Here is a 56,086-nt window from a genome sequence, read left to right as displayed (position 1 = left end):
CGCGGTCAGCTACCACGACCCGCACATCGCGTCCTGGAGCGTCCTGGACCGCCCGGTGCCGCGCGCCGACTCCCTCTACGAGGCCGCCGCCGACGCCGACCTGACGATCCTGGTCCAGCAGCACCGCACGTACGACCTCCAGGGCCTGTCGGTGAAGGCCCAGTTGCTGCTGGACACGCGCGGGGCAACCCCGACGGGAGCGGCGCACCGGCTCTGAACAGGCCCGGGGCGCCCAGCCCTCCGTCCGACGGCAGACTTCTGCGGTCTGCCGACTGCCGACCGCCGACCGCCGACCGCCGACCGCCGACCGCCGACCGCCGACCGCCGACCGCGGTCTACCGCTTGTGCTGCGAGTCCGCCACCGTCACCTCGACGCGCTGGAACTCCTTCAGCTCGCTGTAGCCGGTGGTGGCCATGGCGCGGCGCAGGGCGCCGAAGAGGTTCATCGAGCCGTCGGGGGTGTGGGACGGGCCGGTGAGGATCTCCTCGATGGTGCCGACCGTGCCGAGGTCGACCTTCTTGCCGCGCGGGAGCTCCTCGTTGACGGCCTCCATGCCCCAGTGGTGGCCCCTGCCCGGACCGTCGGTCGCGCGGGCCAGCGGGGAGCCCATCATCACCGAGTCGGCGCCGCAGGCGATCGCCTTGGGGAGGTCGCCGGACCAGCCGACACCGCCGTCGGCGATGACGTGGACGTAACGGCCGCCGGACTCGTCCATGTAGTCGCGGCGGGCGGCGGCCACGTCGGCGACGGCCGTGGCCATCGGGACCTGGATGCCGAGCACGTTGCGCGTGGTGTGGGCCGCGCCGCCGCCGAAGCCGACCAGGACACCGGCCGCGCCCGTGCGCATCAGGTGCAGGGCCGCCGTGTACGTGGCGCAGCCGCCGACGATCACCGGGACGTCCAGCTCGTAGATGAACTGCTTCAGGTTCAGCGGCTCGTGCGAGGACGAGACGTGCTCCGCGGAGACCGTCGTACCGCGGATGACGAAGATGTCGACGCCCGCGTCCACGACCGCCTTGGAGAACTGCGCGGTGCGCTGCGGGGAGAGCGCCGCCGCCGTGACCACGCCGGAGTCGCGCACCTCCTTGATGCGCGCGCCGATCAGCTCCTCCTTGATGGGGGCGGAGTAGATCTCCTGGAGGCGGCGGGTGGCGGTGTCTGCGTCCAGCCCGACGATCTCGTCGAGCAGCGGCTGCGGGTCCTCGTGCCGCGTCCAGAGGCCTTCGAGGTTGAGGACGCCCAGGCCGCCGAGCTCGCCGATGCGGATCGCGGTGGCCGGGGAGACGACCGAGTCCATGGGGGCGGCCAGGAACGGCAGCTCGAAGCGGTAGGCGTCGATCTGCCAGGCGATCGAGACCTCCTTCGGGTCCCGCGTACGGCGGCTGGGGACGACGGCGATGTCGTCGAAGGCGTACGCCCGGCGGCCGCGCTTGCCGCGCCCGATCTCGATCTCAGTCACGTCTGTGGCCTTTCCCTCTGCGTTTCAGCGTCTACCAGTATCGCCGACGGGTACGGCAAGGGCGGCCCCGGTACGCCCGGGACCGCCCTGGAAAGGCTCTGCCGACCAGTTGTGACTACTTGCGGCTGTAGTTCGGCGCCTCGACCGTCATCTGGATGTCGTGCGGGTGGCTCTCCTTGAGGCCCGCGGCGGTGATCCGGACGAAGCGGCCCTTGGACTCCATCTCGTCGACGGTGGCCGCGCCCACGTAGCCCATGGTCTGGCGCAGACCGCCGACGAGCTGGTGCAGCACGTTGGCCAGCGGGCCGCGGTAGGGCACCTGGCCCTCGATGCCCTCGGGGACGAGCTTGTCGTCGGAGGAGACCTCGGCCTGGAAGTAGCGGTCCTTCGAGTACGACCGGCCCTGGCCGCGCGACTGCATGGCGCCGAGCGAGCCCATGCCGCGGTACGACTTGAACTGCTTGCCGTTGATGAAGAGCAGCTCGCCCGGGGACTCCTCGCAGCCCGCGAGGAGGGAGCCCAGCATCACCGTGTCGGCGCCGGCCGCGAGGGCCTTGCCGATGTCGCCGGAGTACTGGAGGCCGCCGTCGCCGATCAGCGGGATACCGGCCGGGCCGGCGGCGAGGGAGGCCTCGTAGATGGCGGTGACCTGCGGGACGCCGATGCCGGCGACCACGCGGGTGGTGCAGATCGAGCCGGGGCCCACGCCGACCTTGATTCCGTCGACACCGGCGTCGATCAGGGCCTGCGCGCCGTCGCGGGTGGCGACGTTGCCGCCGATCACGTCGACGTCCACGCTCGACTTGATCTTCGCCATCCAGCTGAGGGCGTTGCTGTTGTGGCCGTGCGAGGTGTCGACGACCAGGAAGTCCACGCCGGCCGCGGCGAGCGCCTGGGCGCGTTCGAGGGCCTCGGGGCTGGCGCCGACGGCGGCGCCGACGAGCAGGCGGCCCTCGGAGTCCTTGGCCGCGTTCGGGTACTTCTCGGCCTTGACGAAGTCCTTGACGGTGATCAGGCCCTTGAGGACGCCCTGGTCGTCGACGAGCGGCAGCTTCTCGATCTTGTGCTTGCGCAGCAGCTGCATGGCCTCGGAGCCGGAGATGCCGACCTTGCCGGTGACCAGCGGCATCGGCGTCATGACCTCGTGGACGCGGCGGGAGCGGTCGCTCTCGAAGGCCATGTCGCGGTTGGTGACGATGCCGAGCAGCTTGCGGTCGGGGTCGGTGACCGGGACGCCGCTGATCCGGAACTTCGCGCACAGCGCGTCGGCCTCGGCGAGGGTCGCGTCCGGGTGGACCGTGATCGGGTCGGTGACCATGCCGGACTCGGACCGCTTCACGAGGTCGACCTGGTTGACCTGGTCCTCGACGGAGAGGTTGCGGTGCAGCACGCCGACGCCGCCGAGGCGGGCCATCGCGATCGCCATGCGGGACTCGGTCACCTTGTCCATGGCCGCGGACAGCAGCGGGATGTTGACCCGGACGTTGCGCGAGATGCGGGACGAGGTGTCGACCGCGTTCGGGAGGACCTCGGAGGCTCCCGGCAGCAGCAGCACGTCGTCGTAGGTCAGCCCGAGGGTGGCGAATTTGTCGGGCACTCCGTCGACGTTGGTGGTCATGACACCTTCCCCAAATGGCCTTGATCGGTGCGGATGTCCATGCTAACGGGAAGCACGGGTCCCAAATTCCACGGTACGACTCAGCTCCGGGCTTCGTATGTTCGTACGGGAACGGGTCCGCGCCTGTTCATCGGGGATCCGAAACAGGGCCGGGGAGGGGGCCGCCACAAGGGGGACGAGGGCGACGAGGGCTCCGCCTACTGCTCCGCCAGCGCTCGCAGCCGGCTCAGGGCCCGGTGCTGGGCGACGCGCACCGCGCCCGGTGACATTCCCAACATCTGGCCGGTCTCCTCGGCCGTGAGGCCCACGGCGATGCGGAGCAGCAGCAGCTCGCGCTGGTTCTCCGGGAGGTTGGCCAGGAGTTTCTTGGCCCATTCGGCGTCGCTGCTGAGCAGGGCGCGCTCCTCGGGGCCGAGGGAGTCGTCGGGGCGTTCCGGCATCTCGTCCGAGGGGACGGCCGTGGAGCCCGGGTGGCGCATCGCGGCGCGCTGCAGGTCGGCGACCTTGTGGGAGGCGATGGCGAAGACGAAGGCCTCGAAGGGGCGGCCTGTGTCGCGGTAGCGGGGCAGGGCCAGCAGAACGGCGACGCAGACTTCCTGGGCGAGGTCCTCGACGAAGTGGCGGGCGTCGCCCGGGAGGCGGGACAGGCGGGTGCGGCAGTAGCGCAGGGCGAGGGGGTGGACATGGGCGAGCAGGTCGTGCGTGGCCTGCTCGTCCCCGTCTACGGCGCGATGGACGAGAGCGCCGATCGTCCCTACGGCGGTGGCCGCCTCGTCGTCGCGCATCGGTCCATGGTGCCCTGCTGCCGTCGGCGGCGTGGCATCGCGTCCGTCGTTGTGCACCGAAGCGTTATGAGCAGGTGCGCCGGAACTCATCTCCTGCGCCCTCCCCTTCCGCTCGAACGACTCGTCCCCGAGAGACTCCACACCTCAAGGATGCGGCATCCGCGCCGAAACGAGCAGCGGGCCCTCGGGCCCGTCCCGGCGCTCCGTCTTGCAGACCCCGCCCACCATGGGGTAGGCGGGGGCGTCCGGTCGGTCCGCTTTCCCCGCTGCGGCGCAGCTCACCGCCGTACTAACGAACCAGACCCCAGCGGAAACCGAGGGCCACCGCGTGGGCGCGGTCGGAGGCTCCGAGTTTCTTGAACAGACGCCGGGCGTGGGTCTTGACCGTGTCCTCGGAGAGGAACAGCTCGCGACCGATCTCGGCGTTGGAGCGGCCGTGGCTCATGCCCTCAAGGACCTGGATCTCGCGCGCGGTGAGCGTGGGCGCGGCGCCCATCTCGGCCGAGCGGAGGCGGCGCGGGGCCAGCCGCCAGGTGGGGTCGGCGAGGGCCTGGGTCACGGTGGCCCGCAGTTCGGCGCGCGAGGCGTCCTTGTGCAGGTAGCCGCGGGCACCGGCGGCGACGGCCAGGGCCACGCCGTCCAGGTCCTCGGCGACCGTGAGCATGATGATGCGTGCGCCGGGGTCGGCGGACAGCAGCCGGCGCACGGTCTCGACGCCGCCCAGTCCGGGCATGCGCACGTCCATCAGGATCAGGTCGGATCGGTCGGCGCCCCAGCGGCGGAGGACTTCCTCGCCGTTGGCCGCCGTCGTCACGCGCTCGACGCCGGGCACGGTCGCCACCGCGCGGCGCAGCGCCTCTCGGGCAAGCGGGGAGTCGTCGCAGACGAGGACGGATGTCATGACCGCCCTCCGCAGCTGATGCGCGTCACCTTGAGCCTCCAGGCTGGTACGGAATCGTCACCTGTGCGGTCGAACGTCTCGGACGCCTGCCCGAGCGCTTGTTGCTTCAACCGCCACCGCACTCTCAACGACGGTCACTCGAAAGAGTTACGGGGCTGCATGCCGTCTTCGGCACTCTACGTGAGGGTGCGGACACGGTGCAGACATGGACGTCAGACCCTCAACTTTTCATCACAACCAATGCCCCATTTAGACCTTTTTCTTCCCGTTTCACGGTGTCTGGGGCTAGATTGCCAATGAGTCATATTTTCATCTCTCTAGACCGGAGATGTACGGTCGTTGGCACCGTATCCGCCCAGAACGGCTACAAGGGGTCACGTAATGGCAGATTTCTCCCGCCTTCCCGGACCGAACGCGGACCTGTGGGACTGGCAGCTCCTGGCCGCCTGCCGCGGGGTCGACAGCTCGCTCTTCTTCCATCCCGAGGGCGAGCGCGGGGCGGCTCGGAGTGCCCGTGAGAACTCGGCCAAGGAGGTCTGTATGAGGTGCCCGGTCCGCGCGGAGTGCGCGGCGCACGCGCTGGCGGTCCGCGAACCGTACGGCGTGTGGGGCGGCCTGACCGAGGACGAGCGCGAAGAGCTCATGGGGCGGGCGCGCAACAGGCTGGTGTCGGCGTCGACGACCAGCGGCGACGCCCCGTCCGACACGTGAAAGGCTCCGCCCCCGACACGTGAAAGAACGTTTCTTCAATCTGTTGACAATGCGCTGGGAACCTGCCGACGCTAGGCCCGCCGGGCCGCCCGGGCCAGCTGCTCCAGCGTCGCCGCCACCGCCGGTACCTGTGCCAGGTCGGGCAGGGTGAGGGCGACGATCTCCCGCCGCACCGCGGGCTCCAGGACCACCGTGCGCGCGCCTCTCGGGCGTACCGACTCGACCGCAAGGCCGGGCAGCACCGCGACGCCCAGACCCGCGCCGACCAGGCCGACCACGGCCGGGTAGTCGTCGGTGGCGAAGTCGATGCGGGGCGTGAAGCCCGCGCTCTCGCACGCCTGGACGAGCTGGCCCCGGCAGCGCGGGCAGCCCGCGATCCAGGGCTCGTCGGCGAGTTCCCCGAGGGCCACCGACTCCGCCCGGGCCAGCCGGTGCCGCTCCGGCACCAGGCCGACGAGGCGGTCGCTCAGCAGCGGCCGTACCACCAGGTCGTCCCACTCCTCCGCGTCCGCGGCGCCCTCGTAGCGGAAGGCCAGCGCGATGTCGCAGTCGCCCGCGCGCAGCAGCTCCACGGACTTCGGCGGCTCGGCCTCCTCCAGGGAGACCCGGGTGCCCGGGTGGGCGGCGCGCAGCGCGGCGAGGGCGGTCGGGACCAGGGCGGAGCTGCCGCTCGGGAAGGAGACCAGGCGGACCCGGCCCGCGCGCAGCCCGGCGATCGCGGCGACCTCCTCCTCCGCGGCGGTGAGACCGGCGAGGATCCCGGAGGCGTGCCGGACCAGGGCCTCGCCGGCCTGGGTCAGGCGCATCTCGCGGCCGTTGCGGACCAGCAGCGGGGTGCCGACGGAGGTCTCCAGGGCCTTCATCTGCTGGCTGACGGCGGGCTGGGTGCAGCCCAGTTCGCGTCCCGCCGCCGAGAAGGAACCGGTGGTGGCGACGGCGCGCAGGACACGGAGATGACGTGCTTCGATCACCCCCTGAGCATAAGACGGACTTGGACACGGCGCCCGAAAACGCGTCGACGCTTTGAGGAAGGTCCCGTACCGTCGGAGCATGGAGCTTCTCTCGGTGAACCTCGGCCGTCCCACGCCGTCGCCGCACACGGACCAGGCCGACGGCGTGACCGGTATCGACAAGCGGCCGGTGGCCGGGCCGGTGCGGGTGGCGGCGCCCGGGCCGAAGGGTGCCGCCGGCAGCGGGCTGGCCGGGGACGCGGTGTGCGAGCTGCGCCACCACGGCGGCGACGACCAGGCGGTGTACGCCTACGCGCGCGAGGACCTCGACGACTGGGAGAAGGAGCTCGGCCGCCCGCTGCCGAACGGCTGTTTCGGTGAGAACCTCACGACAAACGGGCTGAACGTGTCGGAGGCGCTGATCGGCGAGCGCTGGCGGATCGGTTCCGGGGTCGTACTGGAGGTCACCTCGGGGCGCATCCCGTGCCGTACTTTCCAGGGCCATCTGGGCGAGCGGGGATGGGTGAAGAGATTCACGCGGAAGGGTGCCACCGGTGCCTACCTCCGGGTGATCGAACCGGGTGAGATCCGGGCCGGTGACCCCATCGAGATCGTCCACCTGCCGGAGCACGGGGTGACGGCTGCGATGGAGTTCCGCGCGACCACCACCGAGCGGGAGCTGCTGCCCCGGCTGCTCGCGGCGGGCACGGCCCTGCACCCGGAGGCGCTGGCCCAGGCCCGGAAGTACGTGGCGGCGCAGTCGGCGGCAGGAAGGGACTGAGCGGCCGTCACGCGCAGGCCGTTCACCGGCGCTTCACCCTTAGGGAGAGCCGGTGCGCGCAGCGGACGCCGTCAGTCCGGGTAACTACCCTTGGTCCATGACAACGGCTCTGATTACGGGATCGACCGCGGGGATCGGTGCCGCGTTCGCGCGGCGCCTGGCGGCTGACGGGCACAACCTCGTCCTGGTGGCGCGGGACACCAAGCGGCTGCAGGAACAGGCGACCGAGCTGCACGACCGGCACGGCATCGAGGCGGAGGTGCTCACCGCCGACCTCGCCGAGGACCCCGGCATCGAGTCGGTGGCCGCCCGGCTCGGCGACCACAGGAACCCGGTCGACCTGCTGGTCAACAACGCCGGCTTCGGCAACAAGGGCCGTTATCTGGACGTCTCCATGGCCGACGAGCTGCGCATGCTCAAGGTGCACTGCGAGGCGGTGCTGCGGCTGACGTCGGCGGCGGCCGAGGCGATGCGCGAGCGCGGCCGGGGCGGTGTCGTCAACGTGGCGTCGGTGGCGGCTTTCGTGCCGCGCGGGACGTACGGCGCCTCCAAGGCGTGGGTCGTGCAGTTCACCCAGGGCGCGGCGCGCGACCTCGCGGGCACCGGGGTGCGGCTGATGGCGCTGGCGCCGGGGTTCGTCCGTACGGAGTTCCACCAGCGGGCCGGGATGGGCACGGACAACATCCCGGGCTGGATGTGGCTGGACGCCGACAAACTGGTCGCGGCGGCGCTGGCCGACCTCGCGCGCGGGAAGACGCTGTCGGTCCCGGACCCCCGCTACAAGGTGCTGACCGGCCTGGCGAAGGTGGCCCCGCGCGGGCTGGTGGGCGGCATCAGCGCGAAGACGGGCCGCAAGTACGGGCCGCAGTAGGCAGCGACAGCAGCACAGCAGGAGCCTCGGCCGGTCCGGTGGGAAAATGGTCGTGCGGGACCGGACCCAGGGGGGCCGGAGGCGGTGTCATGACGTTCGTGCAGCTCATCGAGTGCAGGACCAGCCGGCTGACCGAGATGGAGCGGCTGCTGGACAGGTGGGTCGAGCAGACCAGGGGGAAGCGGACGGCGACGCACGCGGTGGTCGGCCGGGACCGCTCCGACGCCGCGCACGTGGTGGAGATCGTGGAGTTCCCGTCGTACGAGGAGGCGATGCGGAACTCGACCCTCCCGGAGACCGACGAGGTCTTCCACGACCTGCTGGCGCTCTGCGACGGGACGCCGACGTTCACCGATCTGGACGTGGTGCGCGACGAGCGGTTGTACGCCGGTACCGCGCGGCGGTTCTTCGAGACGATCGGCGCGGCCGGCCCGCTGGCTCCGCTGGACGGGCTGCTCGCGGAGGACTACCACGGCCACGACCCGGGCAACGAGCAGGACATCATCGGCATGGACGCGGTGCGGCGCGAGATCGGGATGTGGCGGGGCGCCTTCGACTTCACGTTCCATGTCGAGGACCAGTTCACCCAGGACGACCGGGTGTGCACCCGGTGGATCTGGAAGGGGCGGCAGAAGGCGGAGTTCCTGGGGCTGCCGAACACCCGGGGTCTCGTCAGGACGACCGGGACGACGATCCACCGCTTCGACGCCGCCGGGAAGATCGCCGAGGGCTGGTGGGAGTACGACCGGCTCGGGCTGATGGGTCAGCTCGGTGCACTGGACGCGCTGGAGAACTGAGACCACAGTGAAAGCCCGCGAGGGGCGAAGCCCCCGTACCCGGCGGACGACCGGGGACGGGGGCTTCGTGCGATGCCGGGGCGGTACTAGTGCGCGTGGCCGTGCGAGTGGCCCGCGGCGGCGGCCTCTTCCTCTTCCTTCTTCTCGACGACCAGGGTCTCGGTCGTCAGGAGCAGGGAGGCGATGGAGGCGGCGTTCTCCAGGGCGGAGCGGGTGACCTTGACCGGGTCGATGACGCCGGCCTTGACCAGGTCGCCGTACTCGCCGGTGGCGGCGTTGAAGCCCTGGCCCTTCTCGAGCTCGGCGACCTTGGAGGTGATGACGTAGCCCTCCAGGCCGGCGTTCTCGGCGATCCAGCGCAGCGGCTCGACGACCGCGCGGCGGACCACGGCGACACCGGTGGCCTCGTCGCCGGTCTTGCCCAGGCCGCCCTCCAGCACCTTGGCGGCGTGGACGAGCGCGGAGCCGCCACCGGAGACGATGCCCTCCTCGACCGCGGCGCGGGTCGCGGAGATGGCGTCCTCCAGACGGTGCTTCTTCTCCTTCAGCTCCACCTCGGTGGCGGCGCCGACCTTGATCACGCACACGCCGCCGGCCAGCTTCGCGAGGCGCTCCTGGAGCTTCTCGCGGTCCCAGTCGGAGTCGGTGTTCTCGATCTCGGCCTTGATCTGGGCGACGCGGCCGGTGACCGCACCGGAGTCACCGGCACCGTCGACGACCGTGGTGTCGTCCTTGGTGACGGTCACGCGGCGGGCGGAGCCCAGCACGTCCAGGCCGACCTGGTCGAGCTTGAGGCCGACCTCCTCGGAGACGACCGTGGCGCCGGTGAGGATCGCCAGGTCCTCCAGCATCGCCTTGCGGCGGTCGCCGAAGCCCGGGGCCTTGACCGCGACCGCGTTGAAGGTGCCGCGGATCTTGTTGACGACCAGGGTCGACAGCGCCTCGCCGTCGACGTCCTCGGCGATGATCAGCAGCGGCTTCGAGGCGTTGGACTGGATGATCTTCTCGAGCAGCGGCAGCAGGTCCGCGATGGAGGAGACCTTGCCCTGGTTGATGAGGATGTAGGGGTCCTCCAGGACGGCTTCCATGCGCTCCTGGTCCGTCACGAAGTACGGCGACAGGTAGCCCTTGTCGAAGGCCATGCCCTCGGTGAAGTCCAGCTCCAGACCGAAGGTGTTGGACTCCTCGACGGTGATGACACCGTCCTTGCCGACCTTGTCCATCGCCTCGGCGATGAGCTCGCCGACCTGCGTGTCCTGGGCGGACAGCGCGGCGACGGCGGCGATGTCGGACTTCTCCTCGATCGGGCGGGCCGACGCGAGCAGGTCCTCGGAGACGGCGGCGACCGCGGCGTCGATGCCCTTCTTCAGGGAGGCCGGGGAGGCACCGGCGGCGACGTTCTTGAGGCCCTCGCGGACGAGCGCCTGGGCCAGCACGGTGGCGGTGGTCGTACCGTCACCCGCGATGTCGTTGGTCTTGGTCGCCACCTCCTTCACCAGCTGCGCGCCGAGGTTCTCGTACGGGTCCTCGATCTCGACCTCGCGGGCGATCGTGACGCCGTCGTTGGTGATCGTGGGGGCGCCGAACTTCTTGTCGATGACGACGTTGCGGCCCTTGGGGCCGATCGTCACCTTCACCGTGTCGGCAAGCTTGTTGACGCCGCGCTCAAGGGCGCGACGGGCGTCCTCGTCGAACTTCAGGATCTTCGCCATGGCAGCGGATGCCCTCTCGGAATTCTTGGGTGAACAAGACTGCGCCCCTGGCACCCGGCTTCTCGAAGGATCGCGGGGGCCAGGGGCGCAGCTTCAAGCGGAGTGCTTGAGGTGTGAGTCGCAGGCTTACTTCTCGATGATCGCGAGCACGTCGCGAGCCGAGAGGACGAGGTACTCGTCGCCGTTGTACTTCACCTCGGTGCCGCCGTACTTGCTGTAGAGCACGACGTCGCCGACCTTGACGTCGAGCGGCAGGCGCTCGCCGTTCTCGAAACGGCCCGGGCCCACGGCGAGGACAGCGCCCTCCTGGGGCTTCTCCTTCGCGGTGTCCGGGATGACCAGGCCGGAGGCCGTGGTCTGCTCGGCGTCGAGCGGCTGGACCACGATGCGGTCCTCAAGCGGCTTGATGGCAACCTTGGAGCTGGCGGTCGTCACGATCCGACCTCCCCCTTCGGAGATCTCACGGGGTTAACTGTCTGAGGTGGCGACCAGGTGGATCCGTCGTCGCGGGTGCCGGACCTGCCCGTCGCGTTGTTGGCACTCTCATCTGCCGAGTGCCAGAGCCGAGACTATGACCGCGATTAGCACTCGGTCAAGCGGAGTGCCAATTGCCTGCGGCGCGGCGCCGAAAAAACCGGGTTGGCCCGGGTTGTGGTGGCCGTCCTGGGGGCTGCGCCCCCAGACCCCCCGTTCGGCCTTCGGCCTCGTCCTCAAACGCCGGACGGGCTGGATTTGTGGCGCTACAGGTAGTCCTCCAGGCGGCCCACCGTCAGGCCGCTGGCCTGTACGCGGCGGAGGAGGCGGGCGGTGCGGTCTCGGAGGGGTGGGCCGAGGGCCTCGTCGGGGCCGACGAGGATGATGTCGCCGGGGCGGAGCTGTTTGTCGCCGGTGCGGTAGGTGATGGCGTCGGGGGTCATCGCCGCGCGCCAGAGGACCACCGCCGTGACCCCGCAGTCGGCGGCGGCGCGCAGGGTGGTGGTGTCGTAGGTGCCGTAGGGCGGGCGGAAGAGGCGGGGGCGGATGCCGAAGCGGGACTTCAGCTTCTCCTGCTGGCCGCAGATCTCGGCGCGCTGGCCCGCGTAGGGCAGGCCGGGCATGGCCGGGTGGTCGAGGGTGTGGTTCTGGACGCTCGCGCCGACCGACTGGAGGCGGGCGAAGTGGCCGTAGCCGGGGCCGACCACGCTGTCCGTGAGGAACATGCTCACCGGCAGCCGCAGTTCGCGGACCATGTCGACGAAGCGGGGGTCCTTCTCGGCGCCGTCGTCGTAGGTCAGGAAGACCACCCGGTCGGAGGTGGGGACGTGGTCGACGACCGGGGGGAGGGCGGTGCGGAACGACAGCGGGTGGAGCGGCGGGCGGGGAGCCGCGGGGAGCGGCGCGGTCAGGCCCCAGCGGCGGTACGCGGGCTCGCCGGAGGGGCCGTGCGGGTGCACCCGGTCGGCCGCCTTCCTGCCGAGCCGTTCGATGGGGTCGACGGAGGGCGCGCACGCGGCCAGGAGGAGGGCGGCGGCCAGGACGGCGGCCGTCGCCCTCGGTCGGCTCACAGGTAGTCCTCCAGGCGCGCCACCGCGTAGCCGTCGCGGGTGACCTTGTTCAGGAAGCGGCGCATGTCGTCGACCATGGTGCCGTCCCACTCGTTCCGGCCCCGGAAGTGCGTGAGGACGATGTCGCCGGGGTGCAGCGAGCGGTCCCACTCGCGGTACTCCCAGTGGTCGACGTACACCTCCTCGTCCCAGATCGGCGCGTACTTGATGCCGCAGGCCTTGGCGGCGCGCAGGGTGTCGCCGTTGTAGTTGCCGTAGGGCGGCCGGAAGACCGTCGGCGCCCGGCCGTACTGCTTCTTCATGATGTCCTGCATGCCGCAGATCTCGTGCTTCTGCTCGTCGTAGGTCAGACCGGGCAGGTAGGGGTGGGTGAGGGTGTGGTTGTTGAGGGTGTGGCCCTCGGCCTGCATCCGGCGGAAGTAGCCGTAGTCGTCCTTGACCAGGTAGTTGCTGAGGAACGCGGTGTACGGGATCCGCAGCTCGCTCATCATCCGCAGGAAGTCCGGGTCCTTCTCGGCGCCGTCGTCGATGGTGAGGAAGACGACCTTCTTCCTGGTCGGGATCGTGGTGAAGACCGGCGGCAGGTCGTCCTCCACCTGGCCGTCCACCTCGAACCCGTCGCGAGCGGTGATCCTCGGCCGGTACGTGGGCGGGGCCGGGGGCCGCAGCGGGACCTCGTCGAGACCCCAGCGCCGGGCGGCGGCGACCAGGGCGGCGTGGTCGTCGGGGGCGGCGGCGCCCTGGTGGGCCTGCCGGCCCGCGGCGGGACGGACCCCGGACTCGTCGCCCGGTCCGGCGCAGCCGGAGACGACGGCGGCCACGGCCAGGAGGGCACCCAGGGCCCAGGCCGCCCTATTTTTGTCATTTTGTACGACTGCTCGCATGGCCTCGGATCTTTTCAGCCCTCTCCCCGGAACCCGGGCAGACACCTCGGCCGGAGGCGAACCATCCACCGACTGGCCGACAATGACCCGGTGAACGACCTCCTCTCCCCCCTCCTCACCCCCGAGGGCCACGCCCTCCTCGACGAGGTGCGCGGCACCGCGCCCGCCGACGAGCTGGCCGTGGCCACCCGGCTGCGCCGCGAGCACCCCGCGGAACTGGTGTCGGCGGCACTCGCCCAGGCCCGGCTGCGGCAGCGGGCGGCGGCGAAGTTCGGGGAGGCGGACGCGGGCCGCATGTTCTTCACGCCGAACGGGGTCGAGCAGTCGACGCGGGCGAGTGTCGCCGCGTACCGGGCGGGGCGGCTGAAGGCGCTCGGGGTGACCTCGGTGGCCGACCTGTGCTGCGGGATCGGGGGCGACGCGATCGCGCTCGCGCGGGCCGGTATCCGCGTCCTCGCGGTGGACCGGGATCCGGTGACGGCGGCCGTGGCGCGGGCGAACGCCGACGCGCTGGGGCTCGCCGGGCTGATCGAGGTACGGGAGGCGGACGTCCAGGAGGTGGACGCGGACGGTTACGACGCGGTCTTCGTCGATCCGGCCCGGCGCGGCGGCCGGGGCCGCATCTTCGACCCGGAGGCCTACTCACCGCCGCTGTCCTGGGCGGTCGGGGCGGCGTCGGCGGCCCGGGTGGCCGCGCTGAAGATCGCCCCCGGCATCCCGCACGAGGCGGTCCCGGCGGCGGCCGAGGCGGAGTGGATCTCGGACCACGGCGACGTCAAGGAAGCCGTCCTCTGGTTCGGCACCGGCGCCCCGGGAGCCGTCCGCGCCACCCTCCTCCCCGGCCCGCGCACCCTGCTGGGCCGCGGCCTGCCCGACCCCGCCGTCCGCCCGGTCGGCCGTTACCTGTACGAGCCGGACGGCGCCGTCATCCGCGCCCACCTGGTCGCCGAGGCGGCCGAGGAACTGGCCGGCGGCCTGCTCGACCCGACGATCGCGTACGTCACGGCCGACACGCTCCGGGCCACCGACTACGCGACGGCGTACGAGATCACCGACGAACTCCCCTTCAACGTCAAGAAGCTCAAGGCGCTGCTGCGCGAGCGCGGGGTCGGGAACCTGACCGTCAAGAAGCGCGGATCGGCGGTCGAACCCGAGGAACTGCGCCGGAAGGTCAAGCCGCAGGGACCGAACGCGGCAACCGTGTTCCTGACCCGGGTGGCGGGGGCGCCCACCATGCTCGTCGGCGCCCCCGCACGGCCCGCTACTGGTGCCGGGCCGTCCTGAGCGAGCTCAGGTTCCGGTCGGCGGTCCCTGCGGACCTGGTGGCGGCCGGGGCGCTCTCGGCGGCGTCCGTGCGCAGCGCCAGGGCGCTCTTCGCCGCGGCGACGCCGTTGTAGTACGGCTGGTACACGAAGTCGTTGCCGCTCGCGCTGATCGACGAGCCGGCCGTGTTCAGCGCGCCCGCCGTCACCGAGCCGGTGTCGCCGAAGGCCATCGCGGCCTGGGTGCCGGCCGACTCGCGCAGCAGATAGCTCTTGACCTCGTCGGACAGGGCGGGCCGCGAGGTCCACAGCACGGGTCCGTAGATGTTCATCGCGGAGCCCGCGGAGACCCCGTCGCGCCAGGAGCCGGCGTAGGCGAGCGCGACCTGGCTCGGCGTGGTCCACCAGAACTTGGCGAGGGCCACCGACAGCGCCTCGCTGTTGGCGCCCGTGACCGGGTAGTAGTAGTACGTCGACGGCCACTTCGAGAACGACCCGTGGGTCAGCGCGTACTTCGCGTCCGAACCGACCGTGATGACCATGGTCTTGGCCGGGTCGAGGCTGTTGAGGTACGACTTCACCGACGCTGTCAGCGACTTGCCGTTGGTCAGGACGACGCTGCCCGCGCTGCCGGTGCCGTCGGCGCCGGCCGCGGCGGCGGCCGGGAGGGCCGCCTGGTAGTCGGTGCCGCTGGCCAGGAAGACGTAGGCCGGGCTGGTCGTGACCGTCTTCGCGGCCTTGACCGAGGTGTCGTAGCGGTCGGTGCCGGAGACCCGCTTCGGGACGTAGCCGAGGTTCCTCAGCTGGGTGGAGACGTTGGTGGTGAGCACCGAGGCGCCGCCGACCATCCAGACGTTCGCGCCCTTCTTCAGGGTGCGCTTCAGCTCGTTCTGCACCGCCGTCGACAGCCCGGTCTTCGAGCTGAGCAGCACCGGGCCCTGCCGCTTGCCGGCCAGCGCGGTCGCGGTGGGCGCGTCGGCCGAGTCGTCCTGGTTGAGCAGTACGGCGGACTTGGCGTCCAGCAGGCCCGCCTGGCTCTGGCCGACCGTGTTCCAGCTCCAGCGCGAGGAGGCGACGACCGTGCCGTTCGCGTCGGCGCCCCAGACCCGGGCGGTGGTGTTCTTGCGGACCGGCTGCCAGCTGGGGTTGCTGCCCTCCCAGGTGGTCGGGACCGGGGTGAACGCGCCGGTGGCCAGGTCGACGTACTCGGTGCTGTGCGCGTCGCTGCTGTTCGGGTCGGTGTGGACGTCGTAGAGGATCCGGGTGCCGGTCGGCGACCAGGACGGGTTGGAGTACGAACGCGTGTCGTCGGTGATCTGCTGGACGCCGGTGCCGTCCGCGTTCGCCGTGTAGAGCTGGGACTCGCGGACGAAGACCAGCTTGCTGCCGTCGGGCGAGAAGGCGGGCTGCCCGGCGTGGCTGATCACGAGCTTGACCGTGTTCGCGGTCGAGTCGTAGACGTAGACGCTCGCGTCCGCGGTGCAGCCCCCGCTGCGGCGCTCGAAGGCGACGCGGCCGTCGTTGTCGACGGTCGGGTTGGAATCGCAGGCGGTCGCCGGCTCCTGGGTGTTCGACAGCAGCGGGCCGGGGGCCCAGGCGCCGTCGGAGGGACCGTAGGCGAGCTGGCCGCCGTCAGAGAACACGACGTAACGGCCGTTCCAGCCGTAGGCCAGGTCCGTGTAGGTGCCGTTGCTGATCCGCATGCCCTGCGCCGGGGGCAGGGTGAGCTTCGTGGCACCGCTGGTGCGCACGCTGCTGATCGTCTGGTACGAGCCGGTGACGAACCGGCTGCCGTCCGGCGCCCAGGCGCCGTAGAGCCCCGAGCCGACGGACGATACGGCGGTGGCCGCCCCGGTGGCCGGGTCCACCAGCCGCGGGCCGTCCATCAGGATCTTGCCCTCGGTGCCCGGCCAGGGCCCCGCGTCGTCGGCGACGGCGCCCGGCGCGATCGCCAGGGTGCCCGTCGCGGCCAGTACCGCCGCGGTCGCGAGCGCCGCGCCACGACGGCGTGTGAACAGTCTCAAGTTGTCGACCCCCCATGGTCTGCACAGCCCCCGTACAGGGGCCGGGTCACTGTAGAGGCCAACTACCTGCCGTGGGAACAGAGTTACGGATGAACAGCAGTGTGCCGACAGGTTACGAAGGGCACTCGCGCGCCCTGGCGAGCAGCAGCTCCCGTTCCCGCTCGTTGCGGGCGAGGCCCGCGGCCCGTTCGAACTCCGCGCGGGCCTCGGCGGTGCGCCCGAGGCGGGCCAGCAGGTCGCCGCGGACGCTCGGCAGCAGGTGGTAGCCGCTCAGCGCGGGTTCGGCGGTCAGCGGGTCGACGATCGCCAGGGCTGCCGCCGGGCCGTCCGCCATCGACACGGCCACCGCGCGGTTCAGCTCGACGACCGGGGACGGGGAGCGGGCCGCCAGCAGCCCGTACAGGGTGGCGATGGACCGCCAGTCGGTCTCCTCGTACGTGTAGGCGTGCGCGTGGCAGGCCGCGATGGCCGCCTGGAGGGCGTACGGCCCCGGGGCGCCGGTCGCGGTGGCGTCGGCGCGGGCCAGGGCCCTGATGCCGCGGGCGATCAGCATGCGGTTCCAGCGGCGCCGGTTCTGGTCCCGGAGCAGGACCGGCGCGCCGTCGGGGCCGGTGCGGGCGGCCGTGCGGGAGGACTGGAACTCCAGGAGCGAGGCGAGGGCGTGCACCTCCGGTTCCTTCGGCATCAGGGCGGACAGGACGCGGGCCAGCCGCAGCGCGTCCTCGCAGAGCGACGGGCGCAGCCAGTCGTCGCCCGCCGTGGCCGCGTACCCCTCGTTGTAGACCAGGTAGATGACATCGAGGACCGAGCCGAGCCGGGCCTCGCGGTCGGGGCCGTACGGCACCTCGAAGGCGACGTTCTTCGTCGCGAGGGTGCGCTTGGCGCGGACGATGCGCTGGGCGACCGTCGGCTCGGGGACCAGGAAGGCGCGGGCGATCTCGGCCGTGGTCAGGCCGCCGAGGAGGCGCAGGGTGAGGGCGGTGCGGGCCTCGGGCGAGAGCACCGGGTGGCAGGTGGTGAAGACGAGCCGGAGCAGGTCGTCGTCGATGTCCTCCGGGTCGGCGGGCTCCTCCGGCGGGGCCGTCGTCTCGGTGCTGCGGCCGATCTCGGCGAGCTTGCGGGCGTAGTTCTCCCGGCGCCGGACCAGGTCGACGGCGCGGTGGCGGGCGGTCGCCATGAGCCAGGCGCCCGGGTTGCCGGGCACCCCGTCCCTGGGCCACTGCTCCAGGGCGGCGACCAGCGCGTCCTGCGCCAGTTCCTCCGCGATGCCGACGTCCCGGACGATCCGGGCGACCCCGGCGATCACGCGGGGCGATTCGAGCCGGAAGACGGTCTCGATGGCGTGGCGGGGGTCGGCCCGGGCGTCCGCCGCGGCCCCGGTGGGGACGTCGGCGTCGGCAGGCGTGTCGGCGTCGACAGGCATGTCGGCGTCGGCGTCGGCGGGGGGCTGTGTGCTCACAGCCCCCCATGCAACACCCGCCACCGGACGTGCGCCAGGAGGGTCAGCCCTCCGCGATCTCCCGGACCTCGCAGGTCACGGTCCAGAACTCCTCGTGCACCTGGAGGAACCGCTTGGTCCACTCCAGGGCCTCGGCCTTGTCCTTGCACTGCATGATCGCGTAGCCGCCGACGACCTCCTTGGACTCGGTGAACGGGCCGTCGGTGACGGAGATCTTCCCGCCCTCCCAGTGCACCAGGGTGCCGTCGGCGGTCGGCGTCAGGCCCGCGGTGTCCAGCATCACGCCGGCCTTGGTGATCTCCTCGATCAGCTCGCCCATCCGCTGCATCAGCGCCTCGCTGGGGCCCTCGGCGGGGGCGGAGTTCTCGTCGATGCGCACGAGCGACAGGTAACGGGGCATGGTGACTCCTCGGGTTCCACTGCTGCGGGGTCTCTCCCCGCATCTCACCCTTGCGTCGAACAGCCCGCCACCGGATCGACACCCCCGCCGGAATTTCCCGGGATTTTTTTCCGGCCTGCCTTCCGGCCTGCCTTCCGGCCCGTCTCGCGGCCCGTTTTCCGGCCTAGCGCAGCGAGTCCCACAGCTTGCTCGCGGCCGGCTCCTTCGCGATCACCCGGTTGGGGTCGGAGGGCGCGGTGACCACCGGCATCATCACCGTCTTCGTGTGGTCGGAGGTCAGTCCCTTCAGGCTCTGCCCGAGCCGCATCAGCTCGCTGAGCGAGTCCAGGCCGGTATCGGTGGTGAGGCTGGAGGTGACCGCGTCGGCGACCTCGTAGAGCTTGGCCGGGTCGGTCAGCAGACTGATGGAGGCCATCTGGTCCAGGAGCGCCTTCACCAGCTTCTGCTGGAGGCCTATCCGGCCCAGGTCGCTGCCGTCGCCTATGCCGTGCCGGGTGCGGGCGAGGGCGAGGGCCTGGGTGCCGTCGAGGTGGTGGGTGCCCTTCTTCAGGTGCAGGTGGCTGTCGTCGTCGTCGATGTCCTGGTCGGTGGTCACGGTCACCCCGCCGAGCGCGTCGACCAGCTTCGCGAAGCCCGAGAAGTCGATCTCCAGGTAGTGGTCCATACGGACGCCGGTGATCGACTCGACCGTCTTGACCGCGCACACCGCGCCGCCCACCGAGTAGGCGCTGTTGAACATCGCGTTGTAGGCGACGGAGGTCGAGCCGCCGGAGGAGAGCGGGCAGGAGGGCCGGGTGACCAGGGTGTCGCGGGGGATGCTGACGATCGTGGCGGAGGTCCGGCCGGCGTCGACGTGGACGACCATCGCGGTGTCGGAGCGGGCGCCCGAGCTGCTGCCGCCGCCGAGCTTCTTGTTCTCCTTGCCGCTGCGCGAGTCCGAGCCCAGCACCAGGATGTTCATCGAACCGGTGGGCAGCGGGGACGCGGAGGCCGAGGCGGACGCGGTGGCCGTCGGCGTCGTCACCGCCTTCGCCGGGCGGTCGTCCCCGAGCGCGCTGTTGATGTCGACGCTCCTGATGTTGTCGTTGAGGTGCCAGTAGACCCACCCCGCGCCGGCGATGCCGAGCGTCATGACCCCGGCCAGGGTGAGGCCGACGATCTTCAGCGCTCTCGACCGCCGGCCCACCCGTCTGCCCGCGCCGCCCTGCTCCTCGTGTCCCGCGTGTCCCGTCACAAGGCAGGAACGTAAGTCCGAATTATTAGGGGACTGTTAGCGCAGGCGCCGTGAAGGGGTTTTCTTCGGAAAATCTCACCCTTCTCAGTCCGGGTTCAGCCCAGGGTGACGACGGGCACCGGATTGCTCCCGCTCCAGGACGCGTTGAACCCGAAGGTGACCGAACTCCCGTCCGCCACCGTCCCGTTGTAGGAGGCGTTCGCGCAGGAGACGGCCGCGCCCGACTGGGTGCAGGTCGCGTTCCAGGCCTGGGTGATCTGCTGCCCGGCGCCGTACGTCCAGCTCACGTTCCAGGAGCTCAGCGCAGCCCCGGAACAGGAGATCGTCACCTGGCCGGTGAACCCGGTGTTCCACTGGCTGGTCACGCCGTAGGCGGCGGTGCAGGCACCGGTCGGCGGCGGGGTGGTCGTGGTCCCGCCGAGCGCCTCCGAGATCCCGTAGTACGCCGGTTTCGGCGCGTAGTTCGCGTCGTACGGGGTCGCCGCGCCGTAGCCGGGGAAGGTGCTGTCCACCCAGGAGTCGGAGTCGGTGAAGCCCCACACGGTGACGTTGACGCAGCGGCTCACCGCCACGCACGCGGCCACCACCGACTTGAAGTCGGCCTTCTGCTGGGCGAGTTTGGTGCTGTCGGAGGGCAGCGCCATCCGGATGTCCAGCTCGGTGATCGCCACGTCGACGCCGAGGTCGGCGAAGCGCTGGATGTTCTGCTGGAGGGTGGACGGCACCTGCCCGAGGATGAGGTGGGCCTGGAGCCCGACCCCGTCGATCGGGACGCCGGCCGCCTTGAGCGACCTGACCAGGTTGTACAGGGCCGTGCTCTTCGCGTTGACGCCCTCGACGTTGTAGTCGTTGATGTACAGCTTGGCGTCCGGGTCGGCCGCGTGTGCCCAGGTCAGGGCGTTGGCGATGTAGTCGGAACCGAGGCCGTTGTACCAGAGCGTCGACCGGTAGGTGCCGTCCTCGTTGAAGGGTTCGTTGACGACGTCCCAGGCGGCGATCTTCCCCTTGTAGCGGCCGACCTCGGTGCTGATGTGGTTCTGCAGCAGGCTGCCCAGCTGGGCGGAGGTCCAGGTGCCGTTCGTCAGCCAGCTGGGGTTCTGGCTGTGCCAGACCAGGGTGTGGCCGCGGACCTGCTGGTTGTGGGCCTGGGCGAAGGCGACGATCTGGTCGGCCTCGGTCCAGTTGAAGGTCCCCTGGGTGGGCTCGACCGTCCCCCACTTCATGGCGTTGCCCGGGGTCAGCGAGCTGAACTGGCCGCCGGCCAGGTCGCCGTAGGTGCCGGTGAGCTTGGAGCCGGTGACCGCGGTGCCGATGACCTTGCCCTTCGCGGCGGCGAGGTCGCGCAGCGGGGTGTCGGCGGCGTGCGCCGCGGGGGCGGTGAGGAGCAGTGCCGCGCCGGTGAACAGCGCGGCGAGGGGTAAGCCGAATCTCAGAGATCTCATTGCGGGTGCCTCCGAAAGTTTCGGTTGTGCAACCGATTGGCTTCGGAGGAGTGTGGAGACGCCCCCACCACCCGTCAATACGTCACCTTCCGGCCACGCCCGCCTCACGCGTCTGCGGGCGGAACCGTGCTCGACCGCACCACCAGGCTGGTCGCCAGCTCCACCCGGGTCGCGGTCGTCGCCTCCTCCGCCCGCCCCATCTCCAGGACCAGCCGCGCCGCCGCCTCGGCCATCTCGGTCAGCGGCTGCCGTACGGTCGTCAGCGGCGGCCCCACCCAGCGGGCCAGCGGCAGGTCGTCGAACCCGACGACGCTCACGTCCTCCGGGATGCGCAGCCCCAGCTCGCGCGCGGCCTCGTAGAGCCCGAGGGCCTGGAGGTCGTTGCCGGTGAAGATCGCGGTGGGCCGGCCGGGCATGCGCAGCAGCTCCAGGCCGAGCCGGTAGCCGGCGTCGTGGTGGAAGTCGCCCGCCTTGATCAGGTCCGGGTCGACCGGCAGCCCGGCGGTCTCCAGCGCGGCCCGGTAGCCGTCCACCCGGGCCCGGCTGCACATCATCCGGGACGGCCCGCTGATCGCCCCGATGCGCCGGTGCCCCAGCTCTACGAGGTGCCGGGTGGCGGCCAGCCCGCCCTGCCAGTTCGTCGCCCCGATCGACGGCACGTCCGGCCCCGGGTCCCCCGCCGGGTCCATCACCACGAACGGGATGGACCGGCTCAGCAGCAGCGCCCGCTGCGACTCGTCGAGCCCCGACAGCACCAGCACCACCCCGTGCGGTCGGCGCGCCGCCACCTGGTCCGCCCAGGTCCGCCCGGGCGTGAGCCGCCCGGCGCTCTCGCTGAGCACCACACTCAGCCCGGCGTCCCGGGCCACGTTCTCCACCCCGCGGATGACCTCCATCGCCCAGGCGCTCTCCAGCTCGTGGAAGACCAGGTCGATCAGCGGGGACCGGGAGGCCTCGGCGCGGCGCCGCCGGTAGCCGTAGGCGCGCAGCAGCTCCTCGACCCGGGTGCGGGTCGCGGGGGCGACGTCGGCACGCCCGTTCAGGACCTTCGAAACAGTCGGAGCGGACACGCCTGCCTCACGGGCGATTTCGGCGAGCGTCGCCGTCTGCGTTTCTGTGGGCTTCGAAGGCGTCATGCCCGCGATCGTATCCCCGCGCTCCCCCTTGACGAAGACCTTGGCACGCCATAGGTTCCCGGAACATTCGGTGTGTGGTACGAAACATTCGTAGCAGCGTTAGTAGCACAGAACCCCGCAGAGAGCAGAGACGGGAGTTTCATGACCACCGCTCCTTGGCGCGACCCCGCACTGCCCGCCACCGCCCGCGTCGACGACCTGCTCACCCGGATGACGCTGGAGGAGAAGACCGCCCAGCTGTACGGGGTGTGGGTGGGCGCCGCCACGGACGGCGACGGGGTCGCCCCGCTGCAACGCGAGATGACCGCCGACTACGAGTGGGACGAGCTGATCACCCTCGGCCTCGGCCAGCTGACCCGTTCCTTCGGTACCGCCCCGGTGGACCCGGCGCTGGGGGCGCGAGCCCTGGCCCGCGCCCAGCGCCGGATCACCGCGGCCGGCCGCTTCGGCATCCCGGCGATCGCCCACGAGGAGTGCCTGGCCGGCTTCACCGCCTGGCAGGCCACGGCCTATCCCGTCCCGCTCGCCTGGGGCGCCGCCTTCGACCCGCCCCTCGTCGAGGAGCTGGGCCGGCGCATCGGCCACGACCTGCGCTCGGTCGGCGTCCACCAGGGCCTGGCCCCCGTCCTGGACGTGGTCCGCGACCCGCGCTGGGGCCGGGTCGAGGAGACGATCGGCGAGGACCCGTACCTGGTCGGCACGGTCGGCTCCGCGTACGTCCGCGGCCTGGAGTCGGCCGGAGTGATCGCCACCCTCAAGCACTTCGCCGGCTACGCCTCCTCCGTCGGCGCCCGCAACCTCGCCCCGGTCCGTGCGGGGGTACGGGAGTTCACCGACGTCACCCTCCTCCCCTTCGAGATGGCGCTCCGGGAGGGCGGGGCCCGCTCGGTGATGGCGGCCTACAACGAGACGGACGGCGTCCCGGCCTCCGCCGACCCCCGCCTCCTGACCGAACTCCTCCGCGACGACTGGGGCTTCGACGGCACGGTCGTCGCCGACTACTTCGGCATCGGCTTCCTGCAGTCCCTGCACCGGGTCGCCGGTACGGAGGCGGAGGCGGCCCATCTCGCCCTGGCGGCGGGCATCGACGTCGAACTGCCGACGCTGAAGTGCTACGGCCGCCCGCTGACGGCGGCGGTCCGGGACGGCATGATCCCGGAGTCACTCGTCGACCGGGCGGCCCGCCGGGTCCTCCTCCAGAAGTGCGCACTGGGGATGCTGGACGAGGACTGGACCCCGGAGCCCGGGCAGGACGGCCCGGTCGACCTCGACTCGACGGCGAACCGCGCGCTGGCCCGCCGTCTGGCCGAGGAGTCCGTGGTCCTCCTCGACAACCCGGACGGCACGCTCCCCCTCGCCCCCGACACCCGCATCGCGGTGGTCGGCCCGCGCGCCGCCGACGCCCTCGCGATGCTGGGCTGCTACTCCTTCCCGTCCCACGTCCTGACCCACCACCCCGAGGTCGACCTGGGCATCGCCGTCCCCACCGTCCTCGACTCCCTCCGGGCCGAACTCCCCGACGCCAAGGTCACGTTCGCCGAGGGCTGCGACGTCTCGGACCCCGACACCGCCGGCTTCGAGGAGGCGGTGGCGCGGGCCGCGGAGGCCGACGTGTGCGTGGCGGTCCTCGGCGACCGGGCCGGCCTCTTCGGCCGGGGCACCTCGGGCGAGGGCTGCGACGTCACGGACCTCGACCTGCCCGGCGTCCAGTCCGGCCTGCTGGACGCCCTGCTCACGACAGGCGTCCCGGTGGTCCTCGTCCTCCTCACCGGCCGCCCGTACGCACTGGGCCGCTGGCACGGCCGGCTCGGCGCGGTGGTCCAGGCGTTCTTCCCCGGCGAGGAGGGCGGCCCGGCGGTGGCGGGAGTGCTGTCGGGCCGCGTCAACCCGTCCGGCCGCCTCCCGGTCAGCGTCCCCCGCGTGCCGGGCGGCCAGCCCTGGACCTACCTCCAGCCCCCGCTGGGCCTCGCGGGCGAGGTCAGCAACCTGGACCCGACCCCGCTGTACGCCTTCGGCCACGGCCGCTCGTACACGAGCTTCGCCTGGGAGCCGACGTCACCCTCGTCGGCCGAGCTCCCCACGGACGGTTCACACGACGTGACGGTGACCGTCCGCAACACGGGCGAACGGGCGGGCGCCGACGTCGTCCAGCTCTACCTCCACGACCCGGTGGCCTCGGTGACCCGCCCCGACGTCCGCCTGATCGGCTACCAGCGCGTGGACCTGGCCCCGGGCGCATCGAGAAGGGTGACCTTCCACTTCCACGCGGACCTGTCGGCGTTCACGGACCGGGAAGGGGCGCGGGTGGTGGAGCCGGGGGCACTGGAGCTGCGCGTGGGGGCGTCGAGCGCGGACACCCAGGGCACGGTGACACTCCAACTGACCGGTCTGGTACGCCGGTTGGGGCCGGACCGGGTGCTGCGCTGCGAGACGGAGCTGGAGTGACCGTCAGCGCGCGACCGCGTGCGCGACGAAGGGGGCCCAGGCGGCGGGGGTGACGGCGAGGTGAGGGCGGGCGCGGTCCTTGGAGTCGCGGAGGTGGATGGTGGTGGGGGCGACGGCTACTTCTATGCAGTTGTCGCCCGCAGTGCCGCTGTAGCTGGACTTGAACCACGCGAGTTCAGTGGTGCTCATAGCTCTCCTCTGATGCGCTCCAGCAGGCCAACGGAGTCCAGGGGGCTGAGAGCCTGCGCGCGCAGTGTCGCATACCGGCGGTGCAGGACGGCTGCCTCTTTCGGGTCTGCGATCAAACGGCCGGTCTCCTGCCCCTCCGCGTAGGCCAGACGCCTTCCGTCCGGAGTTTCCAGCAAGGCCAACGGACCATCCAGTCCCGCATGCACCCGGCAGTCGAGCGGCATGATCTGGACCTCGACGTTGCGCAGTTGGGCGTACCCGAGCGTGTGGTCCAGTTGCGCTCGTGCGACCTCGTCATCACCCAGGCGCCGTCGCACGATGTGCTCGTCCATGACGAAGCTGAACGAGGTGTCGGGGCGCTCGCGGAGCATCTGCTGCCGCTCCATGCGGGCTACCGCCTGCGCTTCCACCTGCTCGTCCAACAACAGCGGAATGCGGTTGCTGAACACCACCCGCGCATACGGCTCGGACTGCAACAGCCCCGGAACCAGACGGCATTCGTACGTGGCCAGGCTCACCGCCTCCTGTTCCAGCGCGGCCCACTTCCGAAACCACACCGCGAACCCCGGCTGCCGCGCCACTCGCACAAACGCCTTGCGCAACGCACCGGTGTTACCGAGGACTTCCTCCGCCGCGTCCACGAAACCCTGATCCGCGAGCCGCCGCCCCAACTCGATCGAGGCCACCGAGTGCTTGGACATGTGGACCCGCCCCCCGAACTCCTCCCGGCTCAGTCCCGCATGCTCCCGCAGCCCCTGCACGAACGCGCCGAACGTCTTCATGCTGTCCGACGACTCGGGTTCACCGTTCACCTCAACGCCACCGCTCATGCACTCAGGGTGACGGCGTTCGAATCCCGCTGTCCACCGTTGACCTCAAGTCCGGTGGAGGTCCTAGCGTCCTGTCGCATGATCCTCGTGACCGGCGCCACCGGAAACATCGGAAGCGCCCTGCTGACGGAGCTCCGCGCATCGCATGCCGAACCGCTCAGGGGCCTCACCCGCACCCTCTCGAAGGCCGGCGTCCCCTCCGGCGTGGAAGCGGTGGAGGGCGATCTGAGTCGACCCGCCTCGCTCAAGCCCGTGTTCGTGGGGGTGCGTGCGCTCTTCCTGGTATCACGCATCGGACCGGACGCCGACATCCTGGACGCCGCCCACCGGGCCGGGGTCGAACATGTGGTGCTGGTGTCGTCCATCACCGTCCAGAGCCACCCCCACCTGGGCCCGGCCCGCGAGAACCTGGCCGTGGAGCGGCTGTTGAAGGAGAGCGGGACGGCGTGGACGATCCTGCGGCCGACACAGTTCGCCTCCAACGCGCTGTGGTGGGCGGACGCGATACGAAACCGCCGGCCGGTCCGAGTGCCGTACGCGGACGTCGGTCTGCCCACCGTCCACCCCGCGGACATCGCGTCGGTCGCCCGTGCCGCGCTGACCGGGACCGGCCATCTGGGACAGACCTACGCGCTGACCGGGCCGGAGCTGATCACTCCGCGTCAGCAGCTTGAAGCCGTTGCAGGGGCGGTGGGACGGGATGTGCCGTTCACTCGCATCGGCCGGGCGGAGGCCCACCGCGAGATGGCCGCGTTCCTGGGCGACGAGGCTGCGGCAGCGGTTCTGGACATCACGGGTGGTGACATCAACGAGGAACTCCTCTCCGTACGAGACACTGTCACCCGGATCACTCGCGCTCCGGCCAGGACGTTCCGGCAATGGGCCGTCGACAACGCCGACGCCTTCCGCTGACCTCCGCCGACTAGCCCTCGCCGACCGACTCGAACCGCCAGCGGTGCACCGGTCGGGCCACCAGCTCTCCCGGCGGATCGGCGAGTTCGGGCAGGTCCGGGTCGCCGTACGACGCCTGCCACCACGTGATGACCAGCACCCGGTCCTGGGGGGCGCGGAAGGCCTCCCGGCGTACCGGTTCCTGCGCGAGCCCCTGCTGCCGTGCCCACGCGAGGAGTTCGGCACCCCGGCCCTCCACCGCCCGGGCCTCCCACATCAACGCGACCGTCATCGGCTTCCCCCCGGCTGTTCGAATGGCTCAGGCGTTCGCTCGGCTGACCTGGTGCCACCGGGCGCAGCGACGGCCCGCACTGTCACCCGTTCGTGCATTTCTTCGGTGAATCGGAGAGAAAAGCGAATCATGGCCTCATGTTTGCATCATGAAGACGCCGATGAAGGCTGCCGAGGTCATACACGCCCGATACACATATCGGCTGCGCGTGTCGGCGACGGCTGCCGCGGCCCTCACGGCGGAGTGGAACCGATGCCGATGGATTTGGAACGAGTGTGTAGCCCGCTCCCAGAGGGCTCACCAGATGAGGGAGAGCTGCGGATCGGCCCAGTTGGACAGGATGTTGACCGAGGCTCGAAAAACCACACCATGGCTGGCTGAGGGTTCTTCAGTACCTCAGCAGCAGCTGATTCGCGACTTCGGCAAGTCCCGTGCGAAGGCACTGAAGGACATCAAGGATCGCCTGCCACAGCGTCAGCGTGCGGGCATGCCGAAGTACAAGACAAAACGCGAGGCCGACCCAACCCTGAACTACACGCGTCGCGGTTTCCGACTCCGGAACGACCGTCTACACCTCGTCGGCAACATCGTCCTGACAGTGGTGTGGTCAAGGAAGCTGCCGGATGAGCCGTCGTCGGTACGCGTGTACCGCGACAGCTTCGGCTGTTGGTGGGCTTCCTTCGTCGTTCTCGGGCCGACCGAACCCATGCCGCAAACCGGTCGAGTGATCGGCATCGACTGGGGCGTTCGGGATACCGCGACAACCACAAGCGACGACCATGATCTCCCCCACGCCGAACACGGTCTGCAAGCGAAGATCAAACTGGCCCGCTACGACCGCATGATGGCGCGCCGAAAGCCCAAGCAGGGGCAAGCACCTTCCAAGGGCTATCGCGAAGCGAAGAAGTGGCGGGCCAAGACCCATCGGAAGATCGCTCGGCAGCGGCAGGAGAGCAGCCGGAAGTGGGCCAAGAAGGTCGTCCGCGACCATGATGCGATCGCAGTGGAGGACTTCCGCCCGAAGTTCCTCGCGAAGACATCCATGGCGCGCAAGGCAGCGGACGCGGCGATCGGCGCGACGAAAAGAGCGCTGGTCGAAATGGGCCGCAAGCACGGACGGGACATCCGCCTGGTGCATCCCGCGTACACCACCATGGACTGCGGGTGGTGCGGAGCGAGAGCCAAGCACGCACTGCCCCTGTCAGAACACACCTACAACTGCGTCACGTGCGGAGCCGTCTCCCCGAGAGACAAGAACTCCGCTCGTGTGATGCTCATCCGGGCAGGTCTGAACCCGGCTGGTGTCGATGGCGTAAGGCCTCTTGGAGCGCCGCTCCGAGAGGCAGCCTGAGCCAGGAATTCCCTCCTCACCGGGGGAAGCGGTCAAGTGTAGAGGTTCTCCTTGCTGACCTCGTGGACGTGGTCGTGGTGGTGGGTGCCGGGGACGTGCGGGTCGGTCACCGGCAGGGAGCTGTCCGCGGAGAGGTCCCAGTCGGACGGGGTCCGGTTGCGGGCGACCATCTCCGCGCCGAGGGCGGCCACCATCGCGCCGTTGTCGGTGCACAACTTCATCCGCGGCACCCGGAGCTGGATGCCGGCCGCCTCGCAGCGCTCCGCCGCGAGGGCGCGCAGCCGGGAGTTGGCGGCGACTCCGCCGCCGATCATCAGGTGGTCGACGCCCTCGTCGCGGCAGGCCCGGACGGCCTTGCGGGTCAGGACGTCGACGACCGCCTCCTGGAAGGACGCGGACACGTCACGGACCGGGACGTCCTCGCCGGCCGCCCGCTTGGCCTCGATCCAGCGGGCCACCGCCGTCTTGAGCCCGGAGAAGGAGAAGTCGTAGGCGGGGTCGCGGGGGCCGGTGAGGCCGCGCGGGAAGGCGATCGCCGAGGGGTCGCCCTCCTTCGCGTAGCGGTCGATGACCGGGCCGCCAGGGAAGCCCAGGTTCAGCACGCGCGCGATCTTGTCGAAGGCCTCGCCGGCCGCGTCGTCGATGGTCGCGCCGAGCGGCCGTACGTCGGAGGTGATGTCCGAGGAGAGGAGCAGGGAGGAGTGGCCGCCGGAGACCAGGAGGGCCATCGTCGGCTCCGGGAGCGGGCCGTGTTCGAGCTGGTCGACGCAGATGTGGGAGGCGAGGTGGTTCACGCCGTAGAGCGGCTTGCCGAGCGCGTACGCGTACGCCTTCGCCGCCGAGACGCCGACGAGCAGCGCGCCCGCCAGCCCCGGTCCGGCCGTGACCGCGATGCCGTCGAGGTCCTTCGCGCTCACGCCCGCGTCCTTCAGCGCGCGCTCGATGGTCGGGACCATCGCCTCCAGGTGCGCCCGGGACGCCACCTCGGGGACGACCCCGCCGAAGCGGGCGTGCTCGTCGACGGAGGAGGCGACGGCGTCGGCGAGCAGGGTGGTGCCCCGGACGATGCCGACGCCGGTCTCGTCGCAGGAGGTCTCGATCCCCAGTACCAGGGGTTCGTCAGCCATTGATCTCGGTTCCTTGTACGGAGGAGGAAGGGTCGGTCAGCCGCATCACCAGGGCGTCCACGTTCCCGGGCTGGTAGTAGCCGCGTCTGAACCCGATGGGCTCGAAGCCGAACCGCTCGTAGAGCTTCTGGGCGCGGATGTTGTCGACCCGGCACTCCAGCATGACCTCGGCGCACTCGAAGGCGGTCGCGGCCCGCAGCAGTTCGGTGAGCAGCTCCCCGCCGAGCCCGGTGCCCCACTGGTCACGGCGTACGGCGATGGTCTGGATGTCGCCGACCGCGGCGGCGCCGCTGTCGTCGGAGGCGGCTCCCTGGGCGGCGAGGCCGCCGTAGCCGACGATCCGGTCGTCCTCCAGGGCCACCAGGTACCGCCGGGTCGCCCCGGGTCCCCTCGCGTGGGCCAGTTCGGACCAGAACATCCCCCGCGACCAGGCGTCCTCGGGGAACAGGTCCTTCTCCAGCTCCAGGACCGGGTCGATGTCCCACCAGCGCATCTCGCGCAGCTGTGCGGTCACTTCGGGGTGACCACCTTGTAGTTCTTGGGCACCTGGGCGTCCGGCCGGCGCAGGTACAGCGGGCGGGGCGCGGGCAGTTCCTCGCCGGCGGCCAGCCTCTCGGCGGCCAGCGACGCGAGGGCCGCGGCCGAGACGTGCTCGGGCTCGTGGGCGACCGGGAAGGTGTCGGGGTAGAGCAGCGCCCCGGCGCCGACGGCGGGCAGCCCGGCCACCTTCCCGGCGATGTCGGCGGGCCGGTCGACGGCGGGCTCCGTGCGCCGGGTCCGCGAGTCCTCGTACACCGCCCAGTAGACCTCCTTGCGGCGGGCGTCGGTCGCGACGACGAACGGGCCCTTCTCGATGTCGGCCGCGTAGGCGAGCCCGTCGAGCGTGCAGAGGCCGTGGACGGGCACGCCGAGCGCGAGCCCGAAGGTGTCCGCGGTCATCAGACCGACCCGCAGGCCGGTGTAGGGGCCGGGACCGATGCCGGTGACGATCTCGGTGACGGCGTCCAGCGAAACCCCGGCCTCGGCGAGGACACGGTCGACGGCCGGCAGCAGCAGCTCGCCGTGCCGGCGCGCGTCCACCTGGCTCGACGAGGCGATGACGGCCGTACCGTCGTGCAGGGCGACGGTCACGGCGGGGGTGGCGGTATCCAGAGCGAGCAAGAGCACGCGAACAGCCTACGGCTCCGGCGCCGCGAGCACGCCCGGCCGGGTCGGACGGTCACTGACTGCTACGGTCTGTACGAAGTACGACATATACGGCGAGGCTCTACGGCAGGCAGAGGTGGCGCGCGTGGCAGGGACCAGCTCGGGAGTCGTGGCAGGCCTGACCGCGGCGGCCGTCGGGGTGGTCGGTTTCCTCGCCTACCAGGCCTCGGCCACCGTCCCGCCCGGCCTCGGCAGCCGGTCGTCGGCGAGCCCCGCACCCGGAGCGCCGGGTGCCAAGGCCCCCCGGGACCGCCACCACCCCACCGCCCTCCCGAACACCTCCGGCACGGGTGAACGGGTGGTGTACTCGGTGGACGACGACCGGGTCTGGCTGGTCAACGAGCGGGGCCGCGTCGAGCGCACCTTCAAGGTGAACCCCGGCACCATCGACCCGCCGCTCGGCGCCTACTGGGTGACGTCCCGCTCGAAGGCCGTCACCGGCACCGACGGCCTCCCCATCGAACACGTCGTCCGCTTCACCACCACGAAGGACGGCTCGGCCATCGGCTTCAGCGCGGTCACCGCCCAACGCGCCGCCGCACCCCCCGACCCCACGGTGAAAACCGGCGGCATCCGCGAGACCCGCCCGGACGGCACCGCAATGTGGAACTTCGCAACAATCGGCGTCAAGGTGACCGTGATCCGCTGACCCGCCCCTGACGGCGGCGCAGCCGCCGTTTGGGGGCGCGGGGAACTGCGCGATCAGCCACGATGGCGCGGCAGTCGGCGGATCGCAGCACGGCGGGGGTTCGGTCGGCGGGTCCGTGCGGGTACGTCGTGGCTGGTCGCGCAGTTCCCCGCGCCCCTGACGGGGCACTGCCGAACCGCCTACGCAGCCTTGCGGTCCTGCATAACCGGCCTCGGCATCGGCTCCGGTGCTCTCGGCGGCAGGGACACCGCGTCGGCGGACGCGCAGGACGCCAGCAGCTCACGCATGGAGACGCCAGGGGTCCCGGCGACCGCGACCGGTCGCCGTTCCTCGGACTGGGACACGGACACGGGCGCCTCCTGAAGTGCGGGGGCGGGCGAAGTTAGGTGAACCTAACCACGGACTGGGTACCATGTGACCACGCCCGATACGTCCGGCGCAATATCTTGCCGACGCCTTGTCGGAACGTTCACACGGTCCTCAGGCCGCCGGCACCCCGAGATCCACCCCGTCCCACCGCTCCCCCAGCCCCGCCAGGGTCACGTGCCGTACCTCGTCGGTGGTGTCGCCGACCGCCCGGTGGATCCGGACCATGAGCCGGTCGTCGGTCAGCTCCTCGACCTTGCCCTCGCCCCACTCCACGACGACCACGGACTCGGGCAGCGAGACGTCGAGGTCCAGGTCCTCCATCTCGTCGAGCCCGCCGCCCAGCCGGTAGGCGTCCACGTGGACGAGCGGCGGACCGCCCCCGAGGGACGGATGCACGCGGGCGATGACGAACGTCGGCGACGTGACGGCCCCGCGCACACCGAGCCCCTCGCCCAGTCCCCGCGTCAGCGTCGTCTTGCCGGCGCCGAGCTCCCCGCTGAGCATCACGAGGTCACCGGCGCGCAGCAACGTCGCCAGCCGGCGGCCCAGCTCCCCCATCTGCTCGGGGGAGGTGACGGTCAACTCGGTCTCAGCCTGGCTGTGCCGTGCTGCTGGTGCTTCCATAGCCACTTACCGTAGCCCCTGCCGGCACGGCACCCGCGCGGGTGAGCAGGTCGGCGAGGCGGTCGGTGACGACTTCCGGGTGCTCCAGCATGACCAGGTGCCCGGCGTCCGCGACGAGCACGAGTTCGGCGTCGGGCAGCAGGTCGGCGATGACCTCGCTGTGCTCGCTGGGCGTGACGAGATCCTGCACCCCGGCCAGCACCAGCACCGGCAGGTTCTGGAAGTAGGCGAGCGCGGCGGTCTTGTCGTGGTCGGTGAAGGCCGGGTAGAACTCGGCGACCACGTCGATCGGCGTCGACTCGATCATCCGCTCCGCGAACCGCTCCACCGCCGGGTCGACGTCCTTGGACGCGAACGAGTACCGCTTGATGATCCCGGCGAAGAGATCGGCGGTGACCCGCCGCCCCTTCTCCACCAGCGCGGCCTGCGTGCCCAGCGCCTTCAGCACCCCGGGCAGCACCCGGCGCACCACGTTGACCCCGGCGATCGGCAGCCCGAAGTTGACCTCGCCGAGCCGCCCGGACGAGGTACCGACGAAGGCGGTGGCGACCACCCGCTCCCGGATCAGGTCGGGGTACTGCGCGGCCAGCGCCATCACCGTCATGCCGCCCATGGAGTGCCCGACCAGCACGATCGGCCCCTCCGGCACGGCCGCGTCCAGGACGGCCTTCAGGTCCCGGCCCAGCTGGTCGATGGTGAGCTCGACCCCGTCCTCGTGCTGGGCGACGCCCCGCCCGGAGCGGCCGTGGCTGCGCTGGTCCCAGTGCACGGTGCGCACGACCCCGCGCAGGGCGGCCCGCTGGAAGTGCCAGGAGTCCTGGTTGAGGCAGTAGCCGTGGCTGAAGACGACGGTAACGGGCGCGGGCGCCTTGCGGCCGAAGAGCCTGCGGCGGCGCGGCGAGACGGCGGGGCCGGGGTCGGGTACGACCTCGTCGACCTCGTAGTAGAGCTCGGTGCCGTCGTCGGCGTACGCCTTGCCGGGGGTGCCGCGCAGGGTGCCGTAGGGGCCTGCCGAGTCCAGCGCCAGCCGGGCCTTGCGGCGCATGCCGCGGCCGACGGTCATCCGCTCCACGGCGACGCCGGCGGCGGCTCCGGCGGCGAGCACTCCTATGGCGGCTCCGGCGACGCCTGTCACCTTGCGCCAGCTGCCGGAGTCCGCCCCCGTGGCCGAGGCGACGACGGCCGCCACGGCGGCTTCCGCTACGGCCTCCGCACTGCTCTCGCTCACGTACCGCTCCTCTTCGCCGTACTGCAGTTCGCTGCTCGGGTGACACGGGTGACACGGACACCACGGGTGATGCCGCCGCGATGCCTGTCGTTGCTGTTGCTTCTGCTGTTACTGCCGTTGCTGATGTTGCTGTTGATACAGGTGTAACCGGGTCGTGCCGTCGCCGAACCCCGAGGGTCAGGCGCCGTCCCCTGGTTCTTGCCCAGTCGGTCGCTCGTTCACATAGACGCGGGGAACCCGGGTTCCGATGCGGGTGACGATTTCGTATGCAATCGTGCCCGCGGCCTGGGCCCAGTCCTCGGCGGTGGGCTCGCCCCGGTCGCCGGGGCCGAAGAGCACCGCCTCCGCGCCGACTTCGGGCTCGTCGCCGCCGAGGTCCACGACGAACTGGTCCATCGCGATCCGCCCGGCGGCCGTCCGCCACTTGCCGCCGACCAGCACGGGCCCGGTGCCGGAGGCGTGCCGCGGGATGCCGTCCGCGTAGCCGACGGGGACGAGTCCGAGGGTGGTCTCGCCGGGCGTGACGTAGTGGTGCCCGTAGCTGACCCCGTGCCCGCCCGGTACGTGCTTGACCAGGGCGAGGGAGGCGGACAGCGTCATCACGGGGCGCAGTCCGAAGTCGGCCGCGCTGCCCAGCTCGGGGCTGGGCGAGATGCCGTAGAGCGCGATGCCCGTGCGGACCAGGTCGAAGTGGGTCTCGGGGAGGGTGAGGGTGGCCGGGGAGTTGGCGATGTGCCGCACCTCGGGGCGCACGCCCTGCTCCTCGGCGTACCCGAGCAGCTCGCGGAAGAGAGTGAGCTGGGCGGCGATGGAGGGGTGGCCGGGCTCGTCGGCGCAGGCGAAGTGCGACCACAGCCCGGTGATCCGGAGCAGTCCGGCCGCCTCGGCACGCAGCGCCTCACGGACCAGCTCGGGCCAGTCGGCGGGCTGGCAGCCGTTGCGCCCGAGCCCGGTGTCGGCCTTGAGCTGCACGCGCGCGGACCGCCCGGCCGCACGTGCGGCCTCGGTCACCTCGCGCAGCGCCCACATGCCGCTCACCGACACGTCGAGGTCGGCCTCGATCGCCTCCCGCCAGGGCCCGCCCGGGGTCCACAGCCAGCACATGACCCGCACGTCCGTGGGCAACCCCGGGTCCGCGCGCAGCGCCAGGGCCTCCTCCGGGGTGGCCGTGCCCAGCCAGCTCGCACCCGCCTCGACGGCCGCGCGGGCACACCGAAGGGCCCCGTGGCCGTACGCGTCGGACTTCACGACGGCCATCAGGGCCGCGTCCGGCGCGAGGGCGCGCAGGGTCCGCGCGTTGGCCCGCAGGGCGGCCAGGTCGATCTCGGCGCGGGCGCGCAGGGGCGCGGTCGGCGCGTTCTGCCCAGTCGGTGTATCACTCATCGCGCCCCCAGTGTCTCAGAGGCCTCCGACAGCCCACCGGCACAGCCCCTGGTACCCGGGGGCTCAGGTACCCGTACGGTGGCCCCACACGTAGACCTTGTCGCCCTTCTTCAGCACGCTCCACAGCTTCTTCGCGTCGCCGAGCTTGAGGTTCACGCAGCCCCAGGAGCCGACGGTGGTGTAGATGGAGCCGTAGACGGCGTGGAAGGCCTGCCCGCCGTCGAAGAACTGGGCGTACGGCATGGGCGAGTTGTACAGCGTCGACCAGTGGTTCTTGTGCCGCCAGTAGATGCTGTGCCAACCGGCCCGGGTCGCGTACCCCTTCCGCCCGCTGCGCATCTGGACCGGCCCGTAGACCACCTTGCTGCCCTTCTGCACCCAGGTGACCTGCCGGTTGAGGTCCACGCAGGCGACCCGGTACGACTTCACGGGGCAGTTCCCGGCGGCGTTCGGGTTCTTCCTCGCCGACAGGAGCATCATCTGGTACCAGGTCACGGGCCCCGCGAACCCGATCGCCGGCTTGATCCTGTACTTCGTCTGGAACTTCTGGATCGCCTTGCAGTCGGCGCTGGACTGCTTCCCGTCGGCCTTCAGCTTCAGCCACTGCTCGATCTGCTTCTGGTACGGCCCGGTGAGCTTGGAGCAGCTCACCTTGGCGACGGCGTCGCTGAGCGGCACGTACTCGATCAGGTCGTACGTCCCGGGCGCCGCCGCCTTCGGCTCGGCGGCGTCCTCCGCGGCGGTGGGGGTGTACACCTTCGGCGCCAGCATCTGGTCGGGGGTGTCGATCTGCCAGGGCTGCGCGGGCCCCGGCGCGACCCCCGGCACCAGCTCCGACTCGGGGACGGCGGCGCCCGGCCCGGGAACGGCACCGACCGCGACCCCGGTCCCGGCACCGAGCGAGAGAACGGCCACAGCAGCGACGAGGGTTCCGATGCGTCCACTTCGTCCATTAATCATGCGATCAGACAACCCCGGCCACCCCACAATTCCGGGAAGCCGCGCGGCGAGGTCACCCGGGGGATGCACGTGGCCGGGGCGCGGCGCCCCGGGCACGGCGCCCCGCAGGGGGCGCGGGGAACTGCGCGCTCAGCCCCCACGCACCCGCACGCGCACCCGCACGCGGCGCACATGGACATGGGGTTCGGGGCGGAGCCCCGTGACGGTGCGGCCCTGTCCTACCGAGTCGGGTGGGCGGAGGGGAAGACGCCCCGCCAAGCCGCCCCCAGCTCCGCTGCCACCGCATGGGCCACCGTAGGCGCCCCTTCCGCCGCGAACCGCCCCGCGAGCCCGTGCAGATACGCCGCCACACTCCCCGCGTCCCGCGTGTCCAGCCCCGCCGCCAGCAACGACCCCGCCAGCCCCGACAGCACGTCCCCGCTCCCGGCGGTGGCGAGCCACGGCGTCCCCGTCGCGTTCACCCGGACGGCGGAGCCTCCCCCCGCCGCCGCCACCAACGTCGTCGACCCCTTCAGCAGCACCGTCGCCCGGTAGGCCGCCGCCAGCTCCCGCACCGCCGCGAGCCGCCCGGCCTCGACCTCCGCACGCCGTACTCCCAACAGCGCGGCGGCCTCACCGGCGTGCGGCGTCATCAGGGTCGGCGCGGTACGGCCGCGCACCGCCTCCCGGTCGGCGAACCGCAGCCCGTCCGCGTCGACCAGCACCGGCACGTCCGCCTCCAGCACCTCGGCGACGGCGTCGGCGTCGTCCCCGACCCCCGGTCCGGCCACCCACGCCTGCACCCGCCCGGCCTTCCGCGGCCCCCCGTCCGACACCAGCGTCTCGGGAAAGCGGGCCAGCACCTCGTCCTTGGCCGGTCCGACGTACCGTACGGCTCCGGCCCCGCCCCGCAACGCCCCCGCGACGGCCAGCACGGCCGCCCCCGGATAGCGCGCCGACCCGGCCACGATGCCCACCACGCCCCGCCGGTACTTGTCGCTCTCCGCCGACGGCACCGGCAGCAGCCGCGCCACGTCCACGTCCTGCAAGGCCTCCAGTTCGGCCTCCTCGGGCAGTTCGAGCCCGATGTCGACCAGCCGTACCGAACCGGCGTACTCCCGCGCCGGATCGATCAGCAGCCCCGGCTTGTGCGTCCCGAAGGTCACGGTCAGGTCCGCCCGTACGGCCGCCCCACGCACCTCACCGGTGTCCGCCTCCACCCCGCTCGGCAGGTCCACGGCGACGACGGCGGCCCGCGACCGCTCCACGACCGCCACCAGTCCCGCCGCCTCGGGCCGCAGCCCGCCCCTGCCGCCGATCCCCACGATCCCGTCGACGACGAGATCGGCCCGCAGGACCAACTCCTCGGCGCCGCCCTGGCGTACGACGGTCCCGCCGGCCCGGCGCAGCGCCGCCAGCCCGCCCTCGTGCGTGCGCTCCGGCGCGAGCAGCACCGCCGCGACCCCCGCCCCGCGGCGCGCCAGCCGCGCCCCGGCGTACAGCGCGTCCCCGCCGTTGTCCCCGCTGCCGACCAGCAGCACCACCCGGCTGCCGTACACCCGTCCGAGCAGCTCGGCGCAGGCGGCGGCCAGCCCGGCGGCGGCCCGCTGCATCAGCGCCCCTTCCGGCAGCCGCGCCATCAGCTCCCGCTCGGCCGCCCGTACCGTCTCCACGCTGTAAGCAGTCCGCATGCCCCGAGTCTCCCCCGGAACCCGCGGCACGCGCATCCGCCCCACCCGCGCCCCTCCCTCCCCTTCACCCCTCGGCGATCACCACCGCCGACGCCACCCCCGCGTCGTGACTGAGCGACACATGCCACGACCGCACCCCGAGTTCCGCCGCACACGCGGCCACGCTCCCCTGCACCCGCAGCCGGGGCCGCCCGTTGTCCTCGACGACCACCTCCGCGTCCGTCCACAGCAGCCCCGGCGGCGCGCCCAGCGCCTTGGCCAGCGCCTCCTTGGCCGCGAACCGCGCCGCGAGCGAGGCGACACCGCGCCGCTCCCCGCTCGCCAGATACAACTCCCGCTCGACGAAGAGCCGCCCGGCCAGCCCGGGAGTCCGCTCCAGCGACTCCCGGAACCGGTCGATCTCGGCGACGTCGATACCGACCCCGATGATGCTCATGGTCAGCACCCTAAGGTCACTCCACGGTGACCGACTTCGCGAGGTTGCGCGGCTGGTCGACCTCGTTGCCGCGGGCGGTGGCCAGTTCGCAGGCGAAGACCTGGAGGGGGACCGTGGCGACGAGCGGCTGGAGGAGGGTGGGGGTGGCGGGGATCCGGATCAGGTGGTCGGCGTAGGGGACGACGGCCTCGTCGCCCTCCTCCGCGATCACGATGGTGCGGGCGCCGCGGGCCCGGATCTCCTGGATGTTGGACACGATCTTGTCGTGGAGCACCGACCGGCCGCGCGGGGACGGGACCACGACCACCACCGGCAGGTCCTCCTCGACCAGCGCGATCGGCCCGTGCTTCAGCTCGCCCGCCGCGAAGCCCTCGGCGTGCATGTAGGCCAGCTCCTTCAGCTTCAGGGCGCCTTCGAGAGCGACCGGGTAGCCGACGTGCCGGCCGAGGAACAGCACGGTCTTCTTGTCGGCCAGGGAGCGCGCCAGCGCCCGTACCGGCTCCATGGTCTCCAGGACCCGCTCGACCTCGCCCGAGATGTGCGAGAGGTCCCGGATCACCGCGCTGATCTCGTCGCCCCACTTGGTGCCGCGCACCTGGCCGAGGTACAGCGCCACCAGGTAGCAGGCCACCAGCTGGGTGAGGAACGCCTTGGTCGAGGCGACCGCGACCTCGGGACCGGCGTGGGTGTACAGCACCGCGTCCGACTCGCGGGGGATCGTCGAGCCGTTGGTGTTGCAGATGGCGAGGACCTTCGAACCCTGCTCCCGGGCGTGCCGCAGCGCCATCAGCGTGTCCATGGTCTCGCCGGACTGGGAGATGGCGATGACCAGGCTGCGCGAGTCCAGGATCGGGTCCCGGTAGCGGAACTCGCTCGCCAGCTCCACCTCGCACGGGATGCGCGTCCAGTGCTCGATGGCGTACTTGGCGATCAGGCCGGCGTGGAAGGCCGTACCGCACGCGACGATGACGACCTTGTCGATCTCACGCAGCTCGGCGGCGGAGATCCGGACCTCGTCGAGGGTCAGCGAGCCGTTCGCGTCGATGCGGCCCAGGAGGGTGTCGGCGACCGCCTTGGGCTGCTCGGCGATCTCCTTGAGCATGAAGTAGTCGTAGCCCCCCTTCTCCGCCGCCGACGCGTCCCAGTCGACGTGGTACGCGCGGACGTCCGCCGGGGCGCCGTCGAAGCCCGTCACCGTCACGCCGTCCCGGCGCAGCTCCACCACCTGGTCCTGGCCCAGCTCGATCGCCGACCGGGTGTGGGCGATGAACGCGGCGACGTCCGAGGCGAGAAAGGCCTCGCCCTCCCCGACGCCGACCACGAGCGGGGAGTTCCGGCGGGCGCCGACCACCACGTCCGGGTCGTCGGCGTGCACCGCGACCAGCGTGAACGCGCCCTCCAGGCGCCGGCACACCAGCCGCATCGCCTCGGCGAGGTCGGCGGTGCCGGAGAACTCCTCGGCGAGCAGGTGCGCGACCACCTCGGTGTCCGTCTCGGACGCGAGGTCGTGCCCGCGCTCGGCCAACTCCCCGCGCAGCGCGGCGAAGTTCTCGATGATCCCGTTGTGGACGACCGCGACCCGGCCCGCGTTGTCGAGATGCGGATGCGCGTTGGCGTCCGTCGGCCCGCCGTGCGTGGCCCAGCGGGTGTGCCCGATCCCGGTGGCACCGGCCGGCAGGGGCCGCTCCTGCAGCTCCTTCTCCAGGTTGACCAGTTTCCCGGCCCGCTTGGCCGAGGCCAGCCCGCCGTCCGCGAGCACGACCACACCGGCCGAGTCGTACCCCCGGTACTCCAGCCGCTTGAGCCCGGCGACCACCACATCGAGCGCCGACTGCGCCCCCACGTATCCCACGATTCCGCACATGACCGGCAGCCTAAGTGCCGACCCTCACCCGAACACGGCTCAGCGTGCCCGGAATCGGAAATAATCCCGCCATTGCACACCATGCCCCTCGCCCGACCGGCCCGGCGGACCGACCGGACCGGCCGGACCGACGGACGGAAGCGTCAGCGACCCGGGACCGAACCCCACGTGACCGACCCCACCCCCCGCCCCGTTCAAACTCCGTTAACAATGGAATGTGATCTCTCCGGTCTCCCCGATGCCCCGGAGCGCCCACCGGCACAGGCCGGAGGCGACTCCCTACGTCGACCTCACCCGCACCGAGTGGAGCGCGCTGCGCGACAAGACGCCGCTGCCGCTCACCGCGGAGGAGGTCGAGAAGCTGCGCGGTCTCGGTGACGTCATCGACCTCGACGAGGTGCGGGACATCTACCTCCCGCTCTCCCGGCTGCTCAACCTCTACGTCGGTGCCACGGACGGCCTCAGGGGCGCCCTGAACACCTTCCTCGGCGAGCAGGGCTCCCAGTCCGGCACCCCGTTCGTGATAGGCGTCGCCGGCTCCGTGGCCTGCGGCAAGTCGACCGTCTCCCGGCTGCTCCAGGCCCTGCTCTCCCGCTGGCCCGAGCACCCGCGCGTCGAGCTGGTGACCACGGACGGCTTCCTGCTCCCGACCAGGGAGCTCGAAGCCCGCGGCCTGATGGCGCGCAAGGGCTTCCCCGAGTCGTACGACCGCCGGGCCCTGACCCGCTTCGTCGCCGACATCAAGGCCGGCAAGGACGAGGTCACCGCGCCCGTCTACTCCCACCTCATCTACGACATCGTCCCGGACCGCAAGCTCACGGTCCGCCGCCCCGACATCCTCATCGTCGAGGGCCTCAACGTCCTGCAGCCCGCCCTCCCCGGCCAGGACGGCCGCACCCGCGTCGGTCTTGCCGACTACTTCGACTTCAGCGTCTACGTCGACGCGAACGCGGAGGACATCGAGCGCTGGTACCTCAACCGCTTCCGCAAGCTCCGCCAGACCGCCTTCCAGGACCCGGACTCGTACTTCAGGAAGTACACCCAGGTCTCCGAGGAGGAGGCGCTCGACTACGCCCGCGGTCTCTGGCGGACCATCAACAAGCCCAACCTGGTGGAGAACATCGCCCCCACCCGCGGCCGGGCCACCCTGGTCGTCCGCAAGGGACCGGACCACAAGGTGCAGCGGCTGCGGCTCCGCAAGCTCTAGAGCGGCCTGTTAAAAAGGCGTCATGCTGCATCTGCGCCTGATCACCCCGGCCGACCGTACGGACGACGTGGTCCGCCTCATCGAGGCGACCGTGGGCACCACGCACCTGGTCGTGCTCCCGGGCGCCGCCCGCAACCCGGCCGGAGACGTCGTGATGTGCGACGCGGCCCGCGAGGCCGGCGACGAACTCATCAGCGGGCTACGGGCGCTGGACCTCGACCGCACCGGCTCGATCGCCGTCGAGGACATCGACCTGAGCCTCTCCCGCCGCGCCGACCGGGCCGAGGCGGAGGCCCCCGGCGAGGGCGCGGACGCGGTGCTGTGGGAGGGGCTGGCCGAGGCGACCCACGAGGAGTCGACGCTGTCGGCCACCTACCTCGCCTTCATCACCCTGGCCACGATGATCGCGGCCTGCGGTGTCGTCCTGGACAACGCGATCCTGATCGTGGGCGCGATGGCGGTGGGCCCGGAGTTCGGCCCGCTGGCCGGCATCTGCACGGCGCTGGTGCAGCGCCGTCCCCGCCTCGCGCTGCGCTCCCTGACCGCGCTCCTCGTCGGCTTCGCGGCGGCGATGCTGGTGACGGTCGGGTTCACCTACCTGATGGACGGCCTCGGCCTGTTCACCAAGGTGCAGCTGGAGGCGGAACGCCCGAACACCAACTTCATCTACCGCCCCGACGCCTTCTCGTTCGTGGTCGCGGTCCTGGCCGGCATCGCCGGCATACTCTCCCTGACCTCGGCGAAGTCCGGCGCCCTGGTGGGCGTCGCCATCTCGGTGACCACGGTCCCGGCCGCCGCGAACGCGGCAGTGGCCTTCGCCTTCACGGAGTACCGGCAGGCATGGGGTTCGGCGGAACAACTCCTGCTCAACCTGCTGGGCATCGTCCTGGCGGGCACGGCGACGCTCGTCACCCAGAAGTACTTCTGGAGACAGCGGCGTCAACAAACCTAGGGGCGCGGGGAACTGCGCGACCAGCCACCGCGAACCCGCAGCCCGCAACGCACACTCCCCGGCACCCCGAACCCGGGAAAACCGACTACCCCAGCGCGGACTTGACGGCATCGGCCAGCCGCCCGGCAACCGACCGGGCCTGCTCGATGTCGGCCGCCTCCACCATCACCCGCACCAACGGCTCCGTGCCCGAAGGGCGGAGCAGCACGCGCCCCGTCTCCCCCAGGTCCCGCTCCGCCTCCGCGACCGCCGCCGCCAGGTCCGCGGACGTCCGCACCCGTGACCTGTCCACGTCCGGCACGTTGACCAGCACCTGCGGCAGCCGTTCCATCACGCCCGCCAGCTCCCGCAGCGACCGTCCGGTCGCGGCGACCCGTGCCGCCAGCAGCAGCCCGGTCAGCGTGCCGTCGCCGGTCGTCGCGTGGTCGAGGATGATGACGTGGCCGGACTGCTCGCCGCCGAGGGCGTAGCCGTGCTCCTTCATCTCCTCCAGCACGTACCGGTCGCCGACCGCGGTCTGCACGAGGTGCAGGCCCTCCCGCTCCAGCGCGAGCTTGAAGCCGAGGTTGGACATGACGGTGGCGACGACGGTGTCGGCGCGCAGTACGCCCCGCTCCCGCATGGCGAGGGCGAGCACGGCCATGATCTGGTCGCCGTCCACCTCCGCACCGGTGTGGTCGACGGCGAGGCACCGGTCCGCGTCCCCGTCGTGCGCGATGCCGAAGGCGGCGCCGTGCTCCACGACCGCGGCCTTGAGCTTGCCGAGGTGGGTGGACCCGCAGCCGTCGTTGATGTTGAGTCCGTCCGGCTCCGCGCCGATGGTGACGATCTCGGCGCCGGCCCGGCGGAACGCCTCCGGCGAGACCCCCGCAGCCGCGCCGTGCGCCTCGTCCAGGACGATCTTCAGCCCGTCGAGCCGGTTGGGCAGGACCGACAGGAGGTGCCCGACGTACTGCTCGAAGCCCTCGTCGTACGGCCGTACCCGGCCCACGCCCGCGCCCGTCGGCCGCTCCCACGGCTCGCCGTGCCGGTGGGACTCGTACACCGCCTCGATCCGGTCCTCCAGCTCGTCGTCGAGCTTGTGACCGCCGCGGGCGAGGAACTTGATGCCGTTGTCGGGCATCGCGTTGTGGCTGGCGGAGAGCATCACACCGAGGTCGGCACCGAGCACGCCGGTCAGGAACGCGACGGCCGGGGTCGGCAGGACTCCCACGGTCAGGACGTCGACACCGGCGCTGGCCAGGCCCGCGACCACGGCGGCCTCCAGGAACTCCCCGGACGCGCGCGGATCCCGTCCGACGACCGCCGTAGGCCGGTGGCCCTCGAACGTGCCCGCCTCGGCCAGCACGTGCGCCGCCGCGACGGACAGCCCGAGCGCCATCTCGGCGGTCAGGTCCGCGTTGGCGACACCGCGCACGCCGTCCGTGCCGAAGAGTCGTCCCACTTGTCCTCCTGAAGAAGCGTCCTTGCTGCCAGGAAATGATGGCAGGCGCTTAGTCATGCGATCACACCGGCCTTTGAGCATCTTGTGTCGTTATACGCCCTTGGCCGGGATAAACGAACGCCCCGACGGCACATGTGGCGTGCCGCCGGGGCGTTCGGAGTACGTGCGGGCCGGTAGGGCCCGGAAGCGTACGAGCAGGCAGCGGGCGATTAACGCTTGCTGTACTGCGGGGCCTTGCGGGCCTTCTTCAGACCGGCCTTCTTGCGCTCGACCGCACGGTCGTCGCGCTTGAGGAAGCCGGCCTTCTTGAGCGGGCCACGGTTGTTGTCGACGTCGGCCTCGTTCAGCGCGCGGGCGACACCGAGACGGAGCGCACCGGCCTGACCGGAGACACCGCCACCGGCGATGCGGGCGACGACGTCGTAGCGGCCCTCGAGCTCGAGCACCTTGAAGGGCTCGTTGACTTCCTGCTGGTGCACCTTGTTCGGGAAGTAGTCCTCGAGGGTGCGACCGTTGATCTTCCACTTGCCGGTGCCCGGGACGATCCGGACGCGGGCGATGGCGTTCTTGCGACGGCCCAGGCCGGCGGCCGGCTGCGGGTCGCCGAAGCGGGACGCGAGGGACTCGGAGGTGTACTCGCCCTCGACGGGGACCTCGGACTCGGTGGTGTAGCTGTCGATGTCGACGAGCTCGGTCTCGGTCTCTTCGACCGGCTGCTCAACAGTGGTCTCGGCCACGATGCTCCTCAGATTCTTTTCTGTCTTAGGGGGTGGCCGGAACTACTGCGCGACCTGGGTGATCTCGAACGGCACCGGCTGCTGCGCAGCGTGCGGGTGCACGTCACCCTTGTAGACCTTCAGCTTCGAGAGCATCTGACGGCCCAGCGTGTTCTTGGGGAGCATGCCCTTGACGGCCTTCTCGATGGCCTTCTCGGGGTTCTTGTCCAGCAGCTCGTCGTAACGGACGGAGCGCAGACCACCCGGGTAGCCGGAGTGGCGGTACGCCATCTTCTGGGTCCGCTTGTTGCCGGACAGGTGCACCTTGTCGGCGTTGATGATGATGACGAAGTCACCGGTGTCGACGTGGGGCGCGTAGATCGGCTTGTGCTTGCCGCGGAGAAGGGACGCGGCGGTGGTGGCGAGACGACCCAGGACGACGTCCTGAGCGTCAATGACGTGCCACTGGCGAGTCACATCGCCGGGCTTGGGGCTGTACGTACGCACTTCGCAGCCTTCTTCTTCAGTGGATGGGCGCTGAAAATGGCATCACTGAAGCGATCGTGCAGCTGGGGACGACAAATATGCCGGGGACGATGCCCGTATGCCGCCCACTGGTAACTGCTCCAGGGAACCTGTGTGAAGGGCCTCTCGCGTGAGAACGAGCGAGCCAATACACAACGAAGAGCTAGCGTACCGGGGTCGCCCCTGAAGGGTCAAAACGAGCTCCCGTGGACATCGGGACGAGCGGTCGCCGACCGTGGCGGAAATCCTGGGCGCGCGGCCGTACCAGGATGCGCCGTACTGCCCCCAAAGGTCCCCCCGGGGTCCCCGGTCTCCGTGCGTACAGTCGCACCGGTAACCCCCGGCCCCCGTCTAAGATGCGCCCCATGAGCTATGGGCAGGGGGGACCTCAGTCCCAGTGGGATCCGTGGAAACCGCAGTCTCAGCAGCCCTGGGGCAGTGGCACCGGCCAGACTCCGGACTGGGCGTCGTTGGCCGAGGCGTCGGAGACGCGGAACAAGCGGCGCAGGGTGCTGTTCATCGGCGGTGGCGTGGTCGCCACGCTGGCGATCGGCACCGCCGTCGCGATGGCCGTGGTGTCCGCGAACGGCGACAACAAGGCCTCCGGCACGCCCACCAACCTGCCGGCCAGCGGCTCGCTGCCCAGTGACACGGCCGGCTCGGTGCCGTCCTTCGCGCCGACCAGCGCGCCGCCGCCGCTGGACCCGGAGGAGTTCATATCCAGCGTGCAGAAGGACACGGCACCGCTGAGCGCCGAGACCCTCTTCCCCGGCACCCAGCTGACCATGGGCGGGACGGTCTACAAGAAGGGCGCCACGGCCGACACCAAGAAGTGCTCCACGGCCGCCAAGGGCACCCTCCCGGCCGTCCTGAACAAGGACGACTGCACCCGCCTGCTGCGGGTCACCTACGCCAAGGACGGCGTCGCGGTCACGGTCGGCGTGGCCGTGTTCAACACCGAGGCGCAGGCGAGCAAGGCCAAGACCGAGGCCGACAAGAAGGGCTTCGTGACCGCCCTGGGCGGGTCCGGCGTGAAGTCCTTCTGCGACTCCGGCGTCTGCCGTACGACGACCAACGCGTACGGCCGCTACGCGTACTTCACCACCGCCGGTTTCGTGAACGGCAAGGACGTCACCACCAAGGACACCAACGTCTTCCAGGCCGGCGACGACCTGGCGGAGTTCACCTTCCGCCAGATCCACCGCCGCGGCGAGGCCCAGGCGTCGGCGGCGGCCGACCGGTGATCCGTCCGCGCGGCGCGTGAAAGTCTCCCCCCCGTAGCCGACCGGTGATCAAGGGCATCGCCGGTCGTCGAGCCCTTGGGGGGACTCATGACGGACACGTGAACGCCTCGGCGAGCCCGGGCATCAACCTCGTCCAGACCTTGCCGGCCGGCCAGGGATACGCGGTGACCAGCGCGGACACCTCCTCACGGGTCTTCCAGGCCGGGGTGAGCGGCGACTCGGTCAACCGGTTCGCCATCGAGGTGAACGGCACCCAGACCTTCGGCCCGGGCGGCTCGACGGGCCGGGACACCAGCTGGGGACGGCCGTCGGCGGCACAGGTGGGCAGCACCGACTCGGACCCCGTGGCGGGCGTGGCCTACGTCGCGGGACGCACGGCGGGCACGTCCTTCACCGTCAAGGGTGTGGCCGGCGACACCTCGACGGTCGCCTGGCTCGTCGTCGAGCCCGCCTGGCCGTACTGCCGCCCTGCGAGGCCGGGGGCGCGGGGCAGAATGGCCCCCGACCAGGGCCGGAGGCCGGTCGGGAAGAGAAACGGGGGCGGCGAGGGTCATGCGCATGCGGGGACGGGTCGGGCTCATGGGGGCGGCTGCCGCCGCGGGGCTGCTGGGTCCACCGGCGGTGTGGTGGGCCCTGCGGGAGGGCGAGGACGCCGCGCGCACCCCCCGGCCCGTACCCACGGAGCTGCGCGACCGCGACCCCGGGGCGACGCCCGCCGCCCGCCGGGTCTACGCCCTGCTCGCCGGCCTGGAGAACCGGGCGCGGCGCGGCGAACCGTCCCGGACGGTCATCGGCCAGCACGTCGAACTGCACAACGAGCGCTACAACGCGTCGTACGGCGACTACCAAGGCATCAAGCAGCCCGGCTACTACTACAAGAAGGCCCACGACATCACCGGCAGGTTCCCGGGGTTCGTGGAGGTGGACCTGGGGCCCGGGTACGGCCAGCCGGGCTGGGCGGTGGGCGAACCGCGCTCCTACTCCCGCTCCTCGTGGCCGAGCTGCCGCGCGAACTGGGGGTACGCCGAGGACGCGGTGGACCTGGCGCTGGGGGTGTGGGCGGGGCTGCCGCGGCCGGACGACGGGTCGTACCACCCCTCGGGCACGCACCTCGACTGCGCCTCCGGGACCCGGGTGAGCCTGCCGCAGAACGGGGGCGGCCCGGCGGGCATCGTCGGCTTCTCCTTCCACCAGCCCTACCCGGGCAGCACCGTCAAGGGCTTCGAGGAGACCCGGTACCAGAACTCCCCGGCGGCCCGGGACGGCGGCTGGTTCGGCCGGGTGGTCACCCCGGGCACCGCGGAGCACCAGGCCCTGCTGCTGGACCTCGGCTATCTCGCCGACCACCTGGGGTACCTCGCGGAGCACGGGGTGCCGGTCCTGCTGCGGCCGTACCACGAGATGAACGCGAGGCCGGGCCACGGGTTCTGGTGGGCGGGGCAGGACCCGGCCGCCTACCGGAAGCTGTGGCAGGTCACCTACGACTACCTGGTGAACAGCCGCGGCCTGCACAACCTGCTCTTCGTCTGGGCCCCCAGCGCCTGGGAGGGCACCTTCGCGCGGGAGCCCGGCGCCTACTACCCGGGCGGGCGGTACGTCGACGTCGTGGGCGTGGACGACTACAGCGACACCCCGCGGCGGCCGTTCCACGGCAGGCCCTGGACCCAGGTCTGGTACCAGGGCCTGGAGCGTTACGACCGCCCCCGCGTCCTGGCCGAGTCCTTCTACGTTCCGCTCGGTTCCGCCCGGGGCAGCACATTTTCGGACACTCCTTGGGTGCTCTGGACGGTATGGGGGCAGGCCCTGACCTACGCCAACGCCTCCCGTCCGACCGGAAAAAACACCCCAGAAGATGTAAAGGCCACTTACACGTCTCCGCAGGTCATCACGGGCACCGGAGACAAGCGTTCCGGTTTCGACTGGGCTTCTTTGCACAAGGCATAGGTTTATTACTTTCCCACTACACCTTGCTCACAGATGCTTCATGGCTGATTCTTACGTGGCAGGATTTGTTTTCTTGTGCGGCCGGGGCGCCAAGACGCCCGGGGGGGCATCTGACCGGCCGCAGAACGCCGAAGAAGGCACCGGGGGGCAACATCACGGCCCGGAACGGGACCGGTGGGGCGAGTTTTCTCGTGTCACCGCACCCGTCACCGAGCCATGCCGTCCGGCTGCCGCCGAACTCACGGAAGAGCATGTAGCCGCATGGCATCGACAGTGGTCGACGGGGGATCCCCGCATTCGCGACACAACGCGAAGCTGGCCAAACGCACCGCCTCGTGGAAACCCGGCATCCTGCCGTTCCTGCTGCCGTTCGTCCTGCTGGTCGTCTTCGGCCTGTGGTCCTACCGGCCCAGCTCCTCGCTGATGAGCTGGATCCTGACCATCGTCTGGTCCCTGCCCGCGGCCGGTGTGCTGATCGGTCTCCAGGGCGCCCTGCTGATCCGCCGCCGGGTCCGCAAGAGCGACCACATGACCCCGCCCGCACCGGCGGAGCAGGACTTCCTGATCGCGCTGTGCCCGACCATCGGCCGCCACGACACCTACCCGGCCCTGGAACGCTCGATCCTCTCCTACGTCGAGCACCTGCCCGAGTACTTCCCCTACATGCGGGTCGACATCCTCACCGAGGAGGGCTGCGAGGCCGCGGCGGACATCGACCGGCTCGCCGACTCCCACCCGCTGATCCGGGTGATCACCGTCCCCAAGGACTACGTCCCGGCCAACGGCACCCGCTTCAAGGCCCGCGCCAACCACTACGCCCACGAGCTGCGCATCGCGGAGGGCGAGGCCCTGGAATACGTCTGGGTGCTGCACATGGACGACGACACCGGCGTCGGCCCGGACACCGCGGCCTCGCTCGCCCAGTTCGTCAACCGGCAGCGCCGCGCCCACCCCGACGAGGCCAAGCACATGGCCCAGGGCATCCTGACCTACCCCCGCGAGAACGCGGTCAGCCTCTTCACCTGGCTCGCCGACGCGGTGCGCCCCGCCGACGACATCGCCCGCTTCCGGGCCCTGACCGGCCTCGGCACCCCCGCGGCCGGTGTACACGGTGAACTGCTTGTGCTACGCGCGTCCATCGAGGCCGAGATCGGCTGGGACTTCGGTCCCAAGGAGATCGTCGAGGACGCCCGGCTCGCCCTGACCTTCTGCCGCACGTACCCGGGCCGCAGCGACTGGTTCAACGGCCGCTGCTACGGCGCCTCCCCGGCCAACGCGGCCGACTTCATCAAGCAGCGCGAACGCTGGGCCTGGGGCCTGGTCGCCCTCTGCTTCAACCGCAAGGTGCCGCTGCGCTACCGCTGGTTCCTGTCGATCTGCGTGGCCACCTGGATCCTCGGCCCGCTCCAGCACATCGGCGCCGTGCTGCTCGCGGGCTGGCTGATCAACGACATGAACACCTCGCCGGTGACCCAGTCCGTCGTCCTGCTGTGGGCCCTCAACTTCGCCTACGTCATCTGGACGTACTGGGAGGGCCTGCGGCTGAACGCGCTCGCCTCGGTCAGCGGCCGGCGCAAGTGGTGGGAGCCGGTCGTCGTGGTCGCCTGCATCCCCGTCTTCTCCGTGCTGGAAGGGCTCGGCGGCTTCAAGGGCTTCCTGAAGTTCGTCCGGCGTGAGGAGAACAAGTTCGTCGTGATCGCCAAGCCCGCCTGACCTCCCGGAAGACACCCACTGACATGCGTTCGCGACTGCCCCTGCTCGCCATCTTCCCGGTGACCGTCCTCACCGTCGTGCTGGGCACCCCGTTCGTCCTCGGCGACCACCCGGTGCGCTGGGCGGCGGGCTCGGCCCTGCCCCGCCTCGTCCTCGGCGACCCCGCCGAGGCCGGCACCTCGGGCGACGGCTCCCGTCCCGGTACGACCTCCGCCTCCCCCTCGGCGTCCGCCGACGCCCTCCAGGTCGCCGAGCCCTGGAAGGCCGGCATGCCGCAGTGGGGCGTGCAGATCTACTGGGAGGACGACAGGAAGGCCCTCTCCGACGACTTCATCGAGAAGCAGGCCCACAAGCAGGCCGACTACCTCATCGGGCTGGGCGCCAACTCGGTGTCGGTCTCCTTCCCCTTCTACACCAGGAACGGCACGTCCGACGAGGTATGGGCCGGTGCCAAGACACCGACCCCGCAGCGGCTGGAGCGGGTCCTGAAGGTGTTCAAGGACGCCGGTTTCCGCACCCGGCTGCGCCCGATCATGGACGAGTCGACCCTGAAGCCCGAGGACGGCTGGCGCGGTGACGTCGAGCCCGCCTCCCGTTCCGCCTGGTTCGCCTCGTACAAGAAGCTCGTCACCCCGTACCTCAAAGCCGCCGACGAGACGAAGACGGACACCTTCGTGATCGGCACCGAGCTCAACTCCCTGGAGGGCGACCCGGGCTGGAACACCCTGGTCGACTCCGCCGAGAAGACCTTCTCCGGCGAGGTCGCCTACGACGCCAACTGGGACAACTACGTCACCGGCCGCATCAACATGCCGGTCAACCACCTCGGCGTCGACGCCTACTTCCCCGTCAAGGTCCCGGACACCGCACCCGTCGAGGACCTGGTCGACGGCTGGGACAAGTGGCTGGACAGGAAGGCGACGGGCTCGCTGCCGAACATCCTCGTCTCCGAGTCCGGCATCGGTGCCATGAACGGGGCCTACCACGCCCCGGGCGACTTCTACAGCCACCGCAAGGTCAACACGAAGGTGCAGGCCAACTGGTACACAGCCGTCTGCCAGGTCGTCCAGGAGCGGCACATGCAGGGCGTGTACTGGTGGTCGATCCACTTCGAGGACGACCCGAACACCCCGCCGGACGACAAGACGGCGTCCCGGCTCGACTTCGCGGGCCGCCCCCTCAGCGAGAAGGCCATCAAGACCTGTTTCGCCTCCGACTACGCGGGCCCCGGCACCGGCACCACGAGCTGACCGAGCGAGGAATCATGCAGGAAGCCATCATCCTCGTGGGCGGCAAGGGAACCCGCCTGCGACCGCTGACCAACCACACCCCCAAGCCGCTGCTCCGGGTCGCGGGTGCCTCCTTCATCCGGCACCAGATCGCCAAGCTGACGGCCGCCGGTGTCGGGCACGTGGTCTTCGCGACCTCGTATCTCGCGAGCCTCTTCGAGGAGGAGTTCAAGGACTTCTCCCAGGACCTGGCGATCTCGTACGCCGTCGAGGAGATCCCCCTCGGCACGGGCGGGGCCATCCGCAACGCCGGCCGCCTGCTGCGCGGCGACACACCCGACGCCCCGGTCCTCGTCCTCAACGGCGACATCCTGTCCGGCGTCGACCTGGGCGCCCTGCTGGCATGCCACGAGGCCCGGGACGCGGACGTCACGCTGCACCTCACCCGGGTCGCCGACCCGCGCGCCTTCGGTCTGGTCCCCACCGACGAGACGGGCCGGGTGCTCTCCTTCCTGGAGAAGCCGAAGACGCCGGAGGAGTGCGTCACCGACCAGATCAACGCGGGCTGCTACGTCTTCCGCCGGTCCGTCCTGGACGCCATCCCCGGCGACCGGGAGGTCTCCGTCGAGCAGGAGACCTTCCCCCGGCTCGTCGCGGGCGACGGGCGGGTCTTCGGCCACACCACCGACGACTACTGGCGCGACCTCGGCACCCCGCTCGCCTTCGTGCACGGCTCCGCGGACCTGATCACCGGCAGGGCGGCCTCGCCCCTGGTGGGAGCTCCGGCCGAGGCCCTGATCGACCCCACCGCCGTGGTGGACCCGACTGCACGGGTGACCGGCGGCTCGACGGTCGGCCCGCATGCCGTCATCGGCCCGCACGTCGTCGTCGACCGCTCCATCATCGGCGCCGGCGTCGTCGTCGCCGAGGGTGCCCAGGTGCACGAGTCCGTGGTGGACCACGACTCCTCGGTCGGCGGCGAATCGATTCTTCGCGAGGTCGTGGTGGGCTGCCACACCCACGTCGGCGCCCAGAACGAACTGCCCGCCCAGCTGCGGCTGTCGTGCGGTATCCGCATCCCCGCCCAGGGCGTGCGCGTCAGCGGTACCGCTGTCGCCTGCCCGACGGTCCACTGAAGCCGCCGCCCGGCCCGGACAGTTACCGGATTACTGGAGAGACGTGACCAGCCATCGTTCAACGGGCGCGGAGACAGAGCGCCTTCGCAAGTACCGGCCGGACATCCAGGGCCTGCGTGCCGTCGCGATCATCATGGTCGTCTGCATGCACACCGGCATCCTCGACATCCACGGCGGCGTGGACGTCAGCTTCGTGCTCAGCGGCTTCCTCATCGGCAGCCAGCTGCTCGCCGAGATCGACAAGACCGGCAAGGTGTCCCTGAGCAAGTTCTGGGCCCGCCGCTTCCGCCGCCTGGCACCGGGCGCCGCCCTCACCATCGTCGCCACCGGCGTCCTGTCCTGGCTCTACGCGAGCCCGTTCAGCTTCCGCAGCTACATGGACGACGGACTGGCCGCCTCGCTGAGCGTCATCAACTGGCGGCTGGCCGAGAACGGCACCGACTACTTCGCCAACGACGGCAGCCAGTCGCCGTACCAGCACTTCTGGTCCCTGGGCATCGAGGAGCAGTTCTACCTCGCCACCCCGATCGTGCTCGTCGCCGCGGCCTGGCTCAGCCGGCTCGTGTTCCGCCGCAACCGCGTCCTGGTCGGCGTGGTCCTGATGGCCGTGGTGGGCGGCTCGTTCTACCTGGGCTACACCGAGACCACCCCCAACCAGCCGCTGGCCTACTTCGGCACCCAGTCCCGCATCTGGGAGCTCGCCTTCGGTGTCCTGCTCGCGCTCTGGGCCCCCGCGATCTCCCGCATGCCGCGGGGCCTCGCCGCGGTCGTCTCCTGGCTGGGCCTGGCCACCACCCTGGTCACCGGCCTGCTCATCACGGAGAACACCCCGCTGCCGGGGTACGCCGTCCTTGGCCCCGTGCTCGGCGCGTGGCTGATCATCGCCGGCGGCTGCGCCAACCCCCGTCTCGGTGTGGAGCGGCTCCTCGACAACCCGGTCTTCGACTTCGTCGGCAAGGTCAGCTACGGCTGGTACCTGTGGCACTGGCCGCTGCTGATCCTCTGGCCGCACATGATCAGCTGGGAGTTCGGCTACTCCGACCGCTTCCGGGTGGCGGTCCTCTCCTTCCTCGTCGCCATCGCGACGCACTACGTCGTCGAGAAGCGGTTCCGGGAGAACGTGAATCTGGTCGTCCGCCCCTGGCGGGGCATCCTCACCGGCGGCACCATCACGGCCACCTCCGCCGTCGCCATGGTGGTCGCGCTCCAGGTACCGCTCAACCTGTCCTTCGGCACCGCGGGCACCGCCGCCGCCCTCACCGGATTCGACGGCACCAAGTCCGTGGAACAGGCGGTGAGCGAGCGCAGCGCCCCCAGGATCAGCGAGAGCGCGCTGCTGAAGTCCCCGAACGACCGGGGCGACCACGGCTGTATCGACCAGCTGCTGGTCACCAGCTTCACCCCGCAGGACGACTGCGTGATCGGCGACCGGACGTCGGACCGGACGATGGTGCTGCTCGGCGACTCGCACGCCTACCAGTGGGGCAACGCCTTCAACTCGCTCGGCCTCAAGCTGCACGTCAAGGTCGTCACGGTCATCAAGAGCGGCTGCTCCCCCGAGGTCTACAAGATCACGCGCGAGGACCTGGGGCGCGAGTACACCGAGTGCCCCGCGTGGCGCAAGACCGCCCTCGCCTACATCAAGAAGCTCAAGCCGGACGTCGTCGTGGTGGCCAACCGCGTGCAGTACACCACCGTGCGCGCAGGCGCCGAGGACACGTTCAAGAAGCTCAAGGCCATGGGCTCGGACCTGGTCTACCTGGCCGACACCCCGAAGCCGACCTTCAACGTCCCGGACTGCCTGGCGGAGAACTCGGCCCACCCCGCCGAGTGCACCCTGCCCTCCGAGACCGCCGTCGACCTGCCCGACTTCCGCAAGCTGGAACGCGAGGTCGCGGAGGAGTACGGGGCCACGGTCATCAACCCGCTCCCCGCCTTCTGCGCGAACGGCTACTGCCCCGCGGTGATCGGCGGGCACGTCGTCTACTGGGACAACAGCCACATGACCGGCGGCTACGCCGAGTCCCTCGAACCGTTCCTGGAGCCGACCTTCAGGAAGGCCCTGGCCGGCTGACCCCTCAGACCGTCCGCACCCGTACCCGGCGAGCCTGCCGCTGCCGTTCCAGCAGCTGGTCGGCCGCCGGGTACGCGACCTCCTCCAGGGTCAGCCCGTGCGGCCGTACGACGTGCACGGCACTGTCCCGCACCCCCGCGTCCAGCACCTTCCGCGGCCACTCCACGCCCCGGTGCCCGTCCCCCACGAACAGCAGCGCGCCGACCATCGACCGCACCTGGTTGTGGCAGAAGGCGTCGGCCCGGACCTCGATCTCGACGACCCCGTCCGCGCGCCGGCCCACCCCGAAGCCGAGGATCTCCCGGATCGTCGTGGCCCCTTCGCGCTTCTTGGCGTAGGCGGCGAAGTCATGCTCCCCGACCAGCGACTTCGCGGCGGCGTCCATCACCTCGACGTCCAGCTCCCAGTCGTGCCACAGCACGTGGTTGCGCAGCAGCGGGTCCACGCCTCCCGGCCGGTCCCCGACCCGGTACACGTACCGCCGCCACAGCGCCGCGAACCGCGCGTTGAACCCCGCCGGCGCCTCGCCGACCGACCACACCCGCACGTCCTTCGGCAGCCGCCCCGCGAGCCGCTTCAGCAGCTTCTCCCGCTGCTCCTCCCACACCCCGGCCGGCAGATCGACATGCGCCACCTGCCCCCGTGCGTGCACCCCGGCATCCGTACGCCCGGCCACGGTCAGCTCGTACACCGTGTCCTGCGACCGCGTGACGACCCGCAGCGCGTCCTCGATCTCCCCCTGCACGGTCCGCTTCCCCCCGGCCTGCTTGGCCCAGCCGTGGAAGTGGGTCCCGTCGTAGGACAGGTCGAGACGGATGCGCACATCGCCGGGCTGAACGTCGTCACTCACGGAAGAATCCTCTCAGGGCAATAGAAGCGGGCCCGCCCCCTCGAAGGGAACGGGCCCGCTGACGCGCCCCTTCAGGAGCGCGGGGAACTGCGCGACCAGCCACCACGGCGCCGCAGCCGCCGACCGGCAGTCCCCCGCAGAACGCTTACGCGTCCTTCGACTCCTCGGCGGCGTCCTCGACCTTGGCGTCCTCGACCTCGACGGTCTCGGCAGCCGTGGTCTCCTCGGCCTCCTTGACCGCACGCTTCGTCGCGGCCTCGGCCTCACCCGTCGCCTGCTGGGCGACCGTCAGCGCCTCGACCAGCTCGATGACAGCCATGGGCGCGTTGTCGCCACGACGGTTACCGATCTTGGTGATGCGGGTGTAGCCACCGGGACGGTTCTCGTACCGCGGGCCGATCTCGGTGAAGAGCGTGTGCACGATGCTCTTGTCCGTGATGACCTGGAGCACCTGACGGCGGTTGTGAAGGTCGCCCTTCTTCGCCTTGGTGACCAGACGCTCGGCGTACGGGCGCAGACGGCGCGCCTTGGCCTCGGTGGTGGTGATGCGGCCGTGCTCGAAGAGCGCCTTCGCGAGGTTCGCGAGGAGCAGCTTCTCGTGCGCGGCACTGCCGCCCAGACGGGCACCCTTGGTGGGCTTCGGCATGGTTCTTCTCCTGTGTGTCTGCTCCGGCCGTGTCAGGTACCGAAGTCAGTATCCGAGCGGGCGGTCGCCCGTCGGAGATCCGGGCACCTTTTCAGGCACCCGGAGGGTCCGCGCCCCGTGAGGGGCGCGGGGAACTGCGCGACCAGCCACAGCGGACCGGCAGCCGAATCAGTACTGCTCGGTCTCCACGAAACCGGCGTCGACATCGTCATCGGCCCCGAAGGCGTCCGCCGCGGCGGTCGGGTCGAATCCGGGCGGGCTGTCCTTGAGGGCCAGGCCCATCCCGGCCAGCTTCGCCTTGACCTCGTCGATGGACTTCGCACCGAAGTTGCGGATGTCCAGGAGGTCCGCCTCGGAGCGCGCGACCAGTTCACCCACGGAGTGGATGCCCTCACGCTTGAGGCAGTTGTAGGAACGGACCGTGAGCTCCAGCTCCTCGATCGGCAGCGCCAGGTCGGCGGCGAGGGCGGCGTCCGTGGGGGACGGGCCCATGTCGATGCCCTCGGCGTCGATGTTCAGCTCACGCGCCAGACCGAACAGCTCGACCAGCGTCTTGCCCGCGGAGGCCATGGCGTCGCGGGGACGCATCGCCTGCTTGGTCTCGACGTCGACGATCAGCTTGTCGAAGTCGGTGCGCTGCTCGACACGGGTCGCCTCGACCTTGTACGTGACCTTGAGCACCGGCGAGTAGATCGAGTCGACCGGGATACGCCCGATCTCCTGACCCACCTGCTTGTTCTGCACGGCCGAGACGTAACCGCGGCCACGCTCGACCGTCAGCTCCATCTCCAGCTTGCCCTTGCCGTTCAGCGTGGCCAGGACCAGATCGGGGTTGTGCACCTCGACACCGGCCGGCGGCGCGATGTCGGCGGCGGTGACCAGACCCGGACCCTGCTTGCGCAGGTACATCACGACCGGCTC

Annotated in this window: 54 protein-coding genes (1 of these 54 cut by a window edge); 18 read left to right on the top strand and 36 right to left on the bottom strand. The window is 71.0% G+C overall.

Annotated features, from left to right (window positions below):
• A protein-coding gene (locus AB0D74_RS26670; protein ID WP_362591923.1) for a nucleotide sugar dehydrogenase crosses the window boundary here: on the top strand, window positions 1–217 show its final stretch. Its footprint begins 992 nt before the window's first position; the window shows 217 of its 1,209 coding nt (coding positions 993–1,209); the start codon falls outside the window, past its left edge; it ends in the stop codon at window positions 215–217.
• 118 nt (window positions 218–335) lie between these two features.
• On the opposite strand, the gene AB0D74_RS26665 is transcribed toward AB0D74_RS26670, so the two are convergent.
• From AB0D74_RS26665 to AB0D74_RS26650, 4 genes are all read right to left on the bottom strand, one after another.
• Window positions 336–1,460: a GuaB3 family IMP dehydrogenase-related protein gene (locus AB0D74_RS26665; RefSeq protein ID WP_362591920.1), complete on the bottom strand. Its 1,125-nt coding sequence runs from the start codon at window positions 1,458–1,460 to the stop codon at window positions 336–338.
• A 115-nt stretch (window positions 1,461–1,575) separates the two neighbouring features.
• Window positions 1,576–3,078: an IMP dehydrogenase gene (guaB, locus tag AB0D74_RS26660; RefSeq protein WP_362591918.1), complete on the bottom strand. Its 1,503-nt coding sequence runs from the start codon at window positions 3,076–3,078 to the stop codon at window positions 1,576–1,578.
• 197 nt (window positions 3,079–3,275) lie between these two features.
• A complete protein-coding gene (locus AB0D74_RS26655; RefSeq protein WP_351318244.1) occupies window positions 3,276–3,863 on the bottom strand; it encodes a sigma-70 family RNA polymerase sigma factor in 588 nt (195 codons plus the stop codon).
• 289 nt (window positions 3,864–4,152) lie between these two features.
• Window positions 4,153–4,764 carry a response regulator transcription factor gene (locus tag AB0D74_RS26650; RefSeq protein WP_003948568.1) on the bottom strand — a complete coding sequence of 204 codons (612 nt, stop codon included), beginning with the start codon at window positions 4,762–4,764 and terminating at the stop codon, window positions 4,153–4,155.
• A gap of 381 nt (window positions 4,765–5,145) precedes the next feature.
• Between AB0D74_RS26650 and AB0D74_RS26645 the strand changes: the two genes are divergently transcribed.
• Window positions 5,146–5,475 carry a WhiB family transcriptional regulator gene (locus AB0D74_RS26645; RefSeq protein ID WP_362591915.1) on the top strand — a complete coding sequence of 110 codons (330 nt, stop codon included), beginning with the start codon at window positions 5,146–5,148 and terminating at the stop codon, window positions 5,473–5,475.
• Window positions 5,476–5,546: 71 nt separating this feature from the next.
• Here AB0D74_RS26645 and AB0D74_RS26640 read toward each other — a convergent pair whose 3' ends face one another.
• Complete coding sequence (locus AB0D74_RS26640; protein ID WP_362591912.1) at window positions 5,547–6,446, bottom strand: LysR family transcriptional regulator; 900 nt, start codon at window positions 6,444–6,446, stop codon at window positions 5,547–5,549.
• A 79-nt stretch (window positions 6,447–6,525) separates the two neighbouring features.
• Here AB0D74_RS26640 and AB0D74_RS26635 point away from each other — a divergent pair, with 79 nt between their 5' ends.
• The 3 genes from AB0D74_RS26635 to AB0D74_RS26625 all read left to right on the top strand — a co-directional run bounded on the left by AB0D74_RS26635 (window position 6,526) and on the right by AB0D74_RS26625 (window position 8,874).
• Window positions 6,526–7,206, top strand: coding sequence for an MOSC domain-containing protein (locus AB0D74_RS26635; RefSeq protein WP_362591909.1), 681 nt, complete (start codon window positions 6,526–6,528; stop codon window positions 7,204–7,206).
• Between the two features lie 97 nt (window positions 7,207–7,303).
• Entirely contained in the window at window positions 7,304–8,077 is a 774-nt protein-coding gene (locus AB0D74_RS26630; protein WP_362591906.1) for an SDR family oxidoreductase, read from the top strand.
• An 89-nt stretch (window positions 8,078–8,166) separates the two neighbouring features.
• Entirely contained in the window at window positions 8,167–8,874 is a 708-nt protein-coding gene (locus AB0D74_RS26625; RefSeq protein ID WP_362591903.1) for an ester cyclase, read from the top strand.
• An 86-nt stretch (window positions 8,875–8,960) separates the two neighbouring features.
• Here the strand turns inward: AB0D74_RS26625 and groL are convergent, their stop codons facing one another.
• The 4 genes from groL to AB0D74_RS26605 all read right to left on the bottom strand — a co-directional run bounded on the left by groL (window position 8,961) and on the right by AB0D74_RS26605 (window position 13,014).
• Window positions 8,961–10,586 (bottom strand): chaperonin GroEL, encoded by a 1,626-nt coding sequence (gene groL / locus AB0D74_RS26620; RefSeq protein WP_362591900.1) that lies wholly within the window; start codon window positions 10,584–10,586, stop codon window positions 8,961–8,963.
• A gap of 126 nt (window positions 10,587–10,712) precedes the next feature.
• Complete coding sequence (groES, locus tag AB0D74_RS26615; RefSeq protein ID WP_004955293.1) at window positions 10,713–11,021, bottom strand: co-chaperone GroES; 309 nt, start codon at window positions 11,019–11,021, stop codon at window positions 10,713–10,715.
• Between the two features lie 305 nt (window positions 11,022–11,326).
• On the bottom strand, window positions 11,327–12,130 hold the full coding sequence (locus AB0D74_RS26610; RefSeq protein ID WP_362591897.1) for a polysaccharide deacetylase family protein: 804 nt from the start codon (window positions 12,128–12,130) through the stop codon (window positions 11,327–11,329).
• Complete coding sequence (locus tag AB0D74_RS26605; protein ID WP_362591894.1) at window positions 12,127–13,014, bottom strand: polysaccharide deacetylase family protein; 888 nt, start codon at window positions 13,012–13,014, stop codon at window positions 12,127–12,129. The genes AB0D74_RS26610 and AB0D74_RS26605 overlap by 4 nt, the downstream gene beginning before the upstream one ends.
• Before the next feature lie 90 nt (window positions 13,015–13,104).
• On the opposite strand from AB0D74_RS26605, the gene AB0D74_RS26600 reads away from it, so the two are divergent.
• Window positions 13,105–14,298, top strand: a complete 1,194-nt coding sequence (locus AB0D74_RS26600) for a class I SAM-dependent methyltransferase (protein ID WP_362591891.1) — start codon at window positions 13,105–13,107, stop codon at window positions 14,296–14,298.
• Here AB0D74_RS26600 and AB0D74_RS26595 read toward each other — a convergent pair.
• The 6 genes from AB0D74_RS26595 to AB0D74_RS26570 form a co-directional block, all read right to left on the bottom strand.
• Entirely contained in the window at window positions 14,276–16,300 is a 2,025-nt protein-coding gene (locus AB0D74_RS26595; protein WP_362591888.1) for a cell wall-binding repeat-containing protein, read from the bottom strand. The genes AB0D74_RS26600 and AB0D74_RS26595 overlap by 23 nt on opposite strands.
• Window positions 16,301–16,412: 112 nt before the next feature.
• Complete coding sequence (locus AB0D74_RS26590; RefSeq protein ID WP_362591885.1) at window positions 16,413–17,759, bottom strand: RNA polymerase sigma factor; 1,347 nt, start codon at window positions 17,757–17,759, stop codon at window positions 16,413–16,415.
• A 43-nt stretch (window positions 17,760–17,802) separates the two neighbouring features.
• Entirely contained in the window at window positions 17,803–18,159 is a 357-nt protein-coding gene (locus AB0D74_RS26585; protein ID WP_362591882.1) for a YciI family protein, read from the bottom strand.
• 163 nt (window positions 18,160–18,322) lie between these two features.
• Window positions 18,323–19,291, bottom strand: a complete 969-nt coding sequence (locus tag AB0D74_RS26580; protein ID WP_362592271.1) for an LCP family protein — start codon at window positions 19,289–19,291, stop codon at window positions 18,323–18,325.
• 197 nt (window positions 19,292–19,488) lie between these two features.
• A complete protein-coding gene (locus AB0D74_RS26575) occupies window positions 19,489–20,835 on the bottom strand; it encodes an endo-1,4-beta-xylanase (RefSeq protein WP_362591879.1) in 1,347 nt (448 codons plus the stop codon).
• A 104-nt stretch (window positions 20,836–20,939) separates the two neighbouring features.
• Window positions 20,940–21,971 carry a LacI family DNA-binding transcriptional regulator gene (locus tag AB0D74_RS26570; RefSeq protein ID WP_362591875.1) on the bottom strand — a complete coding sequence of 344 codons (1,032 nt, stop codon included), beginning with the start codon at window positions 21,969–21,971 and terminating at the stop codon, window positions 20,940–20,942.
• Between the two features lie 141 nt (window positions 21,972–22,112).
• Between AB0D74_RS26570 and AB0D74_RS26565 the strand changes: the two genes are divergently transcribed.
• Window positions 22,113–24,416: a glycoside hydrolase family 3 N-terminal domain-containing protein gene (locus AB0D74_RS26565; RefSeq protein ID WP_362591872.1), complete on the top strand. Its 2,304-nt coding sequence runs from the start codon at window positions 22,113–22,115 to the stop codon at window positions 24,414–24,416.
• Window positions 24,417–24,419: 3 nt separating this feature from the next.
• On the opposite strand, the gene AB0D74_RS26560 is transcribed toward AB0D74_RS26565, so the two are convergent.
• A complete protein-coding gene (locus AB0D74_RS26560) occupies window positions 24,420–24,605 on the bottom strand; it encodes a DUF397 domain-containing protein (RefSeq protein ID WP_362591869.1) in 186 nt (61 codons plus the stop codon).
• Window positions 24,602–25,435, bottom strand: coding sequence for a helix-turn-helix transcriptional regulator (locus tag AB0D74_RS26555; RefSeq protein ID WP_362591866.1), 834 nt, complete (start codon window positions 25,433–25,435; stop codon window positions 24,602–24,604). Before AB0D74_RS26555 ends, AB0D74_RS26560 begins: the two co-directional genes overlap by 4 nt.
• 78 nt (window positions 25,436–25,513) lie before the next feature.
• Here AB0D74_RS26555 and AB0D74_RS26550 point away from each other — a divergent pair, with 78 nt between their 5' ends.
• On the top strand, window positions 25,514–26,347 hold the full coding sequence (locus AB0D74_RS26550; protein ID WP_362591863.1) for an NAD(P)H-binding protein: 834 nt from the start codon (window positions 25,514–25,516) through the stop codon (window positions 26,345–26,347).
• Between the two features lie 10 nt (window positions 26,348–26,357).
• Here the strand turns inward: AB0D74_RS26550 and AB0D74_RS26545 are convergent, their stop codons facing one another.
• Window positions 26,358–26,618: a hypothetical protein gene (locus AB0D74_RS26545; RefSeq protein ID WP_362591860.1), complete on the bottom strand. Its 261-nt coding sequence runs from the start codon at window positions 26,616–26,618 to the stop codon at window positions 26,358–26,360.
• 148 nt (window positions 26,619–26,766) lie between these two features.
• Between AB0D74_RS26545 and AB0D74_RS26540 the strand changes: the two genes are divergently transcribed.
• Entirely contained in the window at window positions 26,767–27,969 is a 1,203-nt protein-coding gene (locus AB0D74_RS26540) for a transposase (RefSeq protein ID WP_362591857.1), read from the top strand.
• 32 nt (window positions 27,970–28,001) lie between these two features.
• On the opposite strand, the gene tsaD is transcribed toward AB0D74_RS26540, so the two are convergent.
• From tsaD to tsaB, 3 genes are read right to left on the bottom strand one after another with little or no spacing between them, the layout of a single operon-like run.
• Window positions 28,002–29,096, bottom strand: coding sequence for a tRNA (adenosine(37)-N6)-threonylcarbamoyltransferase complex transferase subunit TsaD (gene tsaD, locus AB0D74_RS26535; protein ID WP_362591854.1), 1,095 nt, complete (start codon window positions 29,094–29,096; stop codon window positions 28,002–28,004).
• On the bottom strand, window positions 29,089–29,589 hold the full coding sequence (gene rimI / locus AB0D74_RS26530) for a ribosomal protein S18-alanine N-acetyltransferase (protein WP_362592268.1): 501 nt from the start codon (window positions 29,587–29,589) through the stop codon (window positions 29,089–29,091). The genes tsaD and rimI overlap by 8 nt, the downstream gene beginning before the upstream one ends.
• A 17-nt stretch (window positions 29,590–29,606) precedes the next feature.
• Window positions 29,607–30,263, bottom strand: coding sequence for a tRNA (adenosine(37)-N6)-threonylcarbamoyltransferase complex dimerization subunit type 1 TsaB (gene tsaB, locus AB0D74_RS26525; protein ID WP_362591851.1), 657 nt, complete (start codon window positions 30,261–30,263; stop codon window positions 29,607–29,609).
• Window positions 30,264–30,387: 124 nt separating this feature from the next.
• On the opposite strand from tsaB, the gene AB0D74_RS26520 reads away from it, so the two are divergent.
• Complete coding sequence (locus tag AB0D74_RS26520; protein WP_362591848.1) at window positions 30,388–30,951, top strand: hypothetical protein; 564 nt, start codon at window positions 30,388–30,390, stop codon at window positions 30,949–30,951.
• A 179-nt stretch (window positions 30,952–31,130) separates the two neighbouring features.
• Here AB0D74_RS26520 and AB0D74_RS26515 read toward each other — a convergent pair whose 3' ends face one another.
• The 8 genes from AB0D74_RS26515 to glmS all read right to left on the bottom strand — a co-directional run bounded on the left by AB0D74_RS26515 (window position 31,131) and on the right by glmS (window position 39,485).
• Window positions 31,131–31,301: a hypothetical protein gene (locus AB0D74_RS26515; RefSeq protein WP_362592299.1), complete on the bottom strand. Its 171-nt coding sequence runs from the start codon at window positions 31,299–31,301 to the stop codon at window positions 31,131–31,133.
• A 130-nt stretch (window positions 31,302–31,431) separates the two neighbouring features.
• Entirely contained in the window at window positions 31,432–31,944 is a 513-nt protein-coding gene (gene tsaE, locus AB0D74_RS26510; protein ID WP_362591845.1) for a tRNA (adenosine(37)-N6)-threonylcarbamoyltransferase complex ATPase subunit type 1 TsaE, read from the bottom strand.
• A complete protein-coding gene (locus tag AB0D74_RS26505) occupies window positions 31,910–33,172 on the bottom strand; it encodes an alpha/beta hydrolase (protein ID WP_362591842.1) in 1,263 nt (420 codons plus the stop codon). The genes tsaE and AB0D74_RS26505 overlap by 35 nt, the downstream gene beginning before the upstream one ends.
• Window positions 33,173–33,349: 177 nt before the next feature.
• A complete protein-coding gene (gene alr, locus AB0D74_RS26500; protein WP_362591839.1) occupies window positions 33,350–34,555 on the bottom strand; it encodes an alanine racemase in 1,206 nt (401 codons plus the stop codon).
• 63 nt (window positions 34,556–34,618) lie between these two features.
• Entirely contained in the window at window positions 34,619–35,470 is an 852-nt protein-coding gene (locus tag AB0D74_RS26495; protein WP_362591836.1) for a L,D-transpeptidase, read from the bottom strand.
• A gap of 263 nt (window positions 35,471–35,733) precedes the next feature.
• A complete protein-coding gene (locus AB0D74_RS26490) occupies window positions 35,734–37,185 on the bottom strand; it encodes an NAD(P)H-hydrate dehydratase (protein ID WP_362591833.1) in 1,452 nt (483 codons plus the stop codon).
• 64 nt (window positions 37,186–37,249) lie between these two features.
• Window positions 37,250–37,621, bottom strand: a complete 372-nt coding sequence (locus AB0D74_RS26485) for a holo-ACP synthase (RefSeq protein ID WP_362591830.1) — start codon at window positions 37,619–37,621, stop codon at window positions 37,250–37,252.
• A 16-nt stretch (window positions 37,622–37,637) separates the two neighbouring features.
• Window positions 37,638–39,485, bottom strand: coding sequence for a glutamine--fructose-6-phosphate transaminase (isomerizing) (gene glmS, locus AB0D74_RS26480; RefSeq protein WP_362591827.1), 1,848 nt, complete (start codon window positions 39,483–39,485; stop codon window positions 37,638–37,640).
• Window positions 39,486–39,723: 238 nt separating this feature from the next.
• On the opposite strand from glmS, the gene coaA reads away from it, so the two are divergent.
• Entirely contained in the window at window positions 39,724–40,692 is a 969-nt protein-coding gene (gene coaA, locus AB0D74_RS26475) for a type I pantothenate kinase (RefSeq protein ID WP_362591824.1), read from the top strand.
• A 22-nt stretch (window positions 40,693–40,714) separates the two neighbouring features.
• On the top strand, window positions 40,715–41,644 hold the full coding sequence (locus tag AB0D74_RS26470) for a DUF389 domain-containing protein (protein ID WP_362591821.1): 930 nt from the start codon (window positions 40,715–40,717) through the stop codon (window positions 41,642–41,644).
• Window positions 41,645–41,729: 85 nt separating this feature from the next.
• On the opposite strand, the gene glmM is transcribed toward AB0D74_RS26470, so the two are convergent.
• The 3 genes from glmM to rplM all read right to left on the bottom strand — a co-directional run bounded on the left by glmM (window position 41,730) and on the right by rplM (window position 44,311).
• Window positions 41,730–43,088, bottom strand: a complete 1,359-nt coding sequence (gene glmM / locus AB0D74_RS26465; protein WP_362591818.1) for a phosphoglucosamine mutase — start codon at window positions 43,086–43,088, stop codon at window positions 41,730–41,732.
• A gap of 209 nt (window positions 43,089–43,297) precedes the next feature.
• Entirely contained in the window at window positions 43,298–43,825 is a 528-nt protein-coding gene (rpsI, locus tag AB0D74_RS26460; RefSeq protein ID WP_046730620.1) for a 30S ribosomal protein S9, read from the bottom strand.
• A gap of 42 nt (window positions 43,826–43,867) precedes the next feature.
• Entirely contained in the window at window positions 43,868–44,311 is a 444-nt protein-coding gene (gene rplM, locus AB0D74_RS26455; RefSeq protein WP_020941688.1) for a 50S ribosomal protein L13, read from the bottom strand.
• A gap of 383 nt (window positions 44,312–44,694) precedes the next feature.
• On the opposite strand from rplM, the gene AB0D74_RS26450 reads away from it, so the two are divergent.
• Complete coding sequence (locus AB0D74_RS26450) at window positions 44,695–45,573, top strand: hypothetical protein (RefSeq protein WP_362591815.1); 879 nt, start codon at window positions 44,695–44,697, stop codon at window positions 45,571–45,573.
• A gap of 85 nt (window positions 45,574–45,658) precedes the next feature.
• Here the strand turns inward: AB0D74_RS26450 and AB0D74_RS26445 are convergent, their stop codons facing one another.
• The gene (locus AB0D74_RS26445) at window positions 45,659–45,904 is read right to left on the bottom strand and encodes a hypothetical protein (RefSeq protein ID WP_362591813.1); all 246 of its coding nucleotides are present in this window, start codon (window positions 45,902–45,904) and stop codon (window positions 45,659–45,661) included.
• 227 nt (window positions 45,905–46,131) lie between these two features.
• Here AB0D74_RS26445 and AB0D74_RS26440 point away from each other — a divergent pair, with 227 nt between their 5' ends.
• The 5 genes from AB0D74_RS26440 (at window position 46,132) to AB0D74_RS26420 (ending at window position 53,669) form a co-directional block, all read left to right on the top strand.
• Window positions 46,132–47,517 carry a glycosyl hydrolase gene (locus tag AB0D74_RS26440; protein WP_362591811.1) on the top strand — a complete coding sequence of 462 codons (1,386 nt, stop codon included), beginning with the start codon at window positions 46,132–46,134 and terminating at the stop codon, window positions 47,515–47,517.
• Window positions 47,518–47,778: 261 nt separating this feature from the next.
• Window positions 47,779–49,230, top strand: a complete 1,452-nt coding sequence (locus AB0D74_RS26435; RefSeq protein WP_362591808.1) for a glycosyltransferase family 2 protein — start codon at window positions 47,779–47,781, stop codon at window positions 49,228–49,230.
• Window positions 49,231–49,253: 23 nt separating this feature from the next.
• Window positions 49,254–50,480, top strand: a complete 1,227-nt coding sequence (locus AB0D74_RS26430; RefSeq protein ID WP_362591806.1) for a hypothetical protein — start codon at window positions 49,254–49,256, stop codon at window positions 50,478–50,480.
• A 14-nt stretch (window positions 50,481–50,494) separates the two neighbouring features.
• A complete protein-coding gene (locus tag AB0D74_RS26425; RefSeq protein ID WP_362591803.1) occupies window positions 50,495–51,595 on the top strand; it encodes an NDP-sugar synthase in 1,101 nt (366 codons plus the stop codon).
• Window positions 51,596–51,638: 43 nt separating this feature from the next.
• A complete protein-coding gene (locus AB0D74_RS26420) occupies window positions 51,639–53,669 on the top strand; it encodes an acyltransferase family protein (RefSeq protein WP_362591801.1) in 2,031 nt (676 codons plus the stop codon).
• Window positions 53,670–53,673: 4 nt separating this feature from the next.
• Here AB0D74_RS26420 and truA read toward each other — a convergent pair whose 3' ends face one another.
• The 3 genes from truA to AB0D74_RS26405 form a co-directional block, all read right to left on the bottom strand.
• Entirely contained in the window at window positions 53,674–54,519 is an 846-nt protein-coding gene (gene truA / locus AB0D74_RS26415) for a tRNA pseudouridine(38-40) synthase TruA (RefSeq protein WP_362591798.1), read from the bottom strand.
• Between the two features lie 145 nt (window positions 54,520–54,664).
• A complete protein-coding gene (rplQ, locus tag AB0D74_RS26410) occupies window positions 54,665–55,165 on the bottom strand; it encodes a 50S ribosomal protein L17 (protein ID WP_362591795.1) in 501 nt (166 codons plus the stop codon).
• Between the two features lie 168 nt (window positions 55,166–55,333).
• The coding region (locus AB0D74_RS26405) for a DNA-directed RNA polymerase subunit alpha (RefSeq protein ID WP_362591792.1) at window positions 55,334–56,086 on the bottom strand (753 nt) is incomplete at its 5' end.

Origin of the sequence: Streptomyces sp. NPDC048278 (assembly GCF_040652195.1) — a bacterium.
In the GTDB taxonomy this organism is placed as follows: domain Bacteria; phylum Actinomycetota; class Actinomycetes; order Streptomycetales; family Streptomycetaceae; genus Streptomyces.
The sequence above is the reverse complement of the archived record's forward strand: the minus strand, read 5'-3'. Positions and strand labels throughout refer to the sequence as shown.

Excerpts from the sequence above, each read along its gene's own strand:
- guaB (WP_362591918.1), bottom strand. The coding sequence starts at position 3,078 with ATGACCACCAACGTCGACGGAGTGCCCGACAAATTCGCCACCCTCGGG.
- AB0D74_RS26655 (WP_351318244.1), bottom strand. The coding sequence starts at position 3,863 with ATGCGCGACGACGAGGCGGCCACCGCCGTAGGGACGATCGGCGCTCTC.
- AB0D74_RS26650 (WP_003948568.1), bottom strand. The coding sequence starts at position 4,764 with ATGACATCCGTCCTCGTCTGCGACGACTCCCCGCTTGCCCGAGAGGCG.
- AB0D74_RS26645 (WP_362591915.1), top strand. The coding sequence starts at position 5,146 with ATGGCAGATTTCTCCCGCCTTCCCGGACCGAACGCGGACCTGTGGGAC.
- AB0D74_RS26635 (WP_362591909.1), top strand. The coding sequence starts at position 6,526 with ATGGAGCTTCTCTCGGTGAACCTCGGCCGTCCCACGCCGTCGCCGCAC.
- AB0D74_RS26630 (WP_362591906.1), top strand. The coding sequence starts at position 7,304 with ATGACAACGGCTCTGATTACGGGATCGACCGCGGGGATCGGTGCCGCG.
- AB0D74_RS26625 (WP_362591903.1), top strand. The coding sequence starts at position 8,167 with ATGACGTTCGTGCAGCTCATCGAGTGCAGGACCAGCCGGCTGACCGAG.
- groL (WP_362591900.1), bottom strand. The coding sequence starts at position 10,586 with ATGGCGAAGATCCTGAAGTTCGACGAGGACGCCCGTCGCGCCCTTGAG.
- AB0D74_RS26605 (WP_362591894.1), bottom strand. The coding sequence starts at position 13,014 with ATGCGAGCAGTCGTACAAAATGACAAAAATAGGGCGGCCTGGGCCCTG.
- AB0D74_RS26585 (WP_362591882.1), bottom strand. The coding sequence starts at position 18,159 with ATGCCCCGTTACCTGTCGCTCGTGCGCATCGACGAGAACTCCGCCCCC.
- AB0D74_RS26580 (WP_362592271.1), bottom strand. The coding sequence starts at position 19,291 with ATGACGCTCGGCATCGCCGGCGCGGGGTGGGTCTACTGGCACCTCAAC.
- AB0D74_RS26575 (WP_362591879.1), bottom strand. The coding sequence starts at position 20,835 with ATGAGATCTCTGAGATTCGGCTTACCCCTCGCCGCGCTGTTCACCGGC.
- AB0D74_RS26570 (WP_362591875.1), bottom strand. The coding sequence starts at position 21,971 with ATGACGCCTTCGAAGCCCACAGAAACGCAGACGGCGACGCTCGCCGAA.
- AB0D74_RS26565 (WP_362591872.1), top strand. The coding sequence starts at position 22,113 with ATGACCACCGCTCCTTGGCGCGACCCCGCACTGCCCGCCACCGCCCGC.
- AB0D74_RS26560 (WP_362591869.1), bottom strand. The coding sequence starts at position 24,605 with ATGAGCACCACTGAACTCGCGTGGTTCAAGTCCAGCTACAGCGGCACT.
- AB0D74_RS26555 (WP_362591866.1), bottom strand. The coding sequence starts at position 25,435 with ATGAGCGGTGGCGTTGAGGTGAACGGTGAACCCGAGTCGTCGGACAGC.
- AB0D74_RS26550 (WP_362591863.1), top strand. The coding sequence starts at position 25,514 with ATGATCCTCGTGACCGGCGCCACCGGAAACATCGGAAGCGCCCTGCTG.
- AB0D74_RS26545 (WP_362591860.1), bottom strand. The coding sequence starts at position 26,618 with ATGACGGTCGCGTTGATGTGGGAGGCCCGGGCGGTGGAGGGCCGGGGT.
- AB0D74_RS26540 (WP_362591857.1), top strand. The coding sequence starts at position 26,767 with ATGAAGACGCCGATGAAGGCTGCCGAGGTCATACACGCCCGATACACA.
- tsaD (WP_362591854.1), bottom strand. The coding sequence starts at position 29,096 with ATGGCTGACGAACCCCTGGTACTGGGGATCGAGACCTCCTGCGACGAG.
- rimI (WP_362592268.1), bottom strand. The coding sequence starts at position 29,589 with ATGCGCTGGTGGGACATCGACCCGGTCCTGGAGCTGGAGAAGGACCTG.
- tsaE (WP_362591845.1), bottom strand. The coding sequence starts at position 31,944 with ATGGAAGCACCAGCAGCACGGCACAGCCAGGCTGAGACCGAGTTGACC.
- alr (WP_362591839.1), bottom strand. The coding sequence starts at position 34,555 with ATGAGTGATACACCGACTGGGCAGAACGCGCCGACCGCGCCCCTGCGC.
- AB0D74_RS26490 (WP_362591833.1), bottom strand. The coding sequence starts at position 37,185 with ATGCGGACTGCTTACAGCGTGGAGACGGTACGGGCGGCCGAGCGGGAG.
- AB0D74_RS26485 (WP_362591830.1), bottom strand. The coding sequence starts at position 37,621 with ATGAGCATCATCGGGGTCGGTATCGACGTCGCCGAGATCGACCGGTTC.
- glmS (WP_362591827.1), bottom strand. The coding sequence starts at position 39,485 with ATGTGCGGAATCGTGGGATACGTGGGGGCGCAGTCGGCGCTCGATGTG.
- coaA (WP_362591824.1), top strand. The coding sequence starts at position 39,724 with ATGCCCCGGAGCGCCCACCGGCACAGGCCGGAGGCGACTCCCTACGTC.
- AB0D74_RS26470 (WP_362591821.1), top strand. The coding sequence starts at position 40,715 with ATGCTGCATCTGCGCCTGATCACCCCGGCCGACCGTACGGACGACGTG.
- AB0D74_RS26450 (WP_362591815.1), top strand. The coding sequence starts at position 44,695 with ATGAGCTATGGGCAGGGGGGACCTCAGTCCCAGTGGGATCCGTGGAAA.
- AB0D74_RS26440 (WP_362591811.1), top strand. The coding sequence starts at position 46,132 with ATGCGGGGACGGGTCGGGCTCATGGGGGCGGCTGCCGCCGCGGGGCTG.
- AB0D74_RS26435 (WP_362591808.1), top strand. The coding sequence starts at position 47,779 with ATGGCATCGACAGTGGTCGACGGGGGATCCCCGCATTCGCGACACAAC.
- AB0D74_RS26430 (WP_362591806.1), top strand. The coding sequence starts at position 49,254 with ATGCGTTCGCGACTGCCCCTGCTCGCCATCTTCCCGGTGACCGTCCTC.
- AB0D74_RS26425 (WP_362591803.1), top strand. The coding sequence starts at position 50,495 with ATGCAGGAAGCCATCATCCTCGTGGGCGGCAAGGGAACCCGCCTGCGA.
- rplQ (WP_362591795.1), bottom strand. The coding sequence starts at position 55,165 with ATGCCGAAGCCCACCAAGGGTGCCCGTCTGGGCGGCAGTGCCGCGCAC.